Below are 55139 nucleotides of genomic sequence, written 5' to 3'. Positions count from 1 at the left end.
CCTGCAGGAACAACTCGGTCGCGACCGGTCCCGGCGCGACGGCATTCACGCGGATGCCGCGCCCGCGCATTTCCTGCGCGAGCACCTGCGTGAGGCTTTCGACCGCCGCCTTGCTCGCGACGTACAGGCCGTAAGACGGCATGCGCATGCCGATCACGCTGGTCGACAGGTTGATGATGCGTCCGCCGTCGCGCACGTGCTTCGCCGCTTCGCGACAGACGTTGAACGTGCCTTTCACGTTGATGGCGAGCGTTTCGTCGAGCACCGCGTCATCGAACTCGGCGATCGCGGCGAGCTTCATGACGCCCGCTGAATTGACCACCACGTCGAGTCCGCCGAACGTGTCGCGCGCCGTATCGAACAGCGCGGCCACGGCGGCGGGATCGGCGACGTTCGCCTGCACCGCGATGGCATGGCCGCCGTCGGCGACGATCGCGTCGACCACTTCGCGCGCCGGCCCGGCGCTCCCGGCATAGTTGACGACGACCCGGAAACCGTCCCGGGCAAGATGGCGGGCGATTTCCGCGCCGATGCCGCGCGACGAACCCGTGACGAGTGCGACCTGTTCCGATGTGTTCATGTCCTGCTCCTGGTAGGGGTGAGTGCCGAGCGATCCGGCGACAGGACTAATGTAGGCTTCCTCGATCAATAAAAATAATGAATAATGATCAGATCAAGAATGACTGAAAGTATGTCTCATGGCATTCGACAGCAGGCTTTTGAGCGGTATCGGCGTGCTCTCCGCGGTGATCGAGGCCGGCACCTTCGCGCGCGCCGGCGAGGCGATGGGGCTGACGCAGCCGGCGGTGAGCCGTGCCGTCGCCCGGCTGGAGGAGCGCGTCGGCATCCGGATCTTCAACCGCACGGCGCGCGCGATCACGCTGACCGACGAGGGGCGGCGCTTCTATGAAGCGGTCGCGCCGCTGCTGGCCGGCATCGAGGACGCGGCGCTCGACGCCGGCCAGTCGAAGGCGCGTGTCAGGGGGCGGCTGCGCGTCAACGTCGACGCGACTTTCGGCCACTACGTGCTGGCGCCGAAGATGGCCGAGTTTCTCGACCGCTTTCCCGACTTGTCGGTCGAGGTCAGCGTGCGCGACCGGATGGGCGACCTCGTTGCCGACGGGTTCGACGTGGCGGTGCGGTTCGGCATTCCGGAACCGTCGTCATACCGCGCCCGGCTGCTGCTGGAAACGCGCGTGCTCACCTGCGCGTCGGCGGCCTATGTCGCGCGTCACGGCGAGCCGCGGCACCCGCGGGATCTCGCGAGTGGGCATCGCTGCGTGCTGATCCGAGATCCGGTGACGGGGCGGCCGTTCGAATGGGAATTCCATCGCGGCCAGGAGGTGGTGCCGTTCGATGCCGCCGGCCGGCTGATGGTCAACGATACGGGCATGCTGCTCGGCGCGTGCCTGGGCGGCGCGGGGATTGCCCAGTTGCTGGAACTCTATGCGCGCGACATCCTCGCCGACGGGCGGCTGGTGCTGCTGCTGCCGGAATGGGCGGACGAGACGTTTCCGCTCTACGCGTATCACCACGCGTCCAACCTCGTTTCCGCGAAAGTGCGCGTGTTCCTCGACTTCGTGCGGGCGTTGATGGCCTGAGCCTGAGCTGGGCTTGACGTGCCGACGGCGGCCCTCCCGTCCGGTCATTCGGTGCGATGCGGAATGCTGTCCGGGAACGGGTAGGGCGCGTGCGGGCCCGGCCAGTCGGGTACCGGCGGGGCGGTCAGTACGTCGCATCCGGCCAGCATGAGCGACAGCGCCGCGGCGAGCACGCGGCGGCAGAGCGGGGATGAAATCGTGCGCATGGACATGGCGTGCCTCCGTGCCGCGCATCCTCATGATGCTTGGACTGTTGAGCGGGGGCACGCGTTGCGGCGCGCACGGCAAAAACAAAAACCCGCGAAGCGGCGAGCTTGCGCGGGTTTCGGGAGGCGCAGCGCTTCACGCTGCGAGAATGCTGGTGCCAGGGCCGGAATGAAATAATTCTCTGTGATGCCCGTAGTGTAAGGGCATTGCTGGTTGAGTGTTACTGAGTTGCCCCCAGAGTTGCCCCCCGCGCTTCTGGCAGCCGCAGAATTCATATCGCTCTGCTGCGTGTGCCGTTCGGGCGAGGTCGTTCAGAAGATACCGACGGGCGTATCGGCGTAGGCTCGATCAGTCGAAGGCCGGTGCCGTGCGGAACGTTGCTGTTCCGCCGGAAGCAAAAATATTTGGAGATTTGGAGATAAACGGTTGTATCGGCCTGTAAGCCTTGTCTGGCAAGGCTGTGGTTATCTCCAAGTCTATCTCCAAAGTACACATTTTCTTGGAGATAAAGTTGGAGACAAACTGCTGAGCTATGGCGTCCGCACGACGACGTTGAGAGTTGCCCTGCCTTCTGGAACGCTGCGCGCAAAGAACGCCCCGCGCGCCCACACCCCCGAGCCGCCGTTACGCTAGAAAGTTACTTTGCAACTGTCGTGCATTTGCGGTCGTTCCGGCTGCTCACACAACAAAAGTTGTGGCTAGGTACAATTTGGTTCGCGATTTCGTTGCACGTTGTTGTGTGACGACCGCTAAAAACTGTAACGTCTACTACACCCATTGCAGCCTTCCGATCAGAACACAGTAGATGGATTCCGAGGCCCAACATGCTTGCTCTCAATCAAGGTCGTCCCAAGATTCTCTTGCTACTGCTGGTTTTGTCGTTCCTGCTATTCCATCACTTACCCGCGCGGGCGCAGGTCGCTTGCCCTCCAGGGATGATTCCCTACGGCACTGGCACTAACCAAAGTGTCTGCGGGGCGGATCCGAGTTATCAATCGCCGTCGACGCCGCCACCCCCGCTCGTGAAGTGGGCCGAGCGATGGGGTGCCATCGCAACCTATGAGCCAGCCGGCATTTTGGGGCAAGCCGCCGGGCTGGCGAGCAAGTCTGATGCTATAAACACCGCCATGAGTGAGTGCCAGAAACGAGGCGGCGGCTCCCATTGCAAGCTGGATATCTGGTACAGCAATCAGTGCGTGGCAATGGTGGTCAGCGATAAGGGCTATAACACTTCCACAGGCATGACACCGGATTTGGCTACCCAAAAAGGCATGCAGACATGCATCGCTTCGGGGGACCCGAACTGCCATGTGTATTACTCCGCGTGCAGCATGGCGGAGCGGATTCAGTAAATTGGAACGAAGCAGCCTTGCGCATGAACCGCGTATGCCTTCAGTGATTGATCCGATCCTCAAACACTGATCGACATCGCTGCACCGTACAGCCATTTCCGCACGGCGCACACGGAAGGCATGTTTGGAATTATCGCGCGCATCAGCCCACCGACAGGCTGTCATGAAATTTAGCAGCGATAGTCACCCAGCGAACCGGGCTCCAGCACGGCGTGAGTTGAACGGCGCGCGCCGCTTAGCCTGCGTCGCGCACTCGCATAATCGTCTGGCGGCTGGTGCCAAATCGCCGAGCAAGCGCGGCCACGCTTGTCCCCGCGTCCAACTCGCGCAGCACGTCCGCCCGCTGCTCGTTTGACAGGGCGGACGGCCGCCCCATCGCCTTGCCTTCCGCCTTCGCGCGAGCGATACCAGCGTGCGTGCGCTCAATCAACAGGTCCCGCTCGAATTCGGCCACCGCGTTCAACACCTGCATCGTCATCCGGCCGGCCGCGCTCGTCAGATCGACGCCGCCCAGGGCGAGACAATGAACCCTGATACCGCGTTCGGCCAATCCCTCAACCGTGGCCCGCACGTCCATCGCATTGCGGCCGAGCCGATCGAGCTTCGTCACGATCAGCACGTCGCCCTCTTCCATCCGGTCAAGTAACTTTGCGAAGCCCGGCCGCTGATCGGCGCTCACGCTCCCTGAGATGCTTTCCGACACGACGCGGCGCTTGTCGACCGAGAAGCCGGCCGCCTCGATCTCGCGTAACTGGTTCGCGGTGGTCTGGTCGGACGTGCTGACGCGGGCATAAGCAAAGGTTCGGGACATATCGGGCACTCAATCCGTACGAAATAGATGTCCGAATATAAGCGCCTGTCCAAAATACTTCAACCCTTATTTTTGGACAGGGCGGAAAGGGGTTGTCCGAAAGGGATCGGTTTTGGACAGGCTCATTGGATTGCAGGTCGATTGCCTTCTGGTCGGTCGCTGGGATGGACAGGAAGGTGCCACTATTCGAACGACAACAACCGACTCGTTGCGGTCGTTCGAGGTGTGACACCTCAGCCGCTTTGCAGCGATCGCGGTCGGGGACTTCTTCACTGGACTTCCGCTGCTGGCCAATGGCCTGCCGTTCGAGCCTCTTGTTCCAACGACCTCCAAGGAGAAAGTCGGTCACGAATGCCGAGGGTTGACGATATTGGTCCGGCATAGTCCCCTTCGTGCACTGGATTCATGGGTATCAACCCCTATTTCCGACGTACCAAATTTGCCCCTAATTTCACCATTGACCGAGTCGCTCGGGCTAGCATCCGATTGACGGAACTATTTTTTCAGAGCAGATTGAACCGATCGCACGAGACCGTGTCTGCGCGTATACTTGCAGCGCAACAACCGGGGATTGACATGACGAAGAAACCCGCCACCACAATGGCTGGCAATGGTGGCTCGCTAGCCTTTCAGTATGCACATACGCTCGTGGCGCAACGCTTGAGTGGTAGCAATCAAGCACAGTCGACACATGGAAAGCGAACCGCGACAAGCGGAACGAAGCAAGCCGTGACTGCGCAAACGAAAAAGAGCAAGCCTTTGCGCTAAGGATCAACCGACGTAGGAAGCCAAGCTATCGCTTGGCTTTTTTTATGAGAAAAAAACTATACAGCGACGGGGACTATATGCGCCTGAGTGGCGCTAATGGTATGGATTCCGAGAGGGAGCATGGCTGGAGCCCCTTTAGGAAAGACTATGCCCGCTTACTCCATGCTCCGTCATTCCGGCGACTCCAGGGCAAAACCCAGCTGTTCCCTGGAATGGAGTCGGATTTTTTCCGAAATCGTCTGACTCACTCCTTGGAAGTCGCGCAGATCGCATGTGGAATCGCTGCAACAATCAACGCCAAGTTTGCCAATGAACTCGGCGGCGAAAAAATAGATACCGATTTAGTGCAGTTTGCTGCGATAGCACACGATCTCGGGCATCCGCCGTTTGGGCACAACGGCGAAAAGGCGCTAGATGTCCTGATGCTGAAGCATGGAGGCTTCGAAGGAAACGCCCAAACGCTGAGGATCCTTACGTCTGTCGAGAGAAAGCTCGTGCGCACCCCGGAAGGATTCAGCTCGGAATTCGGGCTGGACATCACGAATCGGGCATTGGCCGCAGTCATTAAGTACGATCACCCGATCGAGGCCCAACGTCCGAAGAACGATGAATTGCAAAAGGGCTACTATTACACGGAAGCAGACATAGTCAGGCGTGTCAAAGGAGCTGTTGCTCCCGGCTACAAGGGCCGCGACTTCAAGACCGTCGAATGCTCGATCATGGATTTAGCCGACGATATCGCATATTCGACTTACGACTTGGAAGATTCGCTTCACGCGAGTTTTGTTTCGCCGTTCAGCTTGCAATATGCGCTTCGGACCAATAACGCTCTTCAAGCTGAAGTACTCCGAAAGTGTAACAAAGCACTAGAAAAATCAGGGTACGAAGAACTGGATGGAGCTGCTGAAGCAATTTCGACGCTGGAGCACATCTTCGAAGACCTCGCTAACACTGACTTGGCAACAGCTCAATCTGAGCAGCGCGAACTGCATTTTTGGGCGGCAAACCGCATGCTCAACGAGAGTGGTTTGATGCGCACCAGATTTACTGCTGAAAGAATAGGAAAGCTTCTCGACTCGGTTGAGCTGATTCTGAATCAGGAGTATCCGCAATTGTCCTCAGTGCGATTAACGCGAGACGGATTGATCAAGGTTGAAATCCTCAAGCACTTGAACTACGAGTTGGTTATTCGCTCCTCTCGCCTTGCGGTAGTGGAACATCGCGGCCGCGATCTCGTAACGGATATATTTAACGCCCTATGGAAATCCAAAGGTGCTCTCCTCCCAGATGATTGGAAAGAAAGGTACGATTCCGTCGGTTCCAGTAAGCCCAATCGCGCGCGCTTGATTTGCGACTATGTTGCGTGCATGACCGATGCATATGCTGCGGAAGTGCACGATCGCCTATTCGGTCGAGGAGCATCGATGTTCAAACCGCTTTAGCTGGCCACTGAAATGCGTTTCAGGGTGATGTGCGTGCCCAATAGATATATCCGCCACGAAACTCATAATTCCCGCGCGCTGCAAGACACATTGGATCTAGCCCCCGAGGGCCGGAGAGCTAGGGCCGCCAAGCGCGCTTTAAACCCGCCTATCAAGCGAAGCGGCAGGCAAAGTCGGTGCCATATCAGCGTCGCGGTTTCGAGACCGCATGACCAAGGCGCTAAAACAGCATAACGAAAATTCCCTAAAACAACGAATGGAAGCGCGAAAATGAACCTTGAGACCAATGTGCCGGAGGATTTGTGGGAGGCGGTAAGGGCCAATTACGAGAGAGGAAATTTTACTGGGTCGATTTTAGATGCCTTTTATTTTCTCAGCGAATTGCTTCGTCAAAAGTCGGGCGCAGAGGGAGACGGTGCGTCGCTGGTGGGGCAGGCTCTGGGTGGGGCGGCACCTAAAATCAAGCTCAACAGGTTGCAAAGTGAATCTGAATGGAATGTGCAGAAGGGTGTAGAACAACTACTTCGTGGTTTCTATCAAGCATTCCGTAATCCTCGCAGTCATGAAAAAATATCTGACACGGAGAACGATGCGCGTATTTTGATTCTTTTTACCGGATATCTTGTCCGGCAGATCGATAAAGCCAAGTCGCAATTTTCGAGGCATGATTTTATTCGACGCGTCCTAGATCCTGATTTCGTTCCAAATTCGCGATATGCAGAACTCTTGGTGGAAGATGTACCAGTTGGGCAGCGCCTTGAGGTGTTTCTGGATGCGTATAGAGAAAAGGAGACGGTCAAAGGGGATCATTTGCGTCATTTTTTTAACGCATTGTTGCCCACGCTTACTGTCGATGAGCGGATCCAAGTCGATCAAATTATCTCTGATGAACTAAAGACAACCGACGATGATGCGACGGTTCGTGCGGTGATTGGTTCCTTGGGAGGTGATATCTGGCCACGACTCGCGGAGGTATCGCGTCTGAGAATAGAACATAAACTTGTGCGATCTGTTCAGGAGGGGCGTTTCGACTCGAAACAAAAGGTCTGTCGCAGCGGTGGTCTAGGTACTTGGGCGAGAAATTTGTTCCCTCATTTCACTCTCAAGCGCGAGATGCTCGGTGCGATCACGGATAAACTTCGCTCCGGAAATCGGGCGGAGGAAGATTATGTATTTCAGTATTTGTTCCCGGCCATAGGAGAGTTGCATAGTTCGATTCCAGCTACGCTCGATATTGTCTTTAAGACGAGAATTCGAAATGGAAGCGAAAGATTCCATGCGGCACTCACCGTCTATTCTCCATGGGAAAAGGGGGTGTGGAGTAAGGATCTTATTAAGGCTGTCGATGAATTTAAAGCCTCACCTGACTTCGATGAGATGGATGACGATATTCCGTTCTAGCGATAGGTGATTTTTTCCCTTCGGACGGAGGGCGAAACTTCATGCGCCGTCTCTTGTGGATCGGTGAGTGACATCCACGGAAATCGACGTACATCCCCAGAAAAAGTCGCCTGCACGGAAGTGACCGCCGACTCTGCTCCTGGCATCCTGCAAATAGTCAGGCAGCGCGAGGTGTGCCGGCGTCTATCGGTTTAACGTTCGCTCCGCTCTGCTGGTCGAGGTAGTCACCCCACCATTGCATCATGCGATGCCGCTCCGGCAGATGCTGCGCATGGTTGTACGCAGCCCGGATGCTGTTTTGCTCTGTGTATGCGAGTTGGCGCTCGATCCAGTCCGGGTTGAAGCCGCGTTCGTTGAGGACGGTCGACGCGAGTCCACGGAATCCATGTCCCGTCATGCGGCCATGGAAGCCCATGCGATAAAGCGCGTACAGAATCGTGTTTTCGCTGATGTGCTGCTCCGGGTTGCGAGGGCTCGGCAGCAACCAGCGCTTGTTCGTCGTCGTGTCGCGGATTGCCTGAATGACGGCGAGCGCCTGCCTCGATAGCGGCACGATGTGGGGCTGACTCATTTTCATGCGCGGAGCCGGGATGCGCCACTCAGCGCGCTCCAGGTCGAATTCCGACCATTCCGCGAAGCGTTTGAGAGGGAGGTGAGACTCAGCGGATGCTGCTTACTGTCCCGTTTCTACCTTTCGAGGTGTCAGGGACGCAACGGCCTGCATCAAGCAAACCCAGCCGCGCGACAACATGCCTGATAATGTGTCCCCTATTACATACCGAGAGGACCTCATGACCACCAACGGCAATACCACCCCGAAACTCAAAATCGAACTGATCCGAGTGCCGGGGGACCCGCTTGAGTCGCGGCAGAATTTCGAAGCGGAGATGGAACGGCAGCGCGAACGGCTGCAAGCGGCTGGACTCAACCCGGCGCGCTGGGGGAGGATGCTTGACGCGAACGTTGATCTGATTTCCGGCGCAGATTGCACCGAACCGGCATGGCAAATTGAAATCAGCAAATTCACCCCGGACGCCTTCCGCGAACTGTGCGACATGTTCGGGAATTGGATCGGAGCGCATGCAGGCCGCAAGGTTGCTTTGACCGACGGTCTGAATCTGGCTGAGGTTGAGGACCGCGCAGCACTCACGGAGCAGTTGAGTCGGGTCGCCTTCCGGTACTCGATGAAGGTGTGAAGTAGTCCCGTTTCCCGGGAATTGACGAAGAGCCAAAGAAAAAGCCCCGGTCATCGCTGATACGGGGCTCTGCTCTGGCACACCTTTTGGCACATTTTGTGGCACATCAGGTGTCTACTGCTTCAGTCTTTTGTGGTCTTTTTGGTGAAGACCTTGCGTAAGTCCTTGATCTGCTTACGTCTTTCATGCTGGTGCCCAGGGCCGGAATCGAACCGGCACGCCTTGCGGCGGGGGATTTTGAGTCCCCTGCGTCTACCAATTTCACCACCTGGGCTTGAACCTGGCCGCGCATGTGATGGTGCGCGGCGAAACGCGGATTATGTCCGAAATCCCGCCGCCGGGCAAGCTGCGCGGTTGCGGGTCGTGCTCGTCACTGGCTCAGGTAGACGAACCGGCCCTGCTTGACGATCCCCATCACGCTCGCGCGCTGGTCGAGTCCCACATGATCCTTGTCGCTCGTGTTGACGACACCGTTCGGCACGACGAGCTCGTGCGCGCGTTCCAGCTCGCGCCGCAGCGCCATGCGGAACGCGGGCGTGCCCGGCTGCGCGGCCTTCAGCGCGCGGCCGACCGCGTCGGCGAGGCGCGGGTAGACGCCCGCCGCGTCGCCCGCGAACTGCGTGACCGTGCCGGGGCCGTACTTCGCCTCGTACGCGTCGACGAACGCGAGCGCGGCCTTGCGGGCCGGATGATCGGCCGGCAACGTGCGCGCGACGACCACCGGCTGGGTCGGGAACAGCGTGCCGTCGACGTCCTTGCCGCCCAGCTTGATGAATTCCGGTGTCGCGATCCCGTGCGTCTGGTAGACCGGGCCCTTGTAGCCGCGCTCGATCAGCGTGCGCTGCGGCAGCACGGCAGGCGTGCCCGAGCCCGCGATCAGGATCGCGTCGGGTTTCGCCGCGATCAGCTTCAGCGCCTGGCCCGTGACGCTCGCGTCGGTGCGGTTGAAGCGCTCGGTCGCGACCACGCGGATCTTGCGCAGGTCCGCGAAGCGCGTGAACTCGTTCAGCCAGCTGTCGCCGTAGCTGTCCGCGAAGCCGATGAAGCCGACCGTCTTCACGCCGTGGTTCGCCATGTAGCGCGTCATCACGTCGGCCATCGCGCGGTCGCTCTGCGCCATCTTGAACGCCCAGGTCCGCGCGCCTTCCTGCGGCTCGACGATCGCACCGGAGCCGACCAGCGTGATCATCGGCGTCTGCCCGGCAGCCACCGCGTCGAGCGCCGCGAGCGCGGCCGGCGTGATGTTCGGTCCTACCACGACGTCGACGTGATCCTCGTCCGCCAGCTTGCGGATGTTGTGCACCGCGGTGCCCGGGTCGGACGCATCGTCGAGCACCGTCACCTGCACCGGCTGCCCGGCAATCGTCTTCGGCCACATCAGGATCGCGTTCTTGCTCGTGATGCCGATCGCGGCGGCCGGGCCGGTCGACGACAGGTCGACGCCGACCTTCAGGTCGGCATGCGCGGCGGCGCAGGCGAGCGCGAGGGCGACGCCGGCGGCGTGGCGCAGCAGCGCGGGATGTCGCAACAGGGCGGGAAGCGTCATGCGGAATTCTCCGTCGGACAGAAAAAAGGGGCGCGATGTGCGCCCCCGTGTTTATACACGCCGCTCAGAGTTCGTACGATTCGGATTCGCCCTTGAGCGCCTGTTCGATCAGCTTGCGGTTCAGCGTCGGCGACAGCAGTTCGACGAGCGTATACACATAGCTGCGCAGGTAGGCGCCCTGCTTGAGCGCGACGCGCGTCACGTTGCTGCCGAACAGGTGGCCGACCGGGATCAACCGCAGGCCGCGGTCGCGCTCGGGATTGAACGCGATGTCGGCCATGATGCCGACGCCGAGGCCGAGTTCGACGTAGGTCTTGATCACGTCGGCGTCGATCGCCTCGAGCACGATGTCCGGAGACAGCCCGCGCAGCGCGAACGCATGGTTGATCTTCTTGCGGCCCGCGAACGCATCGTCGTACGTGATCAGCGGGTACTGCGCGAGATCGTCGAGCGTGACCGGCTTGCGTTCGAGCAGCGGATGGTCCGCCGGCACGACGGCCGCGTGGTGCCACTGGAAGCAGGGCAGCGACACGAGCTCCTTGTAGTCGGAAATCGCCTCGGTGGCGATCGCGAGATCGGCCTGGTCGTGGATCACCATCTCGGCCACCTGCGTCGGGCTGCCCTGCAGGATCGACAGATGGACCTTCGGGAAGCGCTTCTTGAACTCGGCGATCGCGGCCGGCAGCGAGTAGCGGGCCTGCGTGTGGGTCGCGGCGATGGTCAGGTTGCCCTGATCCTGCGCCGCATAATCTTTCCCGACCCTTTTAAGGCTTTCAACCTCCTGAAGAATCCGCTCGACCGACGCGAGGATGATCCGGCCCGGCTCGGTGAGCGAGCGCACGCGCTTGCCGTGCCGCGTGAAGATCTCCACGCCGAGCTCGTCCTCGAGCTCGATGATCGCCTTCGACACCCCCGGTTGCGACGTGTAGAGCGCCTTGGCGGCCTCGGTGAGGTTGAAATTCTGCCGGACAGCCTCGCGCACGAAGCGAAATTGGTGCAGGTTCATTTATAACCCTTCCGCATATCAACAGAATTTTTTAGTCGTTTGAAATATAAGGCGAGTTTATTACGATTCACCGGAGTTTTTCAAATATGGATATCTGTTTTCGTCATTAGCAATCCAGCCGGGCAGCGGAAGGCCGGCGATAGCGGCGGAACGGAGATTCGGGCGCGACGTGGCTAGGACGTCGCGCGGTCACCACGAAAACCCTGGGGTCCCCGAATGTATCAGTACGACCAATACGACCAGACGATCGTCGACGAGCGTGTCGCGCAGTACCGCGATCAGGTGCGCCGCCGGCTGTCGGGCGAGTTGAGCGAAGACGAGTTCCGTCCGCTGCGCCTGCAGAACGGCCTGTACATGCAGCGCCACGCGTACATGCACCGCATCGCGATTCCGTACGGCAACCTGCGCAGCGACCAGCTCCGGATGCTGGCGCGCATCGCCCGCGAACACGATCGCGGCTACGGTCACTTCTCGACTCGCTCGAACATCCAGTTCAACTGGATCAAGCTGGAAGAAACGCCCGAGATCCTCGCGAAGCTCGCATCGGTGCAGATGCACGGTATCCAGACGTCGGGCAACTGCATCCGCAACATCACGGCCGACCAGTTCGCCGGCGTCGCGCACGACGAAGAGATCGATCCGCGTCCGTGGTCGGAAATCCTGCGTCAATGGTCGACGTTCCATCCCGAATTCGCATGGCTGCCGCGCAAGTTCAAGATCGCGGTGTCGGGCTCGAAGCATGACCGCGCGGCCGTGCAGATCCACGACCTCGGCGTGTACCTGAAGAAGAACGCGCAGGGCGAAGTGGTCGCGAGCATCCTCGCGGGCGGCGGCCTCGGCCGTACGCCGATCATCGGCGCGGTGATCAAGGAAGACCTGCCGTGGCAGCACCTGCTCACCTACTGCGAAGCCGTGCTGCGCGTGTACAACCGTTACGGCCGCCGCGACAACCTGTACAAGGCGCGCATCAAGATCCTCGTGAAGGCGCTGTCGCCCGCGAAGTTCGCGCAGCAGGTCGAGGAAGAGTGGCAGCACCTGAAGGACGGCCCGTCGACGCTCACGCAGGCGGAAGTCGATCGCGTGTCGCAGTACTTCCAGCCGCCCGTCTACGAGAAGCTGGCCGACACCGACGCATCGTTCGAACAGCACCTGCTCGAGAACAAGGCGTTCGCACGCTGGGTCGAGCGTAACGTTGCCCCGCACAAGGTGGCCGGCTATGCCGCCGTCACGCTGTCGCTGAAGGATCACCGCATTGCGCCGGGAGACGCGACCGACCAGCAGATGGATCTGGTGGCCGACTGGGCCGACGCATACTCGTTCGGCGAGCTGCGCGTGTCGCACGAGCAGAACCTGATTCTCGCGAACGTGAAGAAGCGCGACCTGTTTGCCGTGTGGGAAAAGGCGAAGGCAGCCGGTTTCGCGACGCCGAACATCGGCCTGCTGACCGACATCATCGCGTGCCCGGGCGGCGACTTCTGCTCGCTCGCGAACGCGAAGTCGATCCCGATCGCGCTGGCGATCCAGCAGCGTTTCGACGATCTCGACTATGTGTACGACCTCGGCGACCTGTCGCTGAACATTTCCGGTTGCATGAACTCGTGCGGTCACCACCACGTCGGCAACATCGGCATCCTCGGCGTCGACAAGGACGGCGCCGAGTGGTACCAGGTGTCGCTCGGCGGCGAGCAGGGCACGGGCCGCAACGGCGCGCGCCTCGGCCGCGTGATCGGGCCGTCGTTCTCGGCGGAAGAAGTGCCCGACGTGATCGCGAAGCTGATCGACACATTCGTCGAATCGCGCATCGACGGCGAGCGCTTCGTCGACACGTACGATCGCATCGGCATCGCGCCGTTCAAGGAGCGCGTGTATGCGGCGCGCCAGGCAGTGAACGCGTAACCAACCGGGTAGAAGGAATTAGCAGATGGCTTCGATTATCAAGAACCGCGCAGTGATCGACGATGCATGGCAGGTCGTGCGCGCGGCGGAAGACGGTGCGCTGCCCGCGGTCGACGCGTTGCCGGCCGGCAAGGTGCTGGTGCCGTTCGCGTTGTGGCAGGCCGAGCGCGCGGCGCTCGTCGCCGCGAAGACGAAGGACGAGCTCGGCGTGTGGCTCGCACCGGACAGCGAGCCGGCCGATCTCGTGGCCGACTTCGGCGCGATTTCGCTGATCGCCGTCGATTTCCCGCGCTTCGCGGACGGCCGCGGCTACAGCATCGCGCGCCTGCTGCGCGAGCGCCACGGCTGGACGGGCGAACTGCGCGCGATCGGCGACGTGCTGCGCGACCAGTTGCTGTACATGTCGCGTTGCGGCTTCGACGCCTATGCGGTGCGCGCCGACAAGGACATCCACGACGCGCTGAACGCGTTCACGGAATTCACGCAGCGTTACCAGGGCGCGTTCGACCAGCCCGAACCGCTGTTTCGCCGCCGCGCCGCGCCGGCAGGCGTAGCGACGCCCGACGCGAAGGTGGGCGCATGAGCACCGCGACCGCCACCGCGCTGACGCCGGAGCTCGCCGCGAAGGTCGAGCGCCTCGACGCGCTGCTCGCGCAGATCGGTGCGCGTCACGAGAAGGTGAAGTTCGCGAGCAGCCTCGCGGCGGAAGACATGCTGCTCACGCATGCGATCCTGTCGAAGGGCGTGCGCATCGGCATCTTCTCGCTGAACACGGGCCGCCTGCACGCGGAAACGCTCGGCATGATCGACCGTGTGCGCGAGCGCTACGGCTACGAGATCGAGCAGTTCCATCCGCAGCAGGACGCGGTCGACCAGTATGTCGCAGAGCACGGCCTGAATGCGTTCTACGAGAGCGTCGAGCTGCGCAAGTCGTGCTGCCACATCCGCAAGGTCGAGCCGCTGAATCGCGCGCTTGCCGACGTCGGCGCATGGGTTACCGGCCAGCGCCGCGAGCAGTCGGTCACGCGGGCCGAGCTGCACGAGGAAGAGCAGGACGAAGCGCGCGGGATCGCGAAGTACAACCCGCTCGCCGACTGGACGGAAAGCGACGTGTGGGCGTACCTTAAGGCGTTTGACGTGCCGGTGAACCCGCTGCATGCGCGCGGCTACCCGAGCATCGGCTGCGAGCCGTGTACGCGGGCGATCCGTCCCGGCGAGGACAGCCGAGCGGGCCGCTGGTGGTGGGAGTCGCGCGATACGAAGGAATGCGGGCTGCACATCACGACGATCACGCCGATTCCCGCGGAAGCCGTTGCCGGCACCACGCACTGAAAGCCTGACAAGAAACTGAATATTGCGCCGCCTGCGACAGCGGGCGGCACGAACCCAGAAGAGAAGGACTGAAATCATGAGCACGACGCTCGAGCAATCCGCCTTTGCCCCGCCCGCCGGTGCCGACAGCCGCATGGGCCACCTCGACTGGCTCGAAGCCGAGTCGATCCACATCCTGCGCGAACTGGTCGCCGAATGCAGCAAGCCGGCGCTGTTGTTCTCGGGCGGCAAGGATTCGGTCGTCGTGCTGCATCTGGCGCTGAAGGCATTCGGCCTCGGCGCGAACCGCAAGACGACGCTGCCGTTCCCGCTCGTGCACATCGATACGGGCCACAACTACGAGGAAGTGATCGACTTCCGCGATCGCCGCGCGAAAGAACTCGGCGCCGAGCTGGTCGTCGGCCACGTCGAGGATTCGATCAAGCGCGGCACGGTCGTGCTGCGTCGCGAAACCGATTCGCGCAATGCCGCGCAGGCCGTCACGCTGCTCGAGACGATCGAGGAGCACGGCTACACGGCGCTGATCGGCGGCGCGCGCCGCGACGAAGAGAAGGCGCGTGCGAAGGAACGCATCTTCTCGTTCCGCGACGAATTCGGCCAGTGGGATCCGAAGGCGCAGCGCCCGGAACTGTGGAGCCTGTACAACGCCCGCCTGCACAAGGGCGAGCATCTGCGCGTGTTCCCGATCTCGAACTGGACCGAGCTCGACGTGTGGCAGTACATCGCGCGCGAGAACCTCGAACTGCCGTCGATCTATTACGCTCACCAGCGCGAGATCGTGCGCCGCAACGGGCTGCTCGTGCCCGTCACGCCGCTCACGCCGATGCGTGACGGCGAGACGAGCGAGCTCGCGCAGGTACGTTTCCGCACGGTCGGCGACATCTCCTGCACGTGCCCGGTCGAAAGCGACGCGGACGACGTCGAGAAGATCATCGCCGAGACGGCGGTGACCGAGATCACCGAGCGCGGCGCGACCCGGATGGACGACCAGGCCTCCGAAGCCGCGATGGAACAGCGCAAGAAGCAAGGTTATTTCTGAAGCACACGAGGACATTCAAATCATGAGCATCATCGAGAACACCGAAGACCTCGGCGTGCTGCGCTTCATTACCGCGGGCAGCGTCGACGACGGCAAGAGCACGCTGATCGGCCGCCTGCTGTACGACAGCAAGGCCGTGCTGTCCGATCAGCTGTCCGCGCTGTCGCGTGCGAAGAACAAGCGCACGGTCGGAGACGAGCTCGATCTCGCATTGCTGACCGACGGCCTCGAAGCCGAGCGCGAGCAGGGCATCACGATCGACGTCGCATACCGCTACTTCGCGACCGCGAAGCGCAAGTTCATCATCGCCGATACGCCGGGCCACGAGCAGTACACGCGCAACATGGTGACGGGCGCCTCGACCGCGCACGCGGCGATCGTGCTGATCGACGCGACGCGCATCACGGTCGAGAACGGTGTCGTGCAACTGCTGCCGCAGACCAAGCGCCACAGCGCGATCGTCAAGCTGCTCGGGCTGCAGCACGTGATCGTCGCGATCAACAAGATGGACCTCGTCGACTACAGCGAAGCGCGTTTCAACGAGATCCGCGATGCATACGTCGCGCTCGCGAAGCAGCTGGGCCTGACCGATGTGCGCTTCGTGCCGGTGTCGGCGCTGAAGGGCGACAACATCGTCGGCGCGAGCGAGCGTATGCCGTGGTATGCGGGCGAGCCGCTGCTCGACGTGCTCGAATCGCTGCCGGTCGAGACGCAGGCGCATGACGCGCTGCGCTTCCCGGTGCAGTGGGTCGCGCGCCAGGACGGCAGCTCGGCAGACGATTTCCGCGGCTACATGGGCCGTATCGAGTCGGGCGAAGTGAAGGTCGGCGACGAGATCGTCGTGCTGCCGTCGAACCGCACGGCGACGATCGCCGAGATCGTCGCGCCGGTACCGGGCGGCACTGCGTCCGTTCCGCACGCGTTCGCGGGCCAGACCGTGACGATCCGCCTCGCGGAAGACGTCGACGTGTCGCGCGGCGACATGTTCGTCACGTCCGGTGAGCCGGTCGAGCCGGCGAAGAAGCTCGAAGCCGATCTGTGCTGGTTCGACGAGACGCCGCTGTCGCCGCAGCGCAAGTACCTGCTGAAGCAGACCACCAGCACGGTGTTCGCGAAGATCGGCGGCGTCAAGCAGGTACTCGACGTGCACACGCTGTCGCACGCGACCGACCGTCACGATCTGAAGATGAACGACATCGGCCGCGTTGCGCTGACGCTGCAGAAGCCGATCGTGTGCGACACGTACGACGCGCATCCGGGTACCGGTGCGTTCGTGCTGATCGACGAGGCGACGCATCACACGGTCGCCGCAGGGATGATCCGGGCGTTCTCGGCATGACCGGGCAACCGCGCCGCTTCGCGGCGGCGCGGGCCGGAGCCGACGCCCGCTGGAAGGCGAAGCGATAAACATGGGCAAGGTGTATCTGATCGGAGCAGGGCCGGGCGCGGCCGACCTCATCACGGTGCGTGGCGCGCGGCTGCTCGAGCAGGCGGACGTCGTGCTGCACGACGCGCTCGTCGAGCCCGCGATGCTCGACTACGCGCCGAATGCGCGCCGGATCGCCGTCGGCAAGCGCTGCGGGCAGCGTTCGACCGCGCAGCACTTCATCAACAAGCAGATCGTCGATGCGGCGCGCGAGCATGCGTGCGTCGTGCGGCTGAAGGGTGGCGACCCGATGCTGTTCGGTCGCGCCGAAGAGGAGATGCGCGCGCTGGAAGCGGCCGGCATCGACTACGAGGTCGTGCCGGGCATCACCGCGGCGCTGGCCGGGGCGGCGACGCTGAAGCGTTCGCTGACGTTGCGCGGCGTGTCGCGCAGCGTCGCGTTCGCGACGCACAGCCGCGCGCCGGGCAGCGACGAGATTCGCGAGGCCGCACGCGCCGATTCGATCGTCTATTACATGGGCCGCGACAGCGCGCCCGGCATCGCGCAGGAACTGATCGACGCGGGCCGTGCGCCGGCGACGCCCGTGGCGATCGTCGAGGCGTGCAGCACCGTGCGCGAACGCACGCTGACGCTCACGCTCGCGCAGATGGCGGCAGGCGACGCGCAGGCATGGCTCGATCCGGCGGAACCGAGCCTGCTGATGATCGGCGATGCGTTCGCCGAGCGCGCCGGGCAGGCGAAAGCCGGCGATGCGCTGCGAAGTGCGGCCTGAGCGGAACCCGGCTGGAGTTCCAAATGAAAAAAGCGCTGGCGGAAGCCGGCGCTTTTTCTTTGTGGGCCGTGACGGCGTGATTTACGCGCCGTCGCCGATCTGGTCGATGCAGTAGCGCGCGATCGCGTCGAGCACGCCGTCGTCTTCGCCGACGGCCGTCGCGCAGCGGATCTCGACACCCGGATGCACGGCTCGGCATGCGTCGACGAGCTGCGGCAGGTCGCGGCGGACATGGCCGCCCTGGCCGAAGAACACCGGCACCACGGTGATGTGGGTGCAGCCGGCCGCGACCTGCGCGGCGACCGCGTCGCCGAGCGACGGCGTCATCAGTTCGAGGAACGCGAGCGACACGTGTGCAGCGGGAGAAGAGGCGCCGCGCAGCCGCGCGGCGAGCCGCTCGAACGGCTCGGCCCAGCGCGGGTCACGCGCGCCGTGGCCGAACAGGACGATGCCGTGCGAATTCATGTCGAAGCCTCCGTCGTGACGCGGCGCTCAGTGCCGGTCGACCCACTTGAGCGCGAACAGGCCGAGCGCGAGATAGATCAGGCCCGGCGTCGCCGCGGTGAGCGGCGCGGGCCACGTGTTCAACGTGCCGATGTGCGAGAACAGCGTATTGAGCAGCTGGAAGCTCATGCCGAGCATGATGCCGCCGAACACCTTCACGCCGACCACGCCGGCACGCGTGTGCAGGTACGCGAACGGCAGCGACAGCACGAGCATCACGAACACCGCGAACGGATACAGCAGCTTGCGCCACAGCGCGATGTCGTAGCGCTGCGTGTCCTGCTGGTTCTCGCGCAGATGCTGGATGTAGCGGAACAGGTTGATGATCGACATGCGATCCGGCGACACGAGCAGCACCGACAGGATCTGCGGCGTCAGGTCCGAGCGCAGCCGGTATTCGGGCAGCGAGACCTGCTGCGACCGGTACACGGGGTTCAGCGCGTCGGCCGGCTGCCCGCCGATCGGCTTGATCGGGGTGAGCTCGGTTTCGTTGACGCCCTTGAGCAGCCAGTGGCCGGGCGGCTCGTAGCGGCCCGTCTGCGCGATCCGCACGTTGCGCAGCTGGAATTTCGAATCGAATTCGTAGATGCGCACGTTGCTGATCGTCGAGTCGGGCGACAGGCTGCCGACGTTGACGAAGCGCGTGACCTGCTCGCCGTTTTCACGGGCCGCGAGCGTGTCCTTCACCCACACGCCCGACTGGAAATTCGACGACACCGACGCGCCGAGCGCTTGCAGCCGCACGCGTTCGGACAGCTGGTCGGCGTACGGGCCGACGAATTCGCCGATCAGGTAGGTGACGATCACGAGCGGCACGCCGATCTTCAGCAGCGAGCGCAGCGCCTGGTTGGTCGCGAGGCCCGACACGCGGAAGATCGTGAATTCCGAGTTCGCGGCCATTTGCGCGAACACATAGATCGCGCTGATCAGCGCGGCGACCGGGATGATTTCGTAGAAGCGCGACGGGGTCTGCAGCGCGACGCGCAGCACTGCGTAGCCGAACTTGTAATTGCCGTGCCCGACCGAGTTCAGTTCGCTGATCAGGTCGAAGAAGAAGAACAGGCCCGAGAACGCGAACAGGATGAAGACGAACGTGACGTAGATCTGTCGCGCGAAGTACTTTTCATAGAGCCGCATCGATCATGCTCCCGAGCGGCCGAACAGCGCGCGTGTAAACAGCGGACGATTGCGCACGCGCAACCAGAAGATGAACGCGACGATCACCGCGACGACGAGATGCAGCCCAACGAGACCGACGCCGAACGACATCTTGCCCTGCTCGATCTGCGACTGCACCACGTTCAGCAGGTTCGAGTACGTGAGATAGATCAGCACGGCCATCACGAGGTTGATCGTGCGGCTGCGGCGCGGGTTCTGGTACGACAGCGGAATGCCGAGCACCATCAAGTTGATCGCGATCAGCGGCAGCCCCGCGCGCCACGCGAATTCCGCGAGGTTGTCGTTCGTCGGGTTGCGCAGCAGGTCCGGCGTCGGCGTGCTGTTGGTGGTCTGCACGTTGGTGACCGGGGTGCTCGTGATCTTCACGCCGTAGCGCTCGAACTCCATGATCTTGAAGTTCGGCTGGCCAGGCGTGCCGTCGTAGCGGCGGCCGTCCTCCAGGACGACGAAGCGGTTGCCGTCGCGCGTTTCCGTGTGCCCCGTCTGCGACACGACCACGTTGACCTTGCCGTTCTCGGTCGAGGTCACGAACACGTTCTGCACCTTGCTCTGGTCGGGCGTCATCTTCTCGATGAAGAACACGCGGTGGTTCGACGCCGATTCGCGGAACTGGCCCGGCGCGAGCAGCGAGATTTCGTCGCGCTGCTGGAAGCGCGCCTTGATCATCTTGCTTTGCTGGTTCGACCACGGCCAGCCGACGAACGCGAAGAAGGCGATCAGCAGGATGATCGGCGTGGCGAACACGCCGATCGGCTTGATGAGGCGCGTGAGGCTCACGCCCGACGCAAGCCACACGACCATTTCGGAGTCCCGGTACCACCGGGTCAGCACGAACAGGATCGACACGAACAGCGTGACGACGAGCATCACGGCGAGGTAGCCGATCACGGTGAGGCCGATCAGCACGAGGACGTCCCGCGGATCGATTTCACCGGACGCGGCGTAGCCGACGATGCGGATCATCATCGTCGTGAGCATGATCGTGAGCAGCACCATGAACACGGCGCCAGCCGTATACGCAAGCTCGCGCTGGAGGGAGCGTTCGAAGATCATTCTTGATGAGAAGAGGGCGGGAGGCTGCGCACGCGTGGTGGAGCGCTCGCGCCGCCACGGGAAAAATAGCGGATAATTGCGGCTTTCATCCTTAGCCCAGATTTTATCCGAGGACAAGCGCGATGGACTTTAGCATAAAAGGCTGTGATTGGAGCAAAGGCGAGGCGAAGGGGTTCCTGACCGGGAAGTCCGACTGCATCGTGCTCGGCATCTTCGAGGCGCAGACTCTGTCGGGCGCGGCGCTCGATATCGACACGGCCACCAAGGGGCTGATTTCGCGCGTGATCAAGGCCGGCGACATGGACGGCAAGCGCGGCAAGACGCTGTTCCTGCACGAAGTGTCGGGTATCGGCGCGTCGCGCGTGCTGCTCGTCGGCCTCGGCAAGCAGGATGCTTTCAATCAGAAAGCCTATAACGATGCCGCGACGGCCGCATGGCGCGCGCTGCTGGCGACCAAGGTCGTCCAGGTCACGTTCACGCTCGCGCAACTGCCGGTCGACGAGCGCAGCTCCGACTGGGGCGTGCGCGCGGCAATCCTCGCGCTGCGCAACGAGACCTACCGCTTCACGCAGATGAAGAGCAAGCCGGAGCCGGCGTCGCACACGCTCAAGCGCGTCGTGTTCAGCGTCGATCCGTCCGACGAAAAGGCCGCGAAGGTCGCGGTCAAGCAGGCCGTCGCGCTCGCGAACGGGATGGATCTCACCCGCGACCTCGGCAACCTGCCGGGCAACGTCTGCACGCCGACCTATCTCGGCAACACCGCGAAGAAGATCGCGAAGGATTGGGGCCTGAAGGCGGAAGTGCTCGGGCTCAAGCAGATCCAGGCGCTGAAGATGGGCTCGTTCCTGTCGGTCGCGCGCGCGTCGGTCGAGCCGCCGCAATTCATCGTGCTGCACTACCAGGGCGCCGCCGCGAAGGCCGCGCCGGTCGTGCTGGTCGGCAAGGGCATCACGTTCGACACGGGCGGCATCTCGCTGAAGCCGGGCGAGGGCATGGACGAGATGAAGTACGACATGTGCGGCGCGGGTTCCGTGCTGGGCACGATGCGTGCGGTTGCCGAGATGGGCCTGAAGATCAACGTCGTCGCGATCGTGCCGACCTGCGAGAACATGCCGGGCGGCAACGCGACGAAACCGGGCGACATCGTCACCAGCATGAAGGGCCTGACGATCGAGGTGCTGAACACCGACGCCGAAGGCCGTCTGATCCTGTGCGACGCGCTCACGTATGCCGAGCGCTTCAAGCCGGCTGCGGTGATCGACGTTGCCACGCTGACGGGCGCGTGCGTGATCGCGCTGGGCGGCCACAACAGCGGCCTGTTCTCGACGAACGACGCGCTCGCGGGCGAACTGCTCGACGCGTCGCGCGAAGCGAACGACCCGGCATGGCGCATGCCGCTCGACGACGAGTACCAGGACCAGCTGAAGTCGAATTTCGCGGATCTCGCGAACATCGGCGGGCGTCCGGCCGGCGCCGTGACGGCCGCGTGCTTCCTGTCGCGCTTCACCGAGAGCTATCCGTGGGCCCACCTCGACATCGCGGGCACCGCATGGAAGGGCGGTGCGGCGAAGGGCGCGACGGGCCGTCCGGTGCCGTTGCTCGCGCAGTTCCTGATCGACCGCGCCGGCCAGTGATGGCGGTGTTGACGACGCTGCGGGTGCGCGGGCAATGACGCGGATCGATTTCCACTCGAACGTCGGCGATTCGCTCGCGTACGCGTGCCGGCTGCTGCGCAAGGCCTACCTGGCCGGGCAGCCGGTCGTCGTGCTCGCCGAGCCCGCGCGCCTGCGCGCGCTCGACGAGCGGCTCTGGACGTTCTCGCCGCTCGATTTCATCCCGCATTGCGGTGTCGACAGCGAGCACGCAGCCGGCACGCCGATCGTGCTGGCCGCGGATCTCGACCGCGCGCCGCATCACCACGTGCTGCTGAACCTCGGCGCGGCCGTCCCCGCACAGTTCGCCCGCTTCGAGCGCCTGCTCGAAGTGGTCGGCAATGCGCCGGACGAGCTGGCCGCGGGCCGCGACCGCTACCGGTTCTACCGCGACCGCGGCTACGCGCTGAACAACTACAAGCAGGGCAGCTAGCCGCAACCGTCAACGGAGTGTTCCCGTGACAGAAGCCGATACATCCTCGATCCCGACGCTGACCGACGTGCTGGTGCCGGGCAAGCCGGTGCCGGCGCGCTCGCCTGCGTCTGGCGCGCCGCAGCCGCCCGCCAGCGCGGCGATTCCGGTGCTCACCGACGTGGTCGCGCCGCACGCAGCAGGTGCCGCGCCGGCCGATTCCAGGCAAAGTGAACTTGACCGCGATTCCGTCGTGGTCGAATGCGTGCCGACGCCGCACGTGCCGGCGGTCGAACTGCCGGGCGACGTGGCGACGGCTGCAGCGGCAGCGATGGGCGAGACCGATGCGCCGCCCGAACCCGGCGCCGCGGAGCATGTGGTCGCCGAAGATTCAGCCGCAATGAGTGCGCCTCTGCCATCGTCGCTGGCCGGCGACGACGTGCCGCCACCCGCGTTCGCCGCGGTCGCGCATGAGGCAGTGGGGCACGCGCGTGAAGCGCATCTGCCGGAGGCCGTCGTACCAGTCGCTGCGCTGCAGGCGGAAGCGCAGGCCGCAGCCGGGCTGACGCCGGAAGATGCGCAGCACATCGCCGAGCGTCTGCGCAATCGTCTGACGAACTATCTGACCGGGGAAGGGCGCGACGCGATCGAAGCCCGCTGCCGCGATGCGTTGCACGAGCATTCGGCCTGGCTGGTCGGCCAGATCACGCGCGAGGTGGCGCTGGCACTCGAAACCGAGGTGATGGACTGGGTTCGCGACGCGGTCGATGAAGAGATCGCACGCCGCCGCGCCGGCCATTCGAGCTAAACCACGCGGCGTTTAGCTGAAAAACGGGGTGTGAATCCAGTAAAGACCGGTGAAGCTGCCGGCGGGGCATGTCCGCCAGTCGGCGGGATCCGGCAGGTTGGCCGTTCGGCCCGGGCGACCGGTTCAGCGCACCGACAGCACCCATTGCGCGAGCGTGTGGGCTTCGCCGTTCGTCAGTTGTGTATTGGCGGGCATCGGCACGCTGCTCCATACGCCGACGCTGCCTTTCACGATCGATTGGGCAAGGTAGTCGACGGCATCGCCGCGCGCCGCATACTTGCCGGCAATGTCGCGGAACGACGGGCCCATCAGCGGCTTGCCGAGCGCGTGGCAGGCCATGCAGTTCTTGCGCTGAGCCAGCGCGAGCCCGTCGGCCTGGTCGGCGCGCGCTGCCGCCCCGCTGGCGATCAGCAGCGTGGCGAGCAGGACGCGCAATGTCGAGTGTTTCATGCGGTTCTCCGCCGGCGGGGACGGCCGGCTACATGGTCCGCGCATTATAGAAGCAAAGGGAAAGCGCGTTTTGCGCGTTCCCCGGGCGGCCATGTTTATCGGGGTCGCATGTCTTGACGTGCCCGGATCAACCCGTGACGGCGCCCTGGTTCGCCGGGCGGGCGAGTGCCGCGAATTTCGCGAGCACGCCGCGCGTGTAGCGTGGCGCCGGCTGTTGCCATGCAGCGCGACGGCGCGCGAGTTCCGCGTCGTCGACGTTCAGTTGCAGCAGCAGTCGATGCGCGTCGATCGTGATCGAGTCGCCTTCCTGCACGAGTGCGATCGTGCCGCCGACGAACGCCTCGGGCGCGACGTGGCCGACCACCATCCCCCAGGTGCCGCCCGAGAAGCGGCCGTCCGTGATGAAGCCGACCGATTCGCCGAGCCCCTTGCCGATGATCGCGGACGTCGGCGCGAGCATTTCCGGCATGCCGGGGCCGCCCTTAGGGCCCAGGTAGCGAAGCACGAGGATGTCGCCGGCGCGGATCCGGTCGCCGAGGATTGCATCCATCGCGCTCTGCTCGTCGTCGAACACGCGTGCCGGGCCCGTGATCACAGGGTTCTTCAGGCCGGTGATCTTCGCGACCGCGCCGTCTTCCGCGAGATTGCCCTTCAGGATCGCAAGGTGGCCTTCCTTGTACAGCGCGCGGTCGATCGGGAAGATCACGTCCTGATCCGCGCGCGGCACGCTCGGCACGTCCTTCAGTTCTTCGGCGATCGTGCGGCCGGTGATCGTCATGCAGTCGCCGTGCAGCAGCCCCGCGTCGAGCAGGATCTTCAACACCTGCGGAATCCCGCCGGCCCGGTGGAGGTCGGTCGCGACGTACTTCCCCGACGGCTTCAGGTCGCAGATCACGGGTACGCGCTTGCGGATGCGCTCGAAGTCCTCGATCGTCCAGTCGACCTCGGCCGCGTGCGCGATCGCGAGATAGTGCAGCACCGCATTGGTCGAGCCGCCCGTCGCCATGATCACCGACACCGCATTCTCGATCGACTCCTTCGTGATGATGTCGCGCGGCTTGAGATCGCGCTTCACGGCCTCGACGAGCACACGTGCCGATTCGGCGGCCGAATCGACCTTCTCCTGGTCGGGGTTCGCCATCGTCGACGAGTACAGCAGCGACATCCCGAGCGCCTCGAACGACGAGCTCATCGTGTTCGCCGTGTACATCCCGCCGCACGACCCCGACGTCGGGCAGGCGTTCTGCTCGACGCCTTCGAAATCCTCCTGCGACATCCGGCCCGCAGTGAATTCGCCGACGGCCTCGAACGACGACACGATCGTCAGGTCCCGGCCCTTCCAGTTGCCGGGCCGGATCGTGCCGCCGTACACGTAGATGCCCGGCACGTTCAGGCGCGCGAGCGCGATCATCCCGCCCGGCATGTTCTTGTCGCAGCCGCCGACGACGACCACGCCATCCATCCATTGCCCCTGCACGCAGGTCTCGATGCAGTCGGCGATCACCTCGCGCGACACGAGCGAGTACTTCATGCCTTCGGTACCCATCGACATGCCGTCCGAAATCGTCGGCGTGCCGAATATCTGCGGGTTCGCATCGGCCGCCTTCACGGCGGCGACGGCCGCGTCCGACAGGCGCTGCAGGCCGGAATTGCACGGCGTGATCGTCGAATGGCCATTCGCGATGCCGACCATCGGCTTGTCGAAATCGTCCTTCTGGTAGCCGAGGGCGTAATACATCGAGCGGTTCGGCGAGCGGGCCACGCCCTGCGTGATGTGCTTCGAGCGACGGTTGTAAGCCATGGGGGACTCCATCGTTGTCTGGCAACGCCGGTGAATGGCGCGCCGGTTCGGATCGATCAAGAATGGAGTGTCCGGATTGGGATGTCCAATATATTATTTGTCGCGTATTAAGTCATTTTGCGAATGAGAGAGGCATGGCCGATCCGACTCCCGACCTGCGCCAGTGGCGCTATTTCGTGACCGTCGCCGACGAGCGCCATTTCGGCCGCGCGGCTGAGCGCCTGTCGATGACGCAGCCGCCGCTGTCCCAGGCGATCCGTGCGCTCGAGGATGCGCTCGGCGTCGCGCTGTTCGCGCGCACCAAGCGCTCGGTGGCGCTGACGGCGGTCGGGGCGGCGTTGCTGCCCGACGTGCGCCGGCTGCTTGCCGCGGCCGATGCGCTGCCGCCGCTGGCGCGACGGCTCGCGCGCGGCGAGGCCGGCTCGCTGTCGCTCGCGTTCGTGTCGACCGCCGATTACGGGCTGCTGCCCGCGCTGCTGCGGGCGTTCGGCGCGCGCTATCCGCAGGTGCGGCTGCAACTCGCGGAGGCGACGAGCGACGTGCAGATCGACGAGCTCGTCGCGGGGCGCATCGACGCGGGGCTCGTCATTCCGCCCGTGCCGCCGCGCCACGCGGCCGGGCTGGCGTACCTGCCCGTCATGCGCGAGCCGCTCGTGGTGGCGATGCCGGCGGCCGCGAGCGATGCGCCGGAAGACGTGCCCGTCCGTCTCGCGGAGGTTGCCGCGTTGCCGCTCGTGATCTTTCCGCGTCGTCTGGCGCCCGGCTTTTATGACATCATTACGGGCTGCTACGGCGCGGCGGGGGAAACGCCGCACATCGGCCAGGAGGCGATCCAGATGCAGACGATCGTCAGCCTCGTGTCGGCCGGCATGGGCGTCGCACTGGTGCCGCAATCGCTGCGTAACCTGCGGCGCACCGGCGTGGTCTACCGGCCGCTTGCCGATCACGCGCCGGTCGTCGAGACGGGCCTCGTGTGGCGCACCGGTGACGTAAGCCCCGTGCTGGCCGGCTTCATCGATGTCGTGCGCGCGCAGGGCCTCGCCACGTGACGTGAACGATGACGCGCCGGTGCCGTCCAACGCGCGGTGCTGCGCGTGTGCGACGGCCGTATCGCATTCGAAAACTTCTTCGCTAACCCATGATCATTCACCCGAATTTCGACCCCGTTGCGATCCATCTCGGGCCGCTGGCCGTGCGCTGGTACGGGCTCATGTATCTCGTCGGATTCATCGCGGCGATCGTCGTCGGCCGGATCCGCCTGAAGTTGCCGCACGTCGCGGCGCAGGGCTGGACCGCGAAGGACATCGACGACATGATGTTCTACGGCGTGCTCGGCACCGTGCTCGGCGGCCGGCTCGGCTATGTGCTGTTCTACAAGGCCGATTTCTATTTCTCGCATCCGCTCGACGTGTTCAAGGTGTGGGAGGGCGGCATGTCGTTTCACGGCGGCTTCCTCGGCGTGACACTCGCGATGGTGCTGTTCGCATGGCAGCGCAAGCGCCACTGGCTGCAGGTCACCGACTTCGTCGCGCCGATGGTGCCGACGGGGCTCGCGGCCGGGCGGCTCGGCAACTTCATCAACGGGGAACTGTGGGGCCGCGTGACCGATCCGTCCGCACCGTGGGCGATGCTGTTCCCGGGCGCGATGCGCGACGATGCGGCGTGGTTGCCGAAGCATCCGGAGCTCGTCGAGAAGTGGCATCTTGCCGACGTGTTCATGCAATACCAGATGCTGCCGCGCCATCCGTCGCAGCTCTATGAAATTGCGCTCGAAGGCATCGCGCTGTTCTTCGCGCTGTTCTTCTTCGCACGCAAGTCGCGGCCGATGGGCGCCGTGTCCGCGCTGTTCCTGATCGGCTACGGCCTCGCACGCTTCACGGTCGAGTTCGCGCGCGAGCCCGACGATTTCCTCGGCCTGCTCGCGCTCGGCCTGTCGATGGGGCAGTGGCTGTCGCTGCCGATGATCCTCGCGGGCGTCGCGCTGATGGTCTGGGCGTATCGCCGCCGGGCGGCGACTGCCGCTGCGTGATGCAATGCCGATGCACGTGCGATCGGCGCGTGCATCGGCACCATGTAGGTAAACGCAAAACGCCGGCCCGAGGGCCGGCGTTTTTCATTTCGGACTGCCGTGCGCTGCGCGTTACTTCATCTGCACGGAGCCGTTGACGGTGACCGACACGGTGGCCTTGCCGCCCTCGACCGCGATCGGTGCGCTCATCTTTGCGCTGTCCATCGGCGCCGCGGCCATCGCCATCATGCGCGGGTACGGCTGCACATTGCGGCCGCCGCCCACGTTCACGTCGCGGATCGTGTAGCTGCTGTAACCGAATGCCTTTGCGGCTTCATCGGCACGGGCACGGAACGACTTGATCGCTTCCGTCGTCAGCTTCTGCTCGGCCGCGCGCTGCGCTTCGGGCGACAGCGAGAACTCGACGTTCGCGACCTGCATCAGGTTCGACAACTGGCCGGCAAGCTTCGACGCGGCAGCGAAATCGCGCGATTCCAGCGCGACCTCGGTGCGGCCACGCCATGCGGAGATCTTGCCGTCGCGATCGGTGCTCGGGTACACGGAGAATGCGCCCGTGTGGGCGGTGACGCCCGATACGCCCTTTGCCTGCGACAGCGCGGCGTCGGCGCGCTGGTTCAATTGCGCGGTGAGGCTGCCCGGATCCTTGGCCTGCTGCTCGTAGAACAGCGTGATGTGGATGATGTCCTGCGGCACGTCGGCGCTGGCTTGCGACGACAGCGACAGCACGCCTGCCGGCTCCGGAAAGTGCGGGTTCGCGGTTTGCGCGTGCGCGGCGGGCGAGGCGAGCGTCAGCGCGACGGGAACGGCGGCGGCAAGGGCGAGCGACAGCGCGAGTGCGGATTTCTTGGTCATTGTTGGACTCCTTGTGCGAGGGCGTGCACGCGGATCGCGCGTGCACGACGCGGGCGTACCGCGCGACGAAAAAAACGACAGCCGGCCTGATCGGCCGACAGCGGTTGCTTAGGCCGCGCGAAAGTGCCGCGAGTTCCGTTGCGGCAGTGCGTACTGACCAGATTTGACCTTTGGCGTGCGCCTACTTCATCAGCTTTTCGGTGATGAAGCGCCATTCGGCGCGCGTGACCGGCGTGATCGACAGCCGGTTGCCGCGTGCGAGCACGCGCATGTCGGCGAGTTCGTCGTGTTCGCGCAGCGCCGCAAGCGGCACGAGCGGCGTTTTTTTCACGTAGCGAACGTCGACGAGCAGCCAGCGTGGTGCTTCCTGAGTCGACTTCGGGTCGTAATAGGGGCTTTTCGGGTCGAACTGCGTGGGGTCGGGGTAGGGCGTCGACGACACTTCGGCGAGGCCCGCGATGCCCGGCTCGGGGCAACTCGAGTGATAGAACAGCACGCCGTCGCCGATCTTCATCGTGTCGCGCATGAAATTGCGCGCCTGATAGTTGCGCACGCCGGTCCACGGCAGCGAGCGCTGCGGTGCGTTGGCGAGATCGTCGATGCTTGCTTCGTCCGGTTCGGACTTCATCAGCCAGTATTGCATGGATCGTGATCGACGCAGAAAGAGGCTGCTACAAAAGAAAACGGCACCGGGCTTCGCCCGATGCCGTTGGATAGGCCCCCGCCTTGGCCGCTAGGCCGGCATCCTGAACCTGAGGTTCAGAATTGGTCGCAGTTAGCAGCACTTCGGGTACATCAGACAGAGTGACGCGCGCGCCCGTGCTACAAATTTCCGCAACCGTGCACATGGCATTGGTTCAAGGAATATATGACCTTGGCGAACCAGGCAGGGAAGCTGACTGAACTGTGTTTCGTTGCGCCAATTTGACCACCGTTGATCGCCGAGATCAAGGGGAATCGACGCATCGATCAAACGTTACTGCGTCTCGTGCTGTGCGAGCACCGCGCCGAGTTGTTCGTTCATCTGGTGCATTGTACGACGGATTTCTTCCGCCGGAAATGCTTCACCGTGCCGCACGCTCGTTTGCAGCCGCAGCAATTCGGACGCGAGCGACAGCGCGGCCATCACTGCGATGCGATCGGTGCCGCGTACCGAGCTGTTCGAGCGGATTTTCGACATTTCGGCGTCGACGCGCGCGACCGCTTCGAGCAGCGCCGCTTCGGTCTCGGCCGAACAGGCGAGCCGATAGGCCTGACCGAGAATCGAGACTTCGATCTGCTTGGTGCTCATGCATGTTCTCCGTGGCTGGCCGCGTCATCGCCATCCGTACGCGCCTGCGCATCCAGCAGGTCGAGCTGGTTGTCGGCTTGCTCCGCACTTTTCGAGCGCGGCAGCTTTTCGAGAATCGCGTTCAGTTTCACCTGGGCGTCGTCGATCTTTGCCGACAGCGTGTCACGCTCGGCCGCAAGTGCATTGCGTTCATCGCGCAGTTGCGCGAGTTCCGCGCGGACGGTGTCCGCATCCGCGCGCAATTGCGCGACCTGCTCCTCGAGCGCGAGCCGTTCCGAGTGATAGCGCTTGTTCAGCGAAATCAGACGGCCAATATTTTGAGATAGGGTTTCGAGTTCGTTGAGCATTTGCTGCGTCCTCTAAAGACCCAGCATTTTAGCGCGGAATAACGCGCAATCCGACATCTGTAACGTTTCCAGTCGTAACACCCCTGCTTCTTGCCGCGAATCGGCGCGTCCCGTGCGTGTCCGGACGCTTCCTTGACGCTCGCGCGACCCGCTCCTAAACTGGCGCCGCCTCGGTGCTCGCGCGTGGAACGCGCGGTTAAACGGGAAGCAGGGCGCGGGCGCCAGACGCTCGCCAACCTGCGCTGCCCCCGCAACGGTAAGCGGCCGCGTCTCGTGACGCAGGCCGGCTCGGGCGCGTTTCGTGTGCATGTCCTGCATGCGGACGCGGGCCACTGCGCGTCACCGCGCGGGAAGGCGAGCCGGACCGCCGCCAGCCCGGATACCGGCCGAGACGGGGAGCCCGCACGGGCTTCGTGACGCGCGGCCCGCGGGGAGGCGGGGCGCGCCATGCTTCATGGAATCCTCTTCGATGCTGACCCCAATCGTCCGCGCGGCGTTCAGGTCACGACCGGCCGGCACCCGCAAGCGGGTGCGCCGCACGTCGTGTGCGGCGCCGTGCGCGGCATGAGCGCCGCACGCGCTGCCGCGATCTGGGCCGGGCTGGCCGCCATGGTTGCGCTGCTGTTCGTCGCGTCGCTGTCGATCGGCAGCGTGCCGATGTCGCCATGGCAGGCGCTCGCGTCGCTCGTGCCGCATGGCGGCGACGCGCTGTTCGCCGATATCGTCCGCACGCTGCGCCTGCCGCGCGCACTCGCCGGCTTCGCATGCGGCGCGCTGCTCGCGCTGGCCGGCGCACTGCTGCAGGTACTGTTGCGCAATCCGCTCGCGGAGCCGTACGTGCTCGGCGTGTCGGGTGGCGCGGCCGGCTTCGCGCTCGTCGCGATGATCGCGGGCGGCGCGTGGTGGCTCGTCGATGCGTCGGCGTTCGCCGGCTCGCTCGTGTCGGTCGCGCTCGTGCTCGGTCTCGCGCGCCGCGAACTGGGGCGCGGCGAATCGCGCGATGCGTCGCCGCGGTTGCTGCTCACGGGCGTCGTGATCGCGGCGGGGTGGGGCGCACTCGTCACGCTGCTGCTGTCGCTCGCGCCCGACGCACGCCTGCGCGGGATCATCTTCTGGCTGACCGGCGACCTCAACGGCGTGACCGCGCCGTGGTTCGCGTGGGGTGCGCTGCTGCTGGCTGCCTGCGTCGCGCTGCCGGCCGCGCCGCAACTGAACGTGCTGCTGCGCGGCGACGCGACCGCGCTCGCGCTCGGCGTGCCCGTTGCGCGCGTGCGCGTGCGGATCTATCTCGTCGCGTCGCTGGCCGCCGCGGCCGCGGTGACGACGGCCGGCACGATCGGCTTCGTCGGCCTCGTCGTGCCGCATGCGCTGCGGCTCGCCTTCGGCAACGACCAGCGAATGCTGTTGCCCGCCGCGATGCTCGCGGGCGGTGGCGGCGTGATGGCGGCCGACCTGCTCGCACGCACCGTGATCGCGCCCGCGCAATTGCCGGTCGGCGTGATGACCGCGTTGATCGGCGTGCCGGTGTTCCTGTGGATGTTGTTGAGGAGGCCGATGCGATGACGAGGGCCGCACTGCACGCCACGGCCGGCGACATGAGCTGCGCGGCCGTCGGCCTGACGCTGAAGGCCGGCGCGCGTACGCTGCTCGACGGCTTCACCCAGGTGTTTCGTCCCCACGAGATCTGGTGCGTCGCCGGGCCGAACGGCGCGGGCAAGACGACGCTGCTCGCGACACTCGCGGGGCTGCAGCCGCCGGCCGGCGGACACGTCGAGATCGATGGGCGGCTGCTTGCCGCATGGCCAGCCGAGCAGCTCGCGCAGCGCCGTGCGCTGATGCCGCAGCAACTGCACGACGCATTCAGCGCGACCGTGTTCGACACGGTGCTCCTCAACCGTTTTCCGTATCTCGGTGGTTGGGGCTGGGAGCGTGACGGCGATCGCGCGGCCGCGCATGACGCGCTGGCAACGTTCGACCTCGCTGCGCTGGCGTCGCGCGACGTGCTGTCGCTGTCGGGCGGCGAGCGGCAACGCGTCGCGCTCGCCGCGACGCTGTGCCAGGATGCGCCGCTGATGCTGCTCGACGAGCCGCTCGCGCATCTCGACCTGCATCATCAGATCGATTGCCTGACCGCGCTGGCCGCCTGGCTCGACGCAGGCCCGCGCACGGTGCTGTTCTCGTGCCATGATCTGAATCTCGCACGGCGTTTCGCGACGCACGCACTGCTGCTCGACGGTCGCGGCCATGCGTGGGCCGGCCCTGTGCACGACGTGCTGACGCCCGAGCGCGCGAGCGACGCGTTCGGCTATCCGCTCGTGCTGATCCGCGAGAACGGCCGCGATGCGCTGCTGCCGGCGTGGCCCGAGCGACAATGATCTTTCCTTTTTCGATGCGCGGCGCATGCCGCGCCAACGACACGGCTTCCTGATGACGACCCCGACCCACTTCCCGCCGCCGATCGCGCCGCTCGACGAGGTGCTGCGCAAGCGCCTGCAGCACGTGATCGACCACAAGACCAAACCGCCCGGCAGCCTCGGCCAGCTCGAGGCGATCGCGTTGCAGATCGGCCTGATCCAGCATACCGAGCGGCCGGTCGTGCAGCGTCCCGTGATGATCGTGTTTGCCGGCGATCACGGGATCGCCGCCGAGGGCGTGAGTCCTTATCCGCAAGCGGTGACCGCACAGATGGTCGCGAACTTCCTCGCGGGCGGCGCGGCGATCAACGCGTTCTCCGGCGTCGCGCAGAGTGCGCTCGAGATCGTCGATGCGGGTGTTGCGTCGCCGCTGCCGCTGTCCGACCGGCTGGTGTCGCTGCCGGTCGCGCGCGGCACGCGCAACTTCGCGGCGGAGCCGGCGATGACGCGCGACGAGGCGATGACGGCGCTCGCGGCCGGCGCGGCACGCGTGCGCCTGCATGCGTCGCTCGGCACGAACGTGATCGGTTTCGGCGAGATGGGAATCGCGAATACGTCGTCGGCTGCGTGCCTGATGAGCCGCCTGCTCAGCGTGCCGATCGACGCGTGCGTCGGGCGCGGCACGGGCCTCGACGACCAGGGCCTCGCGCACAAGCGCGCGGTGCTCGGACGCGCGCTCGTCAAGCACTCGCACGCGATTGCGCCGCTCGACGTGCTCGCAACGTTCGGCGGCTTCGAGATCGCGATGATGACGGGCGCATATCTCGCGGCCGCGAGCGAGCGGATGACGATCCTCGTCGACGGCTTCATCGCGACGGCCGCGCTGCTGGTTGCCGAGCGCATCGCGCCCGGCGTGCGCGACTACTGCGTGTTCTCGCATGCGTCGCACGAGGCCGGGCACCGGCGCATGCTCGAGCATTTCGGCGCGAAGCCGCTGCTCGCACTCGACCTGCGGCTCGGCGAAGGCACGGGCGCCGCGCTCGCGCTGCCGCTCGTGCGTGCGGCCGCCGCATTCCTCACGGAGATGGCGAGCTTCGAATCCGCCGGCGTCGACAATCGTGACGCCTGATCGCGCGCGCGGCGTGCGTGCCGAACTGCGTTACTTCTTCGTCGCGCTCGGCTATTTCACGCGTGTGCCCGTGCCGCGCTCGATCGGCTATGCGGCCGGCGATCTCGACCAGGCCGCGCGCTATTTCCCGCTCGTCGGCGCATGCGTCGGCGCGTGGGGCGCGCTCGTCTATCTCGCTGCGCTGCGCGTGCTGCCCCCGTCGATCGCGGTCGGGTTGTCGATGGCCGCGACGCTGCTCGCCACGGGCGCCTTTCACGAGGACGGCCTGGCCGACAGCTGCGACGCGTTCGGCGGCGGCTATACGCGCGACGACGTGCTGCGCATCATGCACGACTCGCGGATCGGCACGTTCGGTGCGGTCGCGCTCGTGATCTCGCTCGGCGTCAAATGGCAGGCGCTGGCGTCCATGCTGCCGTTGCGTGCCGCGTGGACGATGATCGCCGCGCACGCCGCGAGCCGGGCGGTGGCTGTGAGCCTGCTGATGACGCTCGACTACGTGCGGCCGGAAGGCAAGGCGAAGCCGGTCGCGCAACGGATGGGCGCCCGCGCGGCGTGCGTCGCGGCGCTGTTCGGATTGCCCTGGCTGTTCTGGCCCGACTGGCGCATGGGTGCCGCCGCATGCGTTGCGCTCGTGCTCGTGCGCGCGTGGGCCGCCCGCTACTTCGTGAAGCGGATCGGCGGCTATACGGGCGACTGTCTCGGCTTCACGCAGCAACTGTGCGAACTGGCGATCTATCTCGTGGTGCTCGGATGGACGTCGTCCTGATCCGTCATCCGGCCGTCGGTATCGAGCCGGGCATCTGCTACGGACGCAGCGACGTGCCGCTCGCTGCATCCGCCGATGCCGGCGCGCAGGCCGTGCGCGCGCATCTGTCGGTACTCCGCGCGCCGCTTCCCGAACAGGTCTGGACGAGCCCGCTGACGCGCTGCGCGTCGGTTGCCGAACGGCTCGCGCGGGCATGCGACGTGCCGCTGCGGCGCGACGCGGACTGGCAGGAAATGGATTTCGGCGCGTGGGAAATGCGGCGCTGGGACGATATCGATCGCGCGACGCTCGATGCGTGGGCGGCCGATCTGATGCATGCGTGTGCGCATGGCGGCGAAAGCGTTGCGCGGTTTGCCGCGCGGGTCGCGGGTCGGGTCGACGCAGTGGCGCAGTTCGACCGGCCGCAGTGGGTCGTCACGCATGCAGGCGTGATCCGTGCGTTTGCATCGCATGTATTGCGCGTGCCGCTCGATACGTTGCTGCCGCGCCCCGTACCGACAGGGGGTGTCGTCTGGCTGCGCGCGGATGCTGCCACGCGAACGTGGGAAGCGATGCACTGGGACGAATAGGCGCGCTGGCCACTGCGTGCGAACGATGCAGCGCGCGGTCGATTCGTCTCAGGCATCCGGCAGCGATGAACGCGCAAGTCGCCGGAAATCAGCGTGGCCGCCGCGCACGCGCTGCATCGAGATCCTCGCACAGCGCGGCCGCACCCTGCGCGATCCGCGGCGACGGCCGTGTCAGCAGATCGCCGTCGATCGCGAACAGGTTGTTGCGTGCCACGGCCGTCAGTGCGGGCCACGTGCGCCAGCGCGCGAGGCTCGGCAGCGGTTCGTCGGAGCGCGTCGTACCGGCACTGGTCGTCACGATCGCCTCCGGATTGGCCGCGAGCACGGCCTCGTCGGTGACGGTCGGCACGAGCGGCTTGAGCGACGCGAACACGTTGCGGCCGCCGCACAGCTCGATCACGTCGTTGATCAGGTGCGCACCATTGAGCGTCATCAGCGGCCGATCCCAGACCTGGAAGAACATCGTGACGGGCGCTCGCGCCGAGTAACGCGTGCGCAGCGCCGCGATGTCGCGCGTATAGGCGGCCGCGACCGCATCGGCAGCCGGTTGCGTGCCGAGCAGCGTGCCGAGCCGACGCAGCGACGACGCGACGTCGTCGAGATGCTTCGGTTCGCTGAAGAACAGCGGGATGTGCAGCGCGCGCAGCGCGTCGGTTTGCCGCTCGGCGTTGCCGTGCCGCCAGACGACGATCAGGTCGGGCTTCAGCGCGGCGATCCGCTCGAGATCGAGCGCCTTGTTGTCGCCGACGCGCGGTATCGCTTGCGCGGCGGGCGGATAGTCGCTGTACGTGACGGTGCCGACGAGCTTTGCGCCGCCGCCGGCCGCGTAGACGAGTTCGGTCGCGTGCGGCGCGAGGCTGATCACGCGCTGCGCGGGCGCCGGCAGCGTGACTGCGTTGCCGGCGTCGTCGCGCGTCGAGACATCGGCGTGGACGAGTGGTGCGTAAGCGAACGCGGCGAGTTGCGCGATTGGCGCGAGCCGGCGAAACATGCGTGGATTCATGCCGATTGCCGTTGCAGTGTCGGCACGCAGCGCGCGAGCGCGTCGCCGAGGCGCTGCCATTCCACTTCGCTCCCCGGCAGGCCGATGCGTACGCTCGACGGTATCGGGAAGTGCCGCGTCCAGACCCCGCATGCCGCGAGTGCCGCATGCAGTGCCGCGGCGCGCGGGTCGTCGGTCCAGCTGAAGAGCGGCGTCGCGCGAACCGCGAAGCCGTGCGCGCGCAGCAAGGCGGCCAGCCGCTCGCCGTCGGCCGCGAGCCGTTCGCGGGCGGCGGCCTGCCATGCGCGATCGGCGAACGCCGCGGCGACCGCGTGGCGGGCGGGGCCGCCGACCGTCCACGCGCCGAGCATGTCGCGCAGCGCAACGATCTGGTCAGGACATGCGAGCACGAAGCCTGCGCGGATGCCGGCGAGCCCGAAGAACTTGCCGACCGAACGCAGCACGACGAGTCCGGGGCGATCGACGTGCGGCGCAAGCGACCGTGTCGCGCCCGTATCGGCGAATGCCTCGTCGACGATCAGCGTGCCGCCGCGCGCCGCCAGTTGCGCGTGCCAGGCGAGCAGGCGCTCGGGCGGCACGAATTCGGCGGTCGGATTATTCGGATTCCCGACGATGACGTGACGCAACGTCGCAGGCACCGTATCCGCATTGATGTCGAGCGCGACGACGCGATGGCCGTGGCGCGCAAAGGCGGGCGCGTATTCGCCGTACGCGAGCGCCGCGACGCCGGCGTCGCCGGCCGGCAGCAACGCGGGCAATGCGCGGATGGCTGCTTGGCTGCCGGCGACCGGCAGCACGTGTGCAGGATCGGGCGCGTGGTAGTACTGCGCGGCGCAGGCCGCGAGGCCGTCGCCGTCGTCGGGCAGCCGGCGCCATGCGTCGGCCGGGACGGGCGGGACCGGATAGCCGACCGGATTGATGCCGGTCGACAGGTCGAGCCATGCGTCGTACGGAATGCCGTGGCGGCGCGCGGCTTCATGCAGGTTGCCGCCGTGTGCGATGCGCGTGTCAGACATGATGGGTGGCCATGGCGAGTGCGCCGCTCGCGACCAGCAGCGCGAGCCACAGGGCAAGCGTGCGCGTGACGAGCGACAGTGCGGCGACGATGTGGACGGCGGTTGCCGCGGCGCCGGTGCCGAGCGCGGGACGATCCTCGATCTCGCCGTGATAGACGGCCGGGCCGCCGAGCTGCACGTTCAGGCTGCCGGCACCGGCAGCCATCACCGGGCCTGCGTTCGGGCTGTCCCAGTGGCGCGCCTGCGTGCGCCAGCAGCGCCATGCGGCGGCCGTGTCGCCGAGCAGCGCGTAGCTCGCGGCCGTGAGGCGCGCGGGAATCCAGTTCAACGCGTCGTCGAGGCGTGCGGCGGCCCAGCCGAAGGTCAGGAAGCGCGGCGTGCGGTAGCCCCACATCGCATCGAGCGTGTTCGCGAGCCGGAACAGCAGCGCGCCGGGGCCGCCCGCGACGACGAACCAGAACAGCGCACCGAAGATCGCGTCGTTGCCGTTCTCGAGCGCGGATTCGACGGCCGCGCGCGATAGCGCGCCTTCGTCCGCGTCGCTCGTGTCGCGCGACACGATGCGCGCGGTCAGCGCGCGGGCGGCGGCGAGGTCATGCCGCAGCAAGGCGGCAGCGATTGGCGCGACGTGGTCGGCAAGGCTTTTCGCGCCGAGCGCGAACCACAACAGCGCGATGTGCAGCGCGGCTGCGAGCGGCCACGGCAGCGCGGTCGTGAGCCATGCCGCGATGGCGACCGGCGGCACGACCGTCGCGACCCACGCGGCGACGCCGACCACGCGGCCGCGCCGGCCCGTGTTCAGCGCGCCTTCGATGCGCGCGGCGAGGCGGCCGAATGCGACGAGCGGGTGCCAGCCGGCCGGTTCGCCGATCGCGCGGTCGATGATCACGGCCGCGACCGCGAACATCGCGACGACGGGCAGCGACAGCATCAGCATGACGGGGCTCTCGTCTTGAGTTCGAGCGGCAGCCCGGCGACGAGCAGCGTCACGCGCGTGGCGAGCGCGGCGACGCGCTGGTTCAGGCGCCCGAGTTCGTCGACATAGCGCCGCGTGACCGAGCCAAGCGGCACGACGCCGAGCCCGATCTCGTTGCTGACGACGATCACCTTCGCGCGCGCGCCGCGCAACGCGTGCTCGAGCCGGTCGACCTGCACCGCGTACTGCGCATCGTCGAGCGGTTCGCCGTCGGCGGGGCACAGCAGGTTCGTGAGCCACAGCGTCAGGCAGTCGACGAGCAGGCACGCGTGCGGATCGTCGAGCCGCGCAAGCGTGCCGGCGAGGTCGACGGGGGCATCGGCGAAACCCCAGTCGGCCGGCCGGCGCGCGCGATGGTGCGCGATGCGCTGCGCGAATTCGGCATCGGCGGCGGTCGCGGTCGCGATGTAGGTGACGGGGAGGCCGCTGTCGGCGGCGAGCCGCTCGGCATGTGCGCTCTTGCCCGAGCGCGCGCCGCCGAGGACGAAGGTGAGGTCGTGCGGAATCATCGCGTGATTGTAACGGCGCGGGCATGGCGGCGCGGGGGATAATGCGGCCTTTGCTTCGCGACGACCTCCACACGATGAATGCACCCGAGCCGCGGCCGCGCGGCACGCTGATGATCCAGGGCACGACGTCCGATGCCGGCAAGAGCACGCTGGTTGCCGGCCTGTGTCGGCTCGCGCGCCGCGCCGGCGTGCGCGTTGCGCCGTTCAAGCCGCAGAACATGGCGCTCAACAGCGCGGTGACGGCCGACGGCGGCGAGATCGGCCGCGCACAGGCGCTGCAGGCCCTGGCCGCGGGCGTCGCGCCGCATACGGATTTCAACCCCGTGCTGCTGAAGCCCACGAGCGATCGCGGCGCGCAGGTGATCATTCACGGCAAGGCGCGCATGAACCTCAATGCGCGTGCGTATCACGACTACAAGCCGGTCGCGTTCGACGCGGTGCTCGAGTCGTATGCGCGCCTGCGCGCCGGCTACGACACGGTGATCGTCGAAGGCGCCGGCAGCCCGGCCGAGATCAACCTGCGCGACGGCGACATCGCGAACATGGGGTTTGCCGAACGCGTCGATTGCCCGGTCGTGCTCGTCGCCGACATCGACCGCGGCGGCGTGTTCGCGCACCTGGTCGGCACGCTCGCGTGCCTGTCGGACAGCGAGCGTGCGCGTGTGCGCGGCTTCGTGATCAACCGCTTTCGCGGGGACCTCAAGCTGCTCGAACCGGGGCTCGACTGGCTGCGCGCGCAGACGGGCAAGCCCGTGTTCGGCGTGCTGCCGTACCTGCACGGGCTGCTGCTCGACGCCGAGGACATGCTGCCCGCTCAGGCACGCAGCGCCGCCTCACGGGGCGATGCCGGCGTGCTGCGCGTGGTCGTGCCGGCGCTGCCGCGCATCAGCAACCACACCGATTTCGATCCGCTGCGCGCGCATCCGCAGGTCGAATTCACGTACTGGAAGAGCGGGCCCGTGCCCGACGCCGACCTTCTGATCCTGCCCGGTTCGAAGAGCGTGCAGCGCGACCTCGCGTGGCTGCGCGACGCGGGCTGGGACACGCTGATTCGTCGCCACCTGCGCTACGGCGGCAAGGTGATCGGCATCTGCGGCGGGATGCAGATGCTTGGCCGCACGCTCGACGATCCGCTCGGCCTCGAAGGGGCGCCCGGCAGCGTGCCGGGGCTCGGCCTGCTCGATTTCGACACGACGCTGCAGCCCGACAAGACGCTGAAGAACGTGACGGGGCATCTCGCGCTGCCGGGCCGGGCTGCCGTGCGCGGCTACGAGATCCACATGGGCGATACGCACGGGCCTGCGCTCGCGTCGCCCGCGCTGGCGCTGGCAGCCGACACCGCGCAGGACGGCACACGCCCCGACGGCGCGGTGTCCGACGACGGCCAGATTCTCGCGACCTACGTGCACGGGCTGTTCGACTCGCCGGACGCCTGCGCGGCTCTGCTCGCATGGGCCGGGCTCGACGGTGCGGAGCGCATCGACTATCCGGCGCTGCGCGAGGCATCGCTCGAACGGCTGGCCGACACGTTCGCCAACCATCTCGACCTTGACGCGCTGTACGCCGAGTTTCGTTGACGGGGATTGGGCCGTGCTCGCTTTTTCCGCCGGATCGCGTACAACACAGAGGGGCGGAGGTCCGCCCGGAGGAGTGCGACGATGAAGGCTCGATGGGGGTGGAGCGTGCTGCTCGCGGCGCTGCTGGGCGTGTCGGCGGTTGCGCACGCGTGCGATTCGTACGTGCCGGGCGGCGGCCAGTCCGGTTCCGGCGGCGCCACGCAAGGCAAGAGCGGCTACTGAAGCCGGTTGCGGGGCATGATCGGTCATGCCCCTTTTTTACGCCCCGATTAATTCCACATGGGAATCAGTTAAAGCGAATTAGCGAGTTTATCGGTCGAATTGATTCGAATAGAGTGCAAGCCATTCACACCACTCACGAAGGAATTCGCCATGAACCCCAATCGCCTCAACGATTTCGCCGCGACCCTGCTGCGCGTCGCGCTCGGCGTGCTGTACCTCGCGCACGTCGCGCAGAAGGTGTTCGTCTTCACGCTGCCCGGCACCGCGCAGTTCTTTGCGTCGATCGGCCTGCCGGGCTGGCTCGCGTACCTGACGACGTTCGTCGAGCTGGCCGGCGGCCTCGCGCTGCTTGCGGGCTTCCGTGTGCGCGTCGCCGCACTCGTGCTGCTGCCGTTCATGCTCGGCGCAACCGCTACGCATCTGCCGAACGGCTGGAGCTTCGCGTCTCCGCACGGCGGCTGGGAATATCCGGCGTTCTGGGCCGTCACGCTCGCCGTGCAGGCGCTGCTGGGCGGCGGCGCGTTCGCGCTCGGCGCACGGGAGGCCGCGGTTCAGCGTGCGTAAGGGATAGGTAAGCGTACGCGGAGCGGCGCAACCCGTTCCGGTGACCCCCCGTTTGCCGATATCATCGCTCCCTGTATCCGCAATCGAGCGGCGCCTGCCATGCGGCGGGCGCCGCGCGGCTTTTTCGGGGGAATTCATGACGGTGATCGTGGTGGCGAATCCGAAGGGCGGCGTGGGGAAGAGCACGCTGTCCACCAATCTTGCCGGCTATTTCGCGGCGCAGGGCGCGTGGGTCGCGCTCGCCGACCTGGACCGGCAGCAGTCCGCGCATGCGTGGCTCGACCTGCGGCCGGCCGGATTGCCGCCGATCGAGGCATGGGAACTCGACCCGGACGCGCCGACGAAGCCGCCGCGCGGCCTCGAATACGCGGTGATCGATACGCCGGCCGGCCTGCATGGCAACCGGCTCAACGTCGCGCTGCAACTGGCCGACAAGGTGATCGTGCCGCTGCAGCCGTCGATGTTCGATATCCTGGCCACGCAGCAGTTTCTGGAGCGCCTCGCCGGCGAGAAGGCCGTGCGCAAGGGCAGCGTCGAGGTCGGGATCGTCGGGATGCGGGTCGATGCGCGCACGCGCTCGTCCGACCAGCTTCACCGGTTCGTCGAAGGGCTCGGCCTGCCGGTGCTCGGCTACGTGCGCGACACGCAGAACTACGTGCAGATCGCCGCGCACGGCCTGACGCTGTGGGACGTCGCGAAGAGCCGCGTCGAGAAGGATCTCGAACAGTGGCGGCCGATCGTCGAATGGGCCGAGCGCCGGGCGCCGAAAGCAGAGAAGGCGGAGAAGGCGGAGAAGGCCGCCAAGGCGTCCTGATCCGCGCGGCCGCCGCCGGGGCGGCGCGCGATGAAACGAGAAAGGGCCGGATGGCGTGGAGTACGCCATCCGGCCCTTCGGCCACGAGCGGCACGGCCGCTCCCGCGCGCCACGGCACGCGGGCAGGTGGTCAGGTCAGGTCCAGTTCTGCGTCGGCACGTGATCGCGGTGGCCCTTGATCTTGTTGCCGTCGTCGATGAACACGAGCTTCGGCTTCCAGCCGGCCTGCAGCTCGGCTTCGTCGACCATCGCGAAGGCTGCGATGATCACGAGGTCGCCCAGTTGCGCACGACGCGCGGCCGAGCCGTTCAGCGAGATCATCCCGCTGCCGCGCTCACCCTTGATCGCGTACGTCGAGAAGCGCTCGCCGTTGTTGATGTTCCAGATGTCGATCCGTTCGTTCTCGATGATGCCCGATGCTTCGAGCAGGTCTTCGTCGATCGCGCACGAGCCTTCGTAATGCAGCTCGCAGTGCGTGACGGCCGCACGGTGGATCTTCGATTTGAGCATGTGGCGCTGCATGGTGTCTCCGTGATGCGTGAGAGGCGCGGGCGGGGCGGCCCGTCAGATTTCCAGGTTGTCGATGAGGCGCGTCGCGCCGAGCTTCGCGGCGGCGACGACGACGAGCGGTTCGCCGGCTTCGAGCTGGGCCGCGTCCGGCGCGATCAGGTTCGCGCGGCGGCGGATCGAGATGTAGTCGGGCGCCCAGCCGCGGCCGGCCAGATGCGTGCGGGCCATTTCCTCGAGCTTGCCGAGGTCGCGCTCGCCGCCGAGCACGCTTTCGCGGATGCGTTGCAGCGTTTTCGCGAGTTCGGGCGCTTCGCTGCGCTCGTCGGCCGACAGGTAGCGATTGCGCGACGACAGCGCGAGGCCGTCCTCGTCGCGCACGGTTTCGGCGGCGATGATGTCGACCGGCAGCGCGAGCTGCTGGCACATGCGGCGCACGATCATCAGCTGCTGGTAGTCCTTCTTGCCGAACACGGCGACGCGCGGCTGCACGCAGGCCATCAGCTTCGCCACGACCGTGCACACGCCGGTGAAGAAGCCGGGCCGGAATTCCCCTTCGAGGATCCCGCCGAGATCGTCCGGCGGCAGCACGCGGTATTCCTGCGGTTCCGGGTACATGTCGCGCTCGGTCGGCGCGAACAGCACGTAGACGTTTTCCTTCTGCAGCTTCTCGATATCGTCCTGGAGCGTGCGCGGATACTTGTCGAAATCCTCGTTCGGGCCGAATTGCAGCCGGTTGACGAAGATGCTCGCCACGACCGGGTCGCCGTGCTGGCGCGCAAGGCGCATCAGCGACAGGTGCCCTTCGTGCAGGTTGCCCATCGTCGGCACGAACGCCGTGCGGTTCTGGCCGCGCAGCTGGTCGCGCAGTTCATGGATCGAGCTGATGACTTTCATGATCGGGTAGCGGGTTCCTCGCGCTGGCGCGCGTTGGCGCCGCAGCAGCGGCGTCGGGGTCGAAGCGGAGAACGCCGGCGCGCGGGCGGCGCATCGGGCGTCGGCGGATTGTAGAGGATTTGGCTGCCAAACGCATCGAAAAAAGAACGATCGTTCACTTTTTAATCGGGCGTGCCGGCAACCACGCGCGCGGCCGCGCCGGGCTGCGGCGTAGCGGCGAGCGTGCCGGGATGAATCGGGAGAATGGGAAGGGCGGTCGAGGGTGTTACGCGGGCAGGTACGCGAGACGCACGTAGATCGGCGCGAACGGCTCGGCCTGCGTAATCTCGAGGAGCGACTCGCGCGCGAGTTCGAGCATCGCGATGAAATTCACGACGACGACCGGCACGCCGCGCGACGTGTCGAACAGCTCGGCGAACTCCATGAAGCGCGCGTTCTGCAGCCGGCGCAGGATCAGGCTCATGTGCTCGCGCACCGACAGCTCCTCGCGGGAGATCTTGTGGTGCTGGACGAGCTTCGCGCGCTTGAGCACGTCGGCCCAGGCGGCGCGCAGGTCGTCCGAATTCACGTCGGGGAAGCGCGGCGTGACGCTCTGCTCGATGTAGACCTCGGCGCGCAGGAAGTCGCGGCCGAGTTGCGGCAGCTGGTCGAGGCGCTGCGCGGCGAGCTTCATCTGCTCGTATTCGAGCAGGCGGCGCACGAGTTCGGCGCGTGGATCCTCGGCTTCCTCGCCGGTATCGGCCTTCTTGACCGGCAACAGCATCCGCGACTTGATCTCGATCAGCATCGCGGCCATCAGCAGATACTCGGCCGCCAGCTCGAGGTTCGACGTGCGGATCTGGTCGACGTAACCCAGGTATTGCGCGGTGACCTGCGCCATCGGGATGTCGAGCACGTTGAAGTTCTGCTTGCGGATCAGGTAGAGCAGCAGGTCGAGCGGACCTTCGAAGGTCTCGAGGAAGATCTCGAGCGCATCGGGCGGGATGTAGAGATCCTGCGGCAGCTTGAAGAGCGGCTCGCCGTACAGGCGCGCGAATGCCGCGACACCGTCGACCGTGTCGGGCGTCGAATCGGCGCCCGCGGGCGCGGCGATCGCGTCGTCCTGCCGGGCGGCGCTGGCCTCGTCGGCGGCGCTCACGTCGTCAGAAGTTCTGGTAGTAGACGTACGACGTTTGCTTCACGCGCGATTCCTGCTGCTCGGCGCGCTCTTCGAGGTCGATCGGCTGCTTGTCCCACAGCAGGGAGCGGCCCTTGCGCTGCTCTTCCTCGAGCGTCGGCTTCTGCTGCTTGAGCTGGTTCAGGAACTGCGTGACATCGGACTGGTACGGCATGGCTGGGTTTTCCGTTTCGGGCGGCGCACGATGCGCCGGATTCACGATGGCGGGATTTTACCGCATCGCGGGAACGCCCGGCGTCAATCGCGCGTCGAATCCGCGGGCCGGCATGGGGCCGGCGCCCGGAAGCGCACCGCCACGCATGGCGCTGTGGTTCAGGTGGTTTACAAACATTAAGCTTTGGTGCCGGCACCCTGTGGTCAAATACAGGGTTTTTCCACATCACCGTGACAACCGAGGGCGAGGTCATATTTGGCGGGGCAGTCGAACCAGCAAGCACACACGGCACATGACGCGCGCGCGCGCGTGGAACGCAATCGTGCCGGCGACGCGGCTCGCGCCGCGCGGGTGGCCCTCGCGGGTTGCCTTGCCGCGTGCTTCGCGCTGCCGGCCCACGCGAAGTACGACGTCGACATCGACGCGCCGCGCTCGGTTCGCAAGCTGCTCAAGTCGCATCTCGATATCGCGCGCTTCGCGAAGCGCGACGACATCAGCGACGACCAGTTCGACTTCCTCGTGACCGCCACGCCGCAGCAGGTGCGCGACCTGACCGCGACGGCCGGCTATTTCTCGCCGGTCGTGCGCACCGACGTGCGCACGCGCGACGGCAAGCGCGACGTGCGCATCGCGGTCGATCCGGGGAAGCAGACCATCGTATCGAGCGTCGACCTGACGTTCAAGGGGCCCGTCGACACCGAGGATCCGAAGCAGGAAGCCGCGACCCGTTTCGCGTTCTCGCTGAAGCCGGGCGATCCGTTTACGCAGTCCGACTGGGACGGCGCGAAGGGCGCGGCGCTCAGGCAACTGCAATCGCACCGCTATCTCGGCGGGAAGATCGCGTCGTCCGAAGCGCGCATCGACCCGCTCACGCAGCGCGCAATGCTCGCGGTCACGTTCGACAGCGGCCCGACGTTCACGATCGGCAAGGTCGACGTCGACGGCGTGCGGCGCTATCCGGAAAAAATCGTCACGAACGTCAATCCGCTGTCGGAAGGCGAGATCTATGACGTGCAGCGCATCACCGAACTGCAGCGGCAGTTGCAGAACACGCCGTATTACGCGAGCGTCGCGATCGACGTCGGCGACGATACGGCGAAGCCCGAGCGCACGCCGGTGCACGTGAAGGTCAGCGAATTCCCGTACAACAACATTCGCGGCGGCGTCGGCTTTGCCACCGACACCGGGCCGCACGTGCAGGGCTCCTATACGTATCTCGACACGTTCGGCGCGGCTTGGCCGCTGACCGTGTCGGGCCGGCTCGACCAGATCCAGCAATACGGGCAGGTCCAGCTGTCGATGCCGCCGGGCGAGAAGGGCTGGACCAACAGCGTGCTCGCGTCGTACACGAACACCAACGTGTCGGACACGCGCATCTACAGCGCGCGGGTCGGCGCGCAGCGCACGCGCACCGGCCAGTTCATCGACTATTCGTATTCGCTGATGTTCTACCAGGACCGGCTCGACCAGAACGGCGCGGGGCCGACCACGAGCCGCGCGCTCGTGCCGCAATGGGCGTGGACGCGCCGCAACGTCGACGATCCGCTGTTTCCGCGCTCGGGCAACCTGATCCACGCGGAGGCCGGCTTCGCGGTCAAGGGCGTGCTGACCGACCAGTCCTTCATCCGCGGCTACGCGCGCGGCCAGCAGTACCTGCCGATCGGCAAGCGCGACCTGTTCGTGTTCCGCGCGGAGCTCGGCGGCGTGTTCACGAGCGGCAGCTCGACCGGCGTGCCGGCTTCGCTGCTGTTCCGCGCGGGCGGCTCGAACTCGGTGCGCGGCTACGGCTACCAGAGCATCGGTAACAGCGTCGACGGTTCCGTGCTGCCGACCAAGTACCTGATGACGGGCACCGCCGAATACCAGCACTGGTTCAACCGCGACTGGGGCGCCGCGACGTTCTTCGACATCGGCACCGCCACCGATGCGTGGGGCGAGCGTGTGTTCTACCCGGGTGTCGGCATCGGCGCGCGCTGGCGCAGCCCCGTCGGACCCATCAACGTCGACGTCGCGTACGGGTTGCGCAACCATAGCGTGCGCCCGTACCTGACGCTCGGCATCGCTTTCTGACCGTACCGCTTTACCGACGACGAACCGCATGACGAAGGACCCGAACGACACGCCGCCGCCTCACGATCCGGACTCGCCCGACGGCACGCCGCCCGACGCGCCGCCGCGCGCGCCGCGCCGCCGGCCCGTCGCGCGGATCGGGCGGTTCGTCGCGTGGACGCTTGCAACGGTCGTGCTGCTCGTCGTGCTGGCGATCGGCCTCGTGCTGGCCGCGGTGACGACCGAGCACGGCACGCGGCTCGCGTGGCAGGTGGCCGAGCGTGTGCTCGGCACGCGACTCGCGGGCACGCTCGACGGCGGCTCGCTCGCGACCGGCGTGCGGTTGCGCGGATTCGCGTGGACGAGCCCCGACGGCACGGGCACGGAAATCCGCATCGACCGGCTCGACGGCCGCTGGGCGCTGACCCGCGCGCCGTGGCGGCTGTCCATCGCGTATCTGCGTGCCGGCACGATCGACGTGCGGATCGCGCCGGGGCCGTCGACGCCGAGTACGACGCCGCAGGACCTCAGCCTGCCGCTGCAGTTGCGGATCGACGACCTGCGCGTCGATCACCTCGCGATCCACGACGGCGGCTCGACGACGCAGCTCGACCATATCGCGCTGAACGGGCGCAGCGACGGCCGTCACCATGAACTCGTGCTCGACGGCGTCGATACGCCGTACGGCGCGCTGACCGCGCGCGCGAAGCTCGACGGTGTGAAGCCGTTCGCGCTGACGGGTGACGCCACGTATGCAGGCAAGCTGTCCGACGAGCCCGTCGATGCGCGTGCGCGCGTGTCGGGCTCGCTCGAGGCGCTCGTCGCCGAGGTCGACGCGAGCGGGATGAAGCTGAACGGGCGCGCGCACGTGGAGGCCGCGCCGTTCGGCGCGGTGCCGCTCACCCGCGCATCGCTCGCGTTCGATCACGTGAATCCGCAGGCGCTCGCCCCCGGCGCACCGGCCGCCGATCTCGCGGTGCGCGCGGAACTCGCGCCCGTGACCGCGCCGGCCGGGGCCGAGCCCGCGAAGGGTTTCGCGGTGACGGGCCCGGTGTCGATCGTCAACGCGAAGCCCGGCACGCTCGGCGACCACCTGCTGCCGGTGATCGACGCGCACGCGAACGTGCATCTCGATGCGCACGCGCAGCGGATCGACGATCTCGCGCTGAAGCTGATCCGCGACGGCAGCGTGACGGGCAACGGCGCGCTGACGGGCGGCAAGGGCCGTTTCGACCTGAAGGTCGCGAATCTCGACCTCAACGCGTTCGTCGCCGAGCTGCGGCCGATGCGTCTCGCCGGCCCGCTCGGCGTGACGCTCGCGGGCGACGTGACGACCGTCGATTTCAACCTGAACGATCCGAAGCTCGCGCTCGGCGCACGTGCGAAGGTCGCGCTGACGCCGCAGCAGACCGTGCTGACCGACGCGCGCGTGACGGCGGGCAAGGGCCGGATCGACCTGACCGGTGTGTTCCGCCACGATGCGCATTCGAGCTACGACGCGAAGGCGACGCTGACCGCGTTCGATCCGCTGCTGCTCGCCGCGGCGAGCGCGCCGAAGGCGGGCGGCGGCAAGGCGCCCGCCAAGGCGGCGAAGGCACCGGCCCGGCGCGGCGAGACGCGCGTGTCGGGCACGCTGACGGCGTCGGGCGCATTCGCGCCGCAGGTATCGACGAAGGCGACCTTCAAGCTCGGCGACAGCCTGTACGACGGCGTGCCGCTGACCGGCGCCGGCGTCGTACAGCTGGCCGGCTCGCGCATCTTGCCGAGCAACGCGAACCTGTCGATCGCGGGCAACCATGTCGACCTGCGCGGCAGCTTCGGCGCGCCCGGCGACCGGCTGCGCTTCGTCGTCGACGCGCCGCAGCTCGACCGGCTCGGCTTCGGCGTGGAAGGGCTCGTGCAGGCGCAGGGTGACCTGACCGGCAGCTTCGCGCACCCGAACGTGACGGCCACCTACAAGGCCGAGCGCGTCGTCGTCGGCTCGAACCGGATCGGTGCCGCGCAGGGCCGCGCGGACATCCGCGACGGCGCGCACGGCGCGCTCGTGTTTACAGCCGACGCGTCCGACATCGCGCTCGGCTCGCTGAAGCTGAAATCGCTGCGTGCGAACCTCGACGGCACGCGCGCGAAGCACACGCTCGACGCGTCGGCACTCGGGGTGGCCGGCGGCCGCGTGATCGACATGACGCTCGCGGCGAACGGCGGCGTGGTCGAGAATCGCGACGGGATGCGCTGGGACGGCACCGTCACGCGTCTTGCGAACCGCGGCACGCCGGCCATCGCGCTGCAGTCGCCGTTGACCGTGTCGGCCGGCGCCGGCCGCGTGACGCTCGGCTCGACGCGGCTCACGCTCGAAGGCGCGGCGATCGACCTGAAATCGTTCGTGTTCGATCACGGCCAGATGCGCTCGGCGGGCTCGGTGACCGGAGCGTCGGTCGCGCGTTTCCTCGAGGTCCGCCAGGAGCTGACGGGCCAGCGGCCGCCGGTGCGCACCGACGTCGTGCTCGATGCCGACTGGGATTTCTCGCTCGGCGCGAACGCGACGGGCTATGTGCAGGTGAAGCGCCGCGGCGGCGACGTGACGATCGAGAGCGGGCGCGGCATCGCATCGCTGGGGCTGACCGACCTGTCCGCGCGCGCGAGCTTTACGCCCGGCAACCGGCTCAACGTGACGGCACTCGCGAAGGCGAGCCGGATCGGCACGCTCGATGCGAATGTCGTCGTGCCGTTCGCGCTGCGTGACGGCATGTTCGGCGTGGTCGACGATGGCCCGCTGTCGGGCCGCATCGACGCCGACATCCCGGCGCTGAAGACGACCGGCAACCTGTTCGGGCCGAGCTACCTGCTCGGCGGGCGGGCGGCGCTGAAGCTGACGGTCGCGGGCACGCCGGCGAAGCCGAACCTGTCGGGGATGCTGACGGGCGACGACCTGTCCGCGACCCTCATCGACCAGGGCGTGCAGCTGAAGGACGGCATCGTGCGCGTGAAGCTGTCGGAAAACCTCGTCGAATTCCAGCAGGTGGAGTTCCACGGCGGCGACGGTACGCTGCGCGCACTCGGCCGCGTGCGCCTTGACGGCGAAGCCCCCGACCTGACCGCAAGCATCGTCGCGGACAAGCTCGAGCTGTTCGCGGCGCCGGATCGCAAGCTGTCGCTGTCGGGCAAGGCGACGGTCGCGAACGACGGGCCGCGCGGCGCGCTGTCGATCGACGGCAAGTTCGTCGTCGACCGCGCATTGTTCGACCTGCCCGAGGAATCGGCGCCGCACCTGTCGGACGACGTGGTGATCATGCAGCCGGGCGGCACGGTGCGCGGCGAGACGCCGACCGGTTCCGCGGTCGCGAAGCCGAAGCCGGTCGAGGACAAGCCGGCACCGTCGCTCGCGCCGCGCGCGAACATCGACGTCGGCCTCGGCAACAACTTCCGCTTCAAGGGCCACGGCGCGGATCTCGGGCTGCGCGGCACGATCACCGTGATGAGCGCGCCGGGCGTGCCGCTGCGCGCGGTCGGCAACGTGCGCGTGACGGAAGGGTCGACGTACACGTCGTTCGGCCGCAAGCTCGCGATCGAGAACGGCTTCTTCACGTTCAACGGCCCTGTGTCGAACCCGGGCGTCAACATCCTCGCGATGCGGCGCAACCAGGAGGTCGAGGCCGGCGTGCAGGTGACGGGCACGATCCAGTCGCTGACGGTCAAGCTCGTGTCGGAGCCGAACGTGACCGACAACGAAAAGCTGTCGTGGCTGCTGTTCGGGCACGGCACGGACCAGGGCAACAACGTCGGCCAGCAGGGGGCGATGACGGCGGCGCTCGGCCTGCTCGGCAGCGTGACCGGCAAGCGCGTCGCGCAGACCTTCGGTCTCGACGAAGTCTCGGTCGGCCGCAGCGAAGTCGGCCTGACCGACCCGCAGGTCGTGCTGGTGTCGAAGGCGATCAACGAGCGCTTCGTGCTCGGCTTCGAGCAGGGGCTGCAATCGGCGGCCAACGCGTTCAAGGCGACGATCAACCTGACGCGTTTCTGGTCGGTGTCCGCCTACGGCGGCACGTTCCAGGGCGTCGACCTGAACTACACGCGGCGTTTCGATCGCTGGTTCGGCAGTGACGGCGGACGCGGGCGGCGCGCCGAGCAGCCATGAAAAAAGCCCCGCACATCGTGCGGGGCTTTTTTTCGCGCAAGCGGCAGCGCGTTCGGCTTACTTCACGCGCATGCCCGGTTTCGCGCCGCTGTGCGGCTCGAGGATGTAGAGGCCCGGCTCGGCCTTCTCGTCGGCAGCCGACGCGGCGAGCACCATCCCTTCGGACAGGCCGAACTTCATCTTGCGCGGCGCGAGGTTCGCGACCATCACGGTCAGCTTGCCGACGAGCTGCTCGGGCTGGTATGCGGACTTGATGCCCGAGAACACGTTGCGGGTCTTTTCCTCGCCGACGTCGAGCGTGAGCTGCAGCAGCTTGTCCGAACCCTCGACGGCCTGGCACGCGACGATCTTCGCGATGCGCAGGTCGATCTTCGCGAAATCGTCGATCGAGATCGGTGCGTCGTCCGCGCCGTTCACGGCAGCCTGCTTCGCGTTCGCCTTGGCGTTGCTCTTCGCCTCCTTCGCGGCGTTCGCGCTCGCGGCAGCCGCGCCGGTGGCTTCGGCCTGCAGCGAATCGCGGTTCGCGGCGAGCAGCGCTTCGATCTGCTTCGGGTCGACGCGCGTCATCAGGTGCTGGTACGCCTTGATCGGCTGTTCCGACGACAGCGGCTTCGCGGCATCGGCCCAGACGAGCGGCGCGATGCCGAAGAACGACTCGACGGCTTCGGCCACGCGCGGCATCACCGGCTTCAGCGCGAGCGACAGCAGGCGGAACGACTCGAGGCTCACGCTGCAGGTTTCATGCAGCGCGACCGCGTTGGCCGGATCCTTCGCGAGATCCCACGGCTTCGCACCGTCGACGTACGCGTTCACTTCGTCCGCGAGCTCCATCGTGTGGCGCAGCGCGCGGCCGTATTCACGGGCTTCGTAGCTTGCGGCGATCTGCGGAATCGCCTCGCGCAGCTTCGCGACGAGCGGATGGTTCATCGCGCTGTCCTGCACGCGGCCGTCGAAGCGCTTGATCAGGAAGCCTGCCGCGCGGCTCGCGATGTTCACGTACTTGCCGACGAGGTCGCTGTTCACGCGCGCCTGGAAGTCGTCGAGGTTCAGGTCGATGTCTTCCATCGTCGCGTTCAGCTTCGCGGCGAAGTAGTAGCGCAGCCATTCGGGGTTCAGGCCCGTGTCGATGTAGCTCTGCGCGGTGATGAACGTGCCGCGCGACTTCGACATCTTCGCGCCGTCGACGGTCAGGAACCCGTGCGCGAACACGTTGGTCGGCGTGCGGTGGCCCGAGAACTCGAGCATCGCCGGCCAGAACAGCGTGTGGAAGTACAGGATGTCCTTGCCGATGAAGTGATACTGCTCGGCCTTCGAGCCCGGGCGGATCCATGCATCGAAATCGATGCCGTTACGGTCGCACAGGTTCTTGAAGCTCGCGTAGTAGCCGACCGGCGCGTCGAGCCACACGTAGAAATACTTGCCGGGCGCGCCCGGGATCTCGAAGCCGAAGTACGGCGCGTCACGCGAGATGTCCCAGTCGGCGAGCTTGGCTTCGCCGGCATCGCCGAGCCATTCGCGCATCTTGTTGGTCGCTTCGGGCTGCGCGAGGCCGCTCACCCATTCGCGCAGGAACGATTCGCAGCGCGGGTCGGACAGGCGGAAGAAATAGTGCTTCGAGGTCTTGCGCACCGGCGTCGCGCCCGACACGACCGAATACGGGTTCAGCAGTTCGGTCGGCAGGTACGTCGAGCCGCACACTTCGCAGCTGTCGCCGTACTGGTCCTTCGCGTGGCACTTCGGGCACTCGCCCTTGATGAACCGGTCCGGCAGGAACATTTCCTTGACCGGATCGTAGGCCTGCTCGATTTCGCGTTCGGCGATGAAGCCGGCTTCCTGCAGCGCGAGATAGATCTTCTCGCTCAGCACGCGGTTTTCGTCCGAATCGGTCGAGTAGAAGTTGTCGAACGACACGCCGAAGCTGTCGAAGTCGCGCTTGTGTTCGGTCCACACGCGATCGATCAGCTGCTTCGGCGTCAGGCCTTCCTTCTCCGCGCGCAGCATGACCGGCGTGCCGTGCGTGTCGTCGGCGCCGATGTAGTAGACCTCGTGGCCATGCATTCGCAGCGTCCGCACCCAGATGTCGGTCTGGATGTACTCGACCATGTGGCCGATGTGGATCTGCCCGTTGGCATAGGGCAGTGCGGACGTAACGAGGATCTGGCGGCTGCCTTGCGGCGCCGCAGCCTGCACGGAAGTGAGGTCGGATGCGGACATAGGGTCTGGAGAAGAACAGCGGGAAAAACGACGGGAAACTGCGATTCTAGCAGGGGCGCGGGCCGGCGCGGCGGGCAGGCGCCCCGGGCCGGGCGCCGCAAGGGGCGGGGCCGCACATGCGGCGTGTCCGGCAGCGTTGTGTTGCGGTGCAGCACAAATTTTACGGGCAAAAAAAACCGGGGCGGATACGGCCCCGGAGCAACAACGACAAGAGGAGAATGGTGACGCGCCGGCAACACCAGCCGCGTACCGTAAATACTGACCACGGCCTGCGACAGAAGTTCGAAAATTTTTTCGATTTGTTACCGGCCCCGACGGAAGCCTTGTCCGGCGGGGCTGCGCGGGCTGAGGGCCCGCGCCTTCCCCTCGTCGAGCGCTTACTGCGCCTGCGCTGCGCGCAGGTAGATTTCGACGCGGCGGTTCTGTGCGCGGCCGGCTTCGGTCGCGTTGTCCGCGATCGGGTTCGACGCGCCCATGCCTTGCGCCGACAGGCGGCCGCCGCTCACGCCGCGCTGCGTCAGTGCGTTCACGACGCTTTGCGCGCGGTTCTGCGACAGCGTCTGGTTCAGCTGGGCCGAGCCGGTGCTGTCCGTGTAGCCGACGATCGAGGCCGTCACTTGCGGGTTCTGGTTCAGCGTCGTCGCCAGGTCGTTCAGCAGCGGCGTGAAGGCCGGCGTGATCGCGTACTGGTTCGTCGCGAACGTCACCGAGCTCGGCACGTTCAGCTTCAGCGAGCCGTCCGGCTGCTCGGTCACTTGCGTGCCCGTCTGCGCGGCCGACGGTGCGAGCTTGTTCTTGATCGCCTGCCAGTTGTAACCCGTCACGCCGCCGACCAGTGCGCCGACGCCCGCGCCGATCGCCGCGCCCTTGCCGCCGCCCGCCAGTGCGCCGATGCCTGCGCCCAGCGCCGCACCCGTGCCGGTACCGACGGCCGTATTGTTGCCTTGCTGCGTGGCGCAGCCTGCCAGCAGTGCGCCGGCCAATGCGAAGACGGACAAGCGGGTCGCGATTTTCATGTTCATCTTGGATTCCTCTCTTGGTTGAACGAGTCGACAACGACGACAACAACAGTTACGGCTCCCTGCGCGGGCCGCCCGAAAAAGGAGGGCAGGCCCGTGCTCGCGGCAGCCGCCGAGGTGGCTGCATGCCCTGTCCGTCAGCGTGGCTGTTCGGACAGTGCGACGCGTCAGCCTCTACAATATAGGCGGTAAGTGGCCGATTTGGCCCCATAGCATGCCGCACGCGAAGAGTGCGCCGGGTCGCGCGTTCGCGCAATGGCGTGCAACAGATTCTTTCACTTTTCCCGATTTTCGCGCCTTAATTTGATATTTTTTGACGTTTGCGCGCGAGAAAAACGTTTTCACGGAGTTTCGATGAGCATTGACCGGGCACAAGTCGACGCCGCTTTGGCGGCTGTCGTCGACCCCAATACCGGCCGTCCGTACGCGGCGAACAAGGGCGTGCGCAACGTCGCGATCGACGGCGACGTCGTGGCGCTCGACGTGGTGCTCGGTTATCCGGCGCGCAGCCAGCACGACGACGTGCGCGCGCGCGTCGCAGCGGCGCTCCAGGCCGTGCCGGGCGTGCGCGACGCGCGCGTCGCCGTGTCGCAGGAGATCGTCGCGCACACGGTGCAGCGCGGCGTGAAACTGCTGCCGAACGTGAAGAACATCGTCGCGGTTGCGTCGGGCAAGGGCGGCGTCGGCAAGAGCACGACGGCCGTGAACCTCGCGCTCGCGCTCGCCGCGGAAGGCGCGTCGGTCGGCATTCTCGACGCCGACATCTACGGCCCGTCGTTGCCGACGATGCTCGGCATCCACGGCCAGCGCCCCGAGTCGCCGGACAACCAGTCGATGAACCCGCTCGTCGGCCACGGGCTGCAGGCGAACTCGATCGGCTTCCTGATCGAGGAAGACAACCCGATGGTGTGGCGCGGCCCGATGGCGACTTCCGCGCTCGAGCAGTTGCTGCGCCAGACCAACTGGCGCGAGCTCGACTACCTGATCGTCGACATGCCGCCCGGCACGGGCGACATCCAGCTGACGCTCGCGCAGCGCGTGCCCGTCACGGGCGCGGTGATCGTCACGACGCCGCAGGACATCGCGCTGCTCGACGCGAAGAAGGGCCTGAAGATGTTCGAGAAGGTCGGGATTCCGATCCTCGGCATCGTCGAGAACATGAGCATCCATACCTGCTCGAACTGCGGCCACGAGGAGCACATCTTCGGCGCCGGCGGGGCCGAGCGGATGGCGAAGGAGTACGGCGTGAACGTGCTCGGCAGCCTGCCGCTCGACATCGCGATCCGTGAGCGCGCCGACAGCGGCACGCCGACGGTCGTGGCCGATTCCGACGGCGCGCTGGCGCGTCGCTATC

The 55139-nt window shown here is 66.2% G+C and carries 52 protein-coding genes, 1 tRNA gene, 1 other RNA gene, 1 pseudogene and 1 riboswitch (2 of these 56 running past the window's edge); of the genes and pseudogenes, 28 read left to right on the top strand and 27 right to left on the bottom strand.

What is annotated here, in order from left to right:
- On the bottom strand, positions 1-580 hold the 5' portion of the coding sequence (locus tag FFS49_RS19090; protein WP_105819037.1) for an SDR family oxidoreductase. 158 nt of this gene lie to the left of the window's left edge; only the first 580 of its 738 coding nucleotides appear in the window; the start codon lies at positions 578-580; the stop codon falls past the left edge of the window.
- Between the two features lie 118 nt (positions 581-698).
- Between FFS49_RS19090 and FFS49_RS19085 the strand changes: the two genes are divergently transcribed.
- Positions 699-1601 (top strand): LysR family transcriptional regulator, encoded by a 903-nt coding sequence (locus FFS49_RS19085; protein ID WP_105819036.1) that lies wholly within the window; start codon positions 699-701, stop codon positions 1599-1601.
- 44 nt (positions 1602-1645) lie between these two features.
- On the opposite strand, the gene FFS49_RS42015 is transcribed toward FFS49_RS19085, so the two are convergent.
- Positions 1646-1813, bottom strand: coding sequence for a hypothetical protein (locus tag FFS49_RS42015; protein WP_171026784.1), 168 nt, complete (start codon positions 1811-1813; stop codon positions 1646-1648).
- An 819-nt stretch (positions 1814-2632) separates the two neighbouring features.
- Here FFS49_RS42015 and FFS49_RS19080 point away from each other — a divergent pair.
- Positions 2633-3160, top strand: coding sequence for a DUF4189 domain-containing protein (locus FFS49_RS19080; RefSeq protein ID WP_105819035.1), 528 nt, complete (start codon positions 2633-2635; stop codon positions 3158-3160).
- 235 nt (positions 3161-3395) lie between these two features.
- On the opposite strand, the gene FFS49_RS19075 is transcribed toward FFS49_RS19080, so the two are convergent.
- Positions 3396-3971 (bottom strand): recombinase family protein, encoded by a 576-nt coding sequence (locus tag FFS49_RS19075; protein ID WP_105819034.1) that lies wholly within the window; start codon positions 3969-3971, stop codon positions 3396-3398.
- Between the two features lie 869 nt (positions 3972-4840).
- On the opposite strand from FFS49_RS19075, the gene dgt reads away from it, so the two are divergent.
- Together dgt and FFS49_RS19065 are read left to right on the top strand one after the other, a co-directional pair.
- Positions 4841-6181 carry a dGTP triphosphohydrolase gene (gene dgt / locus FFS49_RS19070; RefSeq protein WP_171026783.1) on the top strand — a complete coding sequence of 447 codons (1341 nt, stop codon included), beginning with the start codon at positions 4841-4843 and terminating at the stop codon, positions 6179-6181.
- Positions 6182-6451: 270 nt separating this feature from the next.
- Entirely contained in the window at positions 6452-7582 is a 1131-nt protein-coding gene (locus tag FFS49_RS19065) for a TIGR02391 family protein (RefSeq protein WP_105819032.1), read from the top strand.
- Positions 7583-7739: 157 nt separating this feature from the next.
- Here FFS49_RS19065 and FFS49_RS19060 read toward each other — a convergent pair.
- Positions 7740-8222: pseudogene (locus FFS49_RS19060) on the bottom strand (site-specific integrase); the annotation flags it as partial.
- 151 nt (positions 8223-8373) lie between these two features.
- Here FFS49_RS19060 and FFS49_RS19055 point away from each other — a divergent pair.
- Entirely contained in the window at positions 8374-8778 is a 405-nt protein-coding gene (locus FFS49_RS19055) for a hypothetical protein (RefSeq protein ID WP_105819030.1), read from the top strand.
- A 189-nt stretch (positions 8779-8967) separates the two neighbouring features.
- On the opposite strand, the gene FFS49_RS19050 is transcribed toward FFS49_RS19055, so the two are convergent.
- The 3 genes from FFS49_RS19050 to FFS49_RS19040 all read right to left on the bottom strand — a co-directional run bounded on the left by FFS49_RS19050 (position 8968) and on the right by FFS49_RS19040 (position 11330).
- Positions 8968-9052: transfer RNA gene (locus FFS49_RS19050), tRNA-Leu, on the bottom strand.
- 96 nt (positions 9053-9148) lie between these two features.
- Positions 9149-10324 carry an ABC transporter substrate-binding protein gene (locus FFS49_RS19045; protein ID WP_171026782.1) on the bottom strand — a complete coding sequence of 392 codons (1176 nt, stop codon included), beginning with the start codon at positions 10322-10324 and terminating at the stop codon, positions 9149-9151.
- Between the two features lie 64 nt (positions 10325-10388).
- Positions 10389-11330, bottom strand: a complete 942-nt coding sequence (locus FFS49_RS19040; RefSeq protein WP_027785173.1) for a CysB family HTH-type transcriptional regulator — start codon at positions 11328-11330, stop codon at positions 10389-10391.
- Positions 11331-11546: 216 nt separating this feature from the next.
- Here FFS49_RS19040 and FFS49_RS19035 point away from each other — a divergent pair, with 216 nt between their 5' ends.
- From FFS49_RS19035 to cobA, 6 genes are all read left to right on the top strand, one after another.
- On the top strand, positions 11547-13226 hold the full coding sequence (locus tag FFS49_RS19035) for a nitrite/sulfite reductase (protein WP_039368099.1): 1680 nt from the start codon (positions 11547-11549) through the stop codon (positions 13224-13226).
- Positions 13227-13251: 25 nt separating this feature from the next.
- On the top strand, positions 13252-13809 hold the full coding sequence (locus FFS49_RS19030) for a DUF934 domain-containing protein (RefSeq protein WP_071334855.1): 558 nt from the start codon (positions 13252-13254) through the stop codon (positions 13807-13809).
- Positions 13806-14558: a phosphoadenylyl-sulfate reductase gene (locus FFS49_RS19025; protein WP_105816211.1), complete on the top strand. Its 753-nt coding sequence runs from the start codon at positions 13806-13808 to the stop codon at positions 14556-14558. The genes FFS49_RS19030 and FFS49_RS19025 overlap by 4 nt, the downstream gene beginning before the upstream one ends.
- A 76-nt stretch (positions 14559-14634) precedes the next feature.
- Positions 14635-15597, top strand: a complete 963-nt coding sequence (gene cysD, locus FFS49_RS19020) for a sulfate adenylyltransferase subunit CysD (protein WP_039368091.1) — start codon at positions 14635-14637, stop codon at positions 15595-15597.
- Between the two features lie 22 nt (positions 15598-15619).
- Positions 15620-16936 carry a sulfate adenylyltransferase subunit 1 gene (locus tag FFS49_RS19015; RefSeq protein WP_039368088.1) on the top strand — a complete coding sequence of 439 codons (1317 nt, stop codon included), beginning with the start codon at positions 15620-15622 and terminating at the stop codon, positions 16934-16936.
- 70 nt (positions 16937-17006) lie between these two features.
- Positions 17007-17756, top strand: a complete 750-nt coding sequence (gene cobA / locus FFS49_RS19010; protein WP_105816210.1) for a uroporphyrinogen-III C-methyltransferase — start codon at positions 17007-17009, stop codon at positions 17754-17756.
- 81 nt (positions 17757-17837) lie between these two features.
- Here the strand turns inward: cobA and FFS49_RS19005 are convergent, their stop codons facing one another.
- The 3 genes from FFS49_RS19005 to lptF are packed head-to-tail and all read right to left on the bottom strand — an operon-like array spanning position 17838 to position 20492.
- The gene (locus FFS49_RS19005) at positions 17838-18221 is read right to left on the bottom strand and encodes a CbiX/SirB N-terminal domain-containing protein (protein ID WP_105816209.1); all 384 of its coding nucleotides are present in this window, start codon (positions 18219-18221) and stop codon (positions 17838-17840) included.
- Between the two features lie 27 nt (positions 18222-18248).
- Positions 18249-19397: an LPS export ABC transporter permease LptG gene (gene lptG, locus FFS49_RS19000; RefSeq protein WP_105816208.1), complete on the bottom strand. Its 1149-nt coding sequence runs from the start codon at positions 19395-19397 to the stop codon at positions 18249-18251.
- Between the two features lie 3 nt (positions 19398-19400).
- Positions 19401-20492 carry an LPS export ABC transporter permease LptF gene (gene lptF / locus FFS49_RS18995; protein ID WP_039368076.1) on the bottom strand — a complete coding sequence of 364 codons (1092 nt, stop codon included), beginning with the start codon at positions 20490-20492 and terminating at the stop codon, positions 19401-19403.
- A 122-nt stretch (positions 20493-20614) separates the two neighbouring features.
- On the opposite strand from lptF, the gene FFS49_RS18990 reads away from it, so the two are divergent.
- Genes FFS49_RS18990 through FFS49_RS18980 form a run of 3 tightly spaced genes read left to right on the top strand, consistent with a single transcriptional unit; the run spans position 20615 to position 23364 of the window.
- Entirely contained in the window at positions 20615-22126 is a 1512-nt protein-coding gene (locus FFS49_RS18990) for a leucyl aminopeptidase (RefSeq protein WP_039368075.1), read from the top strand.
- A 34-nt stretch (positions 22127-22160) separates the two neighbouring features.
- Positions 22161-22577, top strand: a complete 417-nt coding sequence (locus tag FFS49_RS18985) for a DNA polymerase III subunit chi (RefSeq protein WP_039368072.1) — start codon at positions 22161-22163, stop codon at positions 22575-22577.
- Between the two features lie 25 nt (positions 22578-22602).
- Positions 22603-23364, top strand: coding sequence for a DUF2486 family protein (locus FFS49_RS18980; protein WP_105816207.1), 762 nt, complete (start codon positions 22603-22605; stop codon positions 23362-23364).
- A 123-nt stretch (positions 23365-23487) separates the two neighbouring features.
- Here FFS49_RS18980 and FFS49_RS18975 read toward each other — a convergent pair whose 3' ends face one another.
- Positions 23488-23814, bottom strand: coding sequence for a c-type cytochrome (locus FFS49_RS18975; protein ID WP_105816206.1), 327 nt, complete (start codon positions 23812-23814; stop codon positions 23488-23490).
- 127 nt (positions 23815-23941) lie between these two features.
- Positions 23942-25615 carry a dihydroxy-acid dehydratase gene (gene ilvD, locus FFS49_RS18970; protein ID WP_105816205.1) on the bottom strand — a complete coding sequence of 558 codons (1674 nt, stop codon included), beginning with the start codon at positions 25613-25615 and terminating at the stop codon, positions 23942-23944.
- 134 nt (positions 25616-25749) lie between these two features.
- Here ilvD and FFS49_RS18965 point away from each other — a divergent pair, with 134 nt between their 5' ends.
- Both FFS49_RS18965 and lgt read left to right on the top strand, forming a co-directional pair.
- Positions 25750-26664: a LysR substrate-binding domain-containing protein gene (locus FFS49_RS18965; protein ID WP_105816204.1), complete on the top strand. Its 915-nt coding sequence runs from the start codon at positions 25750-25752 to the stop codon at positions 26662-26664.
- Between the two features lie 89 nt (positions 26665-26753).
- A complete protein-coding gene (lgt, locus tag FFS49_RS18960; protein ID WP_039368060.1) occupies positions 26754-27644 on the top strand; it encodes a prolipoprotein diacylglyceryl transferase in 891 nt (296 codons plus the stop codon).
- 111 nt (positions 27645-27755) lie between these two features.
- Here lgt and FFS49_RS18955 read toward each other — a convergent pair whose 3' ends face one another.
- The 5 genes from FFS49_RS18955 to FFS49_RS18935 all read right to left on the bottom strand — a co-directional run bounded on the left by FFS49_RS18955 (position 27756) and on the right by FFS49_RS18935 (position 30134).
- On the bottom strand, positions 27756-28496 hold the full coding sequence (locus tag FFS49_RS18955) for an SIMPL domain-containing protein (protein WP_031398447.1): 741 nt from the start codon (positions 28494-28496) through the stop codon (positions 27756-27758).
- A gap of 181 nt (positions 28497-28677) precedes the next feature.
- Positions 28678-29139: an EVE domain-containing protein gene (locus FFS49_RS18950; RefSeq protein ID WP_071334845.1), complete on the bottom strand. Its 462-nt coding sequence runs from the start codon at positions 29137-29139 to the stop codon at positions 28678-28680.
- A gap of 71 nt (positions 29140-29210) precedes the next feature.
- Positions 29211-29392: non-coding RNA, 6S RNA (ssrS, locus tag FFS49_RS18945), on the bottom strand.
- 80 nt (positions 29393-29472) lie between these two features.
- Entirely contained in the window at positions 29473-29787 is a 315-nt protein-coding gene (locus FFS49_RS18940) for a cell division protein ZapA (protein ID WP_011352906.1), read from the bottom strand.
- Complete coding sequence (locus tag FFS49_RS18935; protein WP_021160796.1) at positions 29784-30134, bottom strand: hypothetical protein; 351 nt, start codon at positions 30132-30134, stop codon at positions 29784-29786. Before FFS49_RS18935 ends, FFS49_RS18940 begins: the two co-directional genes overlap by 4 nt.
- Positions 30135-30288: 154 nt before the next feature.
- Positions 30289-30540: riboswitch (cobalamin riboswitch) on the top strand.
- Between the two features lie 41 nt (positions 30541-30581).
- Here FFS49_RS18935 and FFS49_RS18930 point away from each other — a divergent pair.
- The 5 genes from FFS49_RS18930 to cobC are packed head-to-tail and all read left to right on the top strand — an operon-like array spanning position 30582 to position 34952.
- Complete coding sequence (locus tag FFS49_RS18930; RefSeq protein WP_105816203.1) at positions 30582-31697, top strand: iron ABC transporter permease; 1116 nt, start codon at positions 30582-30584, stop codon at positions 31695-31697.
- A complete protein-coding gene (locus tag FFS49_RS18925; RefSeq protein ID WP_105816202.1) occupies positions 31694-32509 on the top strand; it encodes an ABC transporter ATP-binding protein in 816 nt (271 codons plus the stop codon). Before FFS49_RS18930 ends, FFS49_RS18925 begins: the two co-directional genes overlap by 4 nt.
- A gap of 52 nt (positions 32510-32561) precedes the next feature.
- Positions 32562-33617: a nicotinate-nucleotide--dimethylbenzimidazole phosphoribosyltransferase gene (gene cobT, locus FFS49_RS18920; RefSeq protein ID WP_105816216.1), complete on the top strand. Its 1056-nt coding sequence runs from the start codon at positions 32562-32564 to the stop codon at positions 33615-33617.
- Positions 33607-34383 (top strand): adenosylcobinamide-GDP ribazoletransferase, encoded by a 777-nt coding sequence (locus FFS49_RS18915; protein WP_105816201.1) that lies wholly within the window; start codon positions 33607-33609, stop codon positions 34381-34383. The genes cobT and FFS49_RS18915 overlap by 11 nt, the downstream gene beginning before the upstream one ends.
- On the top strand, positions 34368-34952 hold the full coding sequence (gene cobC, locus FFS49_RS18910; protein ID WP_105816200.1) for an alpha-ribazole phosphatase: 585 nt from the start codon (positions 34368-34370) through the stop codon (positions 34950-34952). The genes FFS49_RS18915 and cobC overlap by 16 nt, the downstream gene beginning before the upstream one ends.
- 88 nt (positions 34953-35040) lie before the next feature.
- Here cobC and FFS49_RS18905 read toward each other — a convergent pair whose 3' ends face one another.
- From FFS49_RS18905 to cobU, 4 genes are read right to left on the bottom strand one after another with little or no spacing between them, the layout of a single operon-like run.
- A complete protein-coding gene (locus FFS49_RS18905; RefSeq protein WP_105816199.1) occupies positions 35041-35955 on the bottom strand; it encodes a cobalamin-binding protein in 915 nt (304 codons plus the stop codon).
- Positions 35952-36971, bottom strand: coding sequence for a threonine-phosphate decarboxylase CobD (gene cobD / locus FFS49_RS18900; RefSeq protein ID WP_105816198.1), 1020 nt, complete (start codon positions 36969-36971; stop codon positions 35952-35954). Before cobD ends, FFS49_RS18905 begins: the two co-directional genes overlap by 4 nt.
- The gene (cbiB, locus tag FFS49_RS18895; protein ID WP_105816197.1) at positions 36964-37908 is read right to left on the bottom strand and encodes an adenosylcobinamide-phosphate synthase CbiB; all 945 of its coding nucleotides are present in this window, start codon (positions 37906-37908) and stop codon (positions 36964-36966) included. Before cbiB ends, cobD begins: the two co-directional genes overlap by 8 nt.
- A complete protein-coding gene (gene cobU / locus FFS49_RS18890; protein ID WP_105816196.1) occupies positions 37902-38456 on the bottom strand; it encodes a bifunctional adenosylcobinamide kinase/adenosylcobinamide-phosphate guanylyltransferase in 555 nt (184 codons plus the stop codon). The genes cbiB and cobU overlap by 7 nt, the downstream gene beginning before the upstream one ends.
- 74 nt (positions 38457-38530) lie before the next feature.
- On the opposite strand from cobU, the gene FFS49_RS18885 reads away from it, so the two are divergent.
- From FFS49_RS18885 to FFS49_RS18875, 4 genes are all read left to right on the top strand, one after another.
- Positions 38531-40033 (top strand): cobyric acid synthase, encoded by a 1503-nt coding sequence (locus FFS49_RS18885; RefSeq protein WP_105816215.1) that lies wholly within the window; start codon positions 38531-38533, stop codon positions 40031-40033.
- Between the two features lie 81 nt (positions 40034-40114).
- Entirely contained in the window at positions 40115-40255 is a 141-nt protein-coding gene (locus FFS49_RS42010; protein WP_171026781.1) for a hypothetical protein, read from the top strand.
- A 150-nt stretch (positions 40256-40405) separates the two neighbouring features.
- Positions 40406-40819 carry a DoxX family protein gene (locus tag FFS49_RS18880; protein ID WP_039368031.1) on the top strand — a complete coding sequence of 138 codons (414 nt, stop codon included), beginning with the start codon at positions 40406-40408 and terminating at the stop codon, positions 40817-40819.
- 136 nt (positions 40820-40955) lie between these two features.
- Complete coding sequence (locus tag FFS49_RS18875; protein WP_105816195.1) at positions 40956-41633, top strand: ParA family protein; 678 nt, start codon at positions 40956-40958, stop codon at positions 41631-41633.
- A gap of 135 nt (positions 41634-41768) precedes the next feature.
- Here FFS49_RS18875 and panD read toward each other — a convergent pair whose 3' ends face one another.
- The 4 genes from panD to FFS49_RS18855 form a co-directional block, all read right to left on the bottom strand.
- Positions 41769-42155 (bottom strand): aspartate 1-decarboxylase, encoded by a 387-nt coding sequence (panD, locus tag FFS49_RS18870; protein ID WP_039368025.1) that lies wholly within the window; start codon positions 42153-42155, stop codon positions 41769-41771.
- Positions 42156-42197: 42 nt separating this feature from the next.
- Positions 42198-43037, bottom strand: coding sequence for a pantoate--beta-alanine ligase (panC, locus tag FFS49_RS18865; protein WP_039368022.1), 840 nt, complete (start codon positions 43035-43037; stop codon positions 42198-42200).
- Positions 43038-43302: 265 nt separating this feature from the next.
- Positions 43303-44175 (bottom strand): ScpA family protein, encoded by an 873-nt coding sequence (locus tag FFS49_RS18860; protein ID WP_011352890.1) that lies wholly within the window; start codon positions 44173-44175, stop codon positions 43303-43305.
- Positions 44176-44179: 4 nt separating this feature from the next.
- Positions 44180-44368 (bottom strand): DUF3460 family protein, encoded by a 189-nt coding sequence (locus FFS49_RS18855; protein WP_006478107.1) that lies wholly within the window; start codon positions 44366-44368, stop codon positions 44180-44182.
- Positions 44369-44623: 255 nt separating this feature from the next.
- Here FFS49_RS18855 and FFS49_RS18850 point away from each other — a divergent pair, with 255 nt between their 5' ends.
- Both FFS49_RS18850 and FFS49_RS18845 read left to right on the top strand, forming a co-directional pair.
- Positions 44624-46438 (top strand): autotransporter assembly complex family protein, encoded by a 1815-nt coding sequence (locus FFS49_RS18850; protein WP_105816194.1) that lies wholly within the window; start codon positions 44624-44626, stop codon positions 46436-46438.
- 28 nt (positions 46439-46466) lie between these two features.
- Positions 46467-50552, top strand: coding sequence for a translocation/assembly module TamB domain-containing protein (locus FFS49_RS18845; RefSeq protein WP_105816193.1), 4086 nt, complete (start codon positions 46467-46469; stop codon positions 50550-50552).
- 57 nt (positions 50553-50609) lie between these two features.
- Here FFS49_RS18845 and metG read toward each other — a convergent pair whose 3' ends face one another.
- Together metG and FFS49_RS18825 are read right to left on the bottom strand one after the other, a co-directional pair.
- On the bottom strand, positions 50610-52766 hold the full coding sequence (gene metG / locus FFS49_RS18840; protein ID WP_105816192.1) for a methionine--tRNA ligase: 2157 nt from the start codon (positions 52764-52766) through the stop codon (positions 50610-50612).
- 377 nt (positions 52767-53143) lie between these two features.
- The gene (locus FFS49_RS18825; RefSeq protein WP_039368599.1) at positions 53144-53788 is read right to left on the bottom strand and encodes an OmpA family protein; all 645 of its coding nucleotides are present in this window, start codon (positions 53786-53788) and stop codon (positions 53144-53146) included.
- A 351-nt stretch (positions 53789-54139) separates the two neighbouring features.
- Here FFS49_RS18825 and apbC point away from each other — a divergent pair, with 351 nt between their 5' ends.
- A protein-coding gene (apbC, locus tag FFS49_RS18820; RefSeq protein ID WP_071334833.1) for an iron-sulfur cluster carrier protein ApbC crosses the window boundary here: on the top strand, positions 54140-55139 show its 5' portion. 92 nt of this gene lie beyond the right edge of the window; 1000 of the gene's 1092 nt are visible here — the first part of the coding sequence; it begins with the start codon at positions 54140-54142; its stop codon lies off the right edge, out of view.

It is taken from the genome of Burkholderia sp. 4NA327C6, assembly GCF_005502655.1.
Classification (GTDB): Bacteria; Pseudomonadota; Gammaproteobacteria; order Burkholderiales; family Burkholderiaceae; genus Burkholderia; species Burkholderia contaminans.
This window is presented reverse-complemented; position numbering and strand designations above follow the sequence as displayed.

Excerpts from the sequence above, each read along its gene's own strand:
- FFS49_RS19080 (WP_105819035.1), top strand. The coding sequence starts at position 2,633 with ATGCTTGCTCTCAATCAAGGTCGTCCCAAGATTCTCTTGCTACTGCTG.
- FFS49_RS19065 (WP_105819032.1), top strand. The coding sequence starts at position 6,452 with ATGAACCTTGAGACCAATGTGCCGGAGGATTTGTGGGAGGCGGTAAGG.
- cobD (WP_105816198.1), bottom strand. The coding sequence starts at position 36,971 with ATGTCTGACACGCGCATCGCACACGGCGGCAACCTGCATGAAGCCGCG.
- FFS49_RS18925 (WP_105816202.1), top strand. The coding sequence starts at position 31,694 with ATGACGAGGGCCGCACTGCACGCCACGGCCGGCGACATGAGCTGCGCG.
- FFS49_RS19005 (WP_105816209.1), bottom strand. The coding sequence starts at position 18,221 with ATGAATTCGCACGGCATCGTCCTGTTCGGCCACGGCGCGCGTGACCCG.
- FFS49_RS18975 (WP_105816206.1), bottom strand. The coding sequence starts at position 23,814 with ATGAAACACTCGACATTGCGCGTCCTGCTCGCCACGCTGCTGATCGCC.
- cbiB (WP_105816197.1), bottom strand. The coding sequence starts at position 37,908 with ATGCTGATGCTGTCGCTGCCCGTCGTCGCGATGTTCGCGGTCGCGGCC.
- FFS49_RS18990 (WP_039368075.1), top strand. The coding sequence starts at position 20,615 with ATGGACTTTAGCATAAAAGGCTGTGATTGGAGCAAAGGCGAGGCGAAG.
- panD (WP_039368025.1), bottom strand. The coding sequence starts at position 42,155 with ATGCAGCGCCACATGCTCAAATCGAAGATCCACCGTGCGGCCGTCACG.
- cobU (WP_105816196.1), bottom strand. The coding sequence starts at position 38,456 with ATGATTCCGCACGACCTCACCTTCGTCCTCGGCGGCGCGCGCTCGGGC.
- lptG (WP_105816208.1), bottom strand. The coding sequence starts at position 19,397 with ATGCGGCTCTATGAAAAGTACTTCGCGCGACAGATCTACGTCACGTTC.
- FFS49_RS19025 (WP_105816211.1), top strand. The coding sequence starts at position 13,806 with ATGAGCACCGCGACCGCCACCGCGCTGACGCCGGAGCTCGCCGCGAAG.
- FFS49_RS19040 (WP_027785173.1), bottom strand. The coding sequence starts at position 11,330 with ATGAACCTGCACCAATTTCGCTTCGTGCGCGAGGCTGTCCGGCAGAAT.
- FFS49_RS18825 (WP_039368599.1), bottom strand. The coding sequence starts at position 53,788 with ATGAACATGAAAATCGCGACCCGCTTGTCCGTCTTCGCATTGGCCGGC.
- ilvD (WP_105816205.1), bottom strand. The coding sequence starts at position 25,615 with ATGGCTTACAACCGTCGCTCGAAGCACATCACGCAGGGCGTGGCCCGC.
- metG (WP_105816192.1), bottom strand. The coding sequence starts at position 52,766 with ATGTCCGCATCCGACCTCACTTCCGTGCAGGCTGCGGCGCCGCAAGGC.
- cobA (WP_105816210.1), top strand. The coding sequence starts at position 17,007 with ATGGGCAAGGTGTATCTGATCGGAGCAGGGCCGGGCGCGGCCGACCTC.
- FFS49_RS19085 (WP_105819036.1), top strand. The coding sequence starts at position 699 with ATGGCATTCGACAGCAGGCTTTTGAGCGGTATCGGCGTGCTCTCCGCG.
- FFS49_RS18950 (WP_071334845.1), bottom strand. The coding sequence starts at position 29,139 with ATGCAATACTGGCTGATGAAGTCCGAACCGGACGAAGCAAGCATCGAC.
- FFS49_RS18855 (WP_006478107.1), bottom strand. The coding sequence starts at position 44,368 with ATGCCGTACCAGTCCGATGTCACGCAGTTCCTGAACCAGCTCAAGCAG.
- dgt (WP_171026783.1), top strand. The coding sequence starts at position 4,841 with ATGGATTCCGAGAGGGAGCATGGCTGGAGCCCCTTTAGGAAAGACTAT.
- cobT (WP_105816216.1), top strand. The coding sequence starts at position 32,562 with ATGACGACCCCGACCCACTTCCCGCCGCCGATCGCGCCGCTCGACGAG.
- FFS49_RS18985 (WP_039368072.1), top strand. The coding sequence starts at position 22,161 with ATGACGCGGATCGATTTCCACTCGAACGTCGGCGATTCGCTCGCGTAC.
- cobC (WP_105816200.1), top strand. The coding sequence starts at position 34,368 with ATGGACGTCGTCCTGATCCGTCATCCGGCCGTCGGTATCGAGCCGGGC.
- FFS49_RS18955 (WP_031398447.1), bottom strand. The coding sequence starts at position 28,496 with ATGACCAAGAAATCCGCACTCGCGCTGTCGCTCGCCCTTGCCGCCGCC.
- FFS49_RS18845 (WP_105816193.1), top strand. The coding sequence starts at position 46,467 with ATGACGAAGGACCCGAACGACACGCCGCCGCCTCACGATCCGGACTCG.
- FFS49_RS18930 (WP_105816203.1), top strand. The coding sequence starts at position 30,582 with ATGCTTCATGGAATCCTCTTCGATGCTGACCCCAATCGTCCGCGCGGC.
- FFS49_RS18875 (WP_105816195.1), top strand. The coding sequence starts at position 40,956 with ATGACGGTGATCGTGGTGGCGAATCCGAAGGGCGGCGTGGGGAAGAGC.
- FFS49_RS19035 (WP_039368099.1), top strand. The coding sequence starts at position 11,547 with ATGTATCAGTACGACCAATACGACCAGACGATCGTCGACGAGCGTGTC.
- FFS49_RS19045 (WP_171026782.1), bottom strand. The coding sequence starts at position 10,324 with ATGACGCTTCCCGCCCTGTTGCGACATCCCGCGCTGCTGCGCCACGCC.
- FFS49_RS18905 (WP_105816199.1), bottom strand. The coding sequence starts at position 35,955 with ATGAATCCACGCATGTTTCGCCGGCTCGCGCCAATCGCGCAACTCGCC.
- FFS49_RS18965 (WP_105816204.1), top strand. The coding sequence starts at position 25,750 with ATGGCCGATCCGACTCCCGACCTGCGCCAGTGGCGCTATTTCGTGACC.
- FFS49_RS18880 (WP_039368031.1), top strand. The coding sequence starts at position 40,406 with ATGAACCCCAATCGCCTCAACGATTTCGCCGCGACCCTGCTGCGCGTC.
- lptF (WP_039368076.1), bottom strand. The coding sequence starts at position 20,492 with ATGATCTTCGAACGCTCCCTCCAGCGCGAGCTTGCGTATACGGCTGGC.
- lgt (WP_039368060.1), top strand. The coding sequence starts at position 26,754 with ATGATCATTCACCCGAATTTCGACCCCGTTGCGATCCATCTCGGGCCG.
- FFS49_RS18935 (WP_021160796.1), bottom strand. The coding sequence starts at position 30,134 with ATGCTCAACGAACTCGAAACCCTATCTCAAAATATTGGCCGTCTGATT.
- FFS49_RS19075 (WP_105819034.1), bottom strand. The coding sequence starts at position 3,971 with ATGTCCCGAACCTTTGCTTATGCCCGCGTCAGCACGTCCGACCAGACC.
- FFS49_RS19055 (WP_105819030.1), top strand. The coding sequence starts at position 8,374 with ATGACCACCAACGGCAATACCACCCCGAAACTCAAAATCGAACTGATC.
- FFS49_RS42010 (WP_171026781.1), top strand. The coding sequence starts at position 40,115 with ATGAAGGCTCGATGGGGGTGGAGCGTGCTGCTCGCGGCGCTGCTGGGC.
- FFS49_RS18940 (WP_011352906.1), bottom strand. The coding sequence starts at position 29,787 with ATGAGCACCAAGCAGATCGAAGTCTCGATTCTCGGTCAGGCCTATCGG.
- panC (WP_039368022.1), bottom strand. The coding sequence starts at position 43,037 with ATGAAAGTCATCAGCTCGATCCATGAACTGCGCGACCAGCTGCGCGGC.
- FFS49_RS42015 (WP_171026784.1), bottom strand. The coding sequence starts at position 1,813 with ATGTCCATGCGCACGATTTCATCCCCGCTCTGCCGCCGCGTGCTCGCC.
- FFS49_RS19015 (WP_039368088.1), top strand. The coding sequence starts at position 15,620 with ATGAGCATCATCGAGAACACCGAAGACCTCGGCGTGCTGCGCTTCATT.
- FFS49_RS19030 (WP_071334855.1), top strand. The coding sequence starts at position 13,252 with ATGGCTTCGATTATCAAGAACCGCGCAGTGATCGACGATGCATGGCAG.
- cysD (WP_039368091.1), top strand. The coding sequence starts at position 14,635 with ATGAGCACGACGCTCGAGCAATCCGCCTTTGCCCCGCCCGCCGGTGCC.
- FFS49_RS18885 (WP_105816215.1), top strand. The coding sequence starts at position 38,531 with ATGAATGCACCCGAGCCGCGGCCGCGCGGCACGCTGATGATCCAGGGC.